The sequence below is a fragment of the Streptomyces sp. NPDC107522 genome, from assembly GCF_055657525.1.
Genome location: NZ_JBVKAU010000006.1, coordinates 523,998 through 580,446 on the forward strand (window position 1 = coordinate 523,998; position 56,449 = coordinate 580,446).

51 protein-coding genes, 1 tRNA gene and 1 riboswitch (2 of these 53 only partly in view) are annotated in these 56,449 nt (G+C 70.5%); of the genes, 34 read left to right on the top strand and 18 right to left on the bottom strand.

Annotation, left to right across the window (positions count from 1 at the left end; all coding sequences use genetic code 11):
- The 8 genes from ACZ7L6_RS22695 to ACZ7L6_RS22730 form a co-directional block, all read left to right on the top strand.
- Positions 1-225, top strand: partial view of a tetratricopeptide repeat protein gene (locus ACZ7L6_RS22695; RefSeq protein ID WP_471926613.1) — the final stretch only. The gene continues 2,094 nt to the left of window position 1, outside the view; 225 of the gene's 2,319 nt are visible here — the last part of the coding sequence; the start codon falls outside the window, past its left edge; it ends in the stop codon at positions 223-225.
- Positions 222-1,505 (top strand): cytochrome P450 family protein, encoded by a 1,284-nt coding sequence (locus ACZ7L6_RS22700; RefSeq protein ID WP_471926615.1) that lies wholly within the window; start codon positions 222-224, stop codon positions 1,503-1,505. The genes ACZ7L6_RS22695 and ACZ7L6_RS22700 overlap by 4 nt, the downstream gene beginning before the upstream one ends.
- Before the next feature lie 296 nt (positions 1,506-1,801).
- Positions 1,802-2,848 (top strand): transglycosylase family protein, encoded by a 1,047-nt coding sequence (locus tag ACZ7L6_RS22705; RefSeq protein WP_471926617.1) that lies wholly within the window; start codon positions 1,802-1,804, stop codon positions 2,846-2,848.
- Positions 2,849-3,053: 205 nt separating this feature from the next.
- Positions 3,054-3,253, top strand: a riboswitch (cyclic di-AMP (ydaO/yuaA leader).
- A gap of 4 nt (positions 3,254-3,257) precedes the next feature.
- On the top strand, positions 3,258-3,947 hold the full coding sequence (locus ACZ7L6_RS22710) for a transglycosylase family protein (protein ID WP_471926619.1): 690 nt from the start codon (positions 3,258-3,260) through the stop codon (positions 3,945-3,947).
- Between the two features lie 309 nt (positions 3,948-4,256).
- Positions 4,257-5,537 (top strand): phosphopyruvate hydratase, encoded by a 1,281-nt coding sequence (gene eno / locus ACZ7L6_RS22715; protein ID WP_471926621.1) that lies wholly within the window; start codon positions 4,257-4,259, stop codon positions 5,535-5,537.
- 100 nt (positions 5,538-5,637) lie between these two features.
- Positions 5,638-6,114, top strand: a complete 477-nt coding sequence (locus ACZ7L6_RS22720) for an FtsB family cell division protein (RefSeq protein ID WP_471926623.1) — start codon at positions 5,638-5,640, stop codon at positions 6,112-6,114.
- A 35-nt stretch (positions 6,115-6,149) separates the two neighbouring features.
- Positions 6,150-6,668, top strand: a complete 519-nt coding sequence (locus tag ACZ7L6_RS22725; protein ID WP_471926625.1) for a DUF501 domain-containing protein — start codon at positions 6,150-6,152, stop codon at positions 6,666-6,668.
- Positions 6,669-6,822: 154 nt separating this feature from the next.
- Positions 6,823-7,794 carry a Ppx/GppA phosphatase family protein gene (locus ACZ7L6_RS22730; protein WP_471926627.1) on the top strand — a complete coding sequence of 324 codons (972 nt, stop codon included), beginning with the start codon at positions 6,823-6,825 and terminating at the stop codon, positions 7,792-7,794.
- A gap of 81 nt (positions 7,795-7,875) precedes the next feature.
- Here ACZ7L6_RS22730 and ACZ7L6_RS22735 read toward each other — a convergent pair whose 3' ends face one another.
- On the bottom strand, positions 7,876-8,118 hold the full coding sequence (locus ACZ7L6_RS22735) for a hypothetical protein (RefSeq protein WP_471926629.1): 243 nt from the start codon (positions 8,116-8,118) through the stop codon (positions 7,876-7,878).
- 581 nt (positions 8,119-8,699) lie between these two features.
- Between ACZ7L6_RS22735 and ACZ7L6_RS22740 the strand changes: the two genes are divergently transcribed.
- Positions 8,700-10,079, top strand: a complete 1,380-nt coding sequence (locus ACZ7L6_RS22740; RefSeq protein ID WP_471926631.1) for an NAD(P)/FAD-dependent oxidoreductase — start codon at positions 8,700-8,702, stop codon at positions 10,077-10,079.
- Positions 10,080-10,329: 250 nt separating this feature from the next.
- Positions 10,330-11,628, top strand: coding sequence for a class I SAM-dependent methyltransferase (locus ACZ7L6_RS22745; RefSeq protein WP_471926633.1), 1,299 nt, complete (start codon positions 10,330-10,332; stop codon positions 11,626-11,628).
- Positions 11,629-11,680: 52 nt separating this feature from the next.
- On the opposite strand, the gene ACZ7L6_RS22750 is transcribed toward ACZ7L6_RS22745, so the two are convergent.
- Positions 11,681-14,215, bottom strand: a complete 2,535-nt coding sequence (locus ACZ7L6_RS22750; protein ID WP_471926635.1) for an ABC transporter permease — start codon at positions 14,213-14,215, stop codon at positions 11,681-11,683.
- Positions 14,215-14,985: an ABC transporter ATP-binding protein gene (locus ACZ7L6_RS22755; protein ID WP_471926637.1), complete on the bottom strand. Its 771-nt coding sequence runs from the start codon at positions 14,983-14,985 to the stop codon at positions 14,215-14,217. The genes ACZ7L6_RS22750 and ACZ7L6_RS22755 overlap by 1 nt, the downstream gene beginning before the upstream one ends.
- Before the next feature lie 393 nt (positions 14,986-15,378).
- Here ACZ7L6_RS22755 and ACZ7L6_RS22760 point away from each other — a divergent pair.
- The 3 genes from ACZ7L6_RS22760 to ACZ7L6_RS22770 all read left to right on the top strand — a co-directional run bounded on the left by ACZ7L6_RS22760 (position 15,379) and on the right by ACZ7L6_RS22770 (position 17,915).
- Positions 15,379-15,462: transfer RNA gene (locus tag ACZ7L6_RS22760), tRNA-Leu, on the top strand.
- 151 nt (positions 15,463-15,613) lie between these two features.
- Complete coding sequence (locus ACZ7L6_RS22765) at positions 15,614-16,789, top strand: 4-hydroxybenzoate 3-monooxygenase (RefSeq protein ID WP_471926639.1); 1,176 nt, start codon at positions 15,614-15,616, stop codon at positions 16,787-16,789.
- 214 nt (positions 16,790-17,003) lie between these two features.
- Positions 17,004-17,915: a Bax inhibitor-1/YccA family protein gene (locus ACZ7L6_RS22770; RefSeq protein WP_471926641.1), complete on the top strand. Its 912-nt coding sequence runs from the start codon at positions 17,004-17,006 to the stop codon at positions 17,913-17,915.
- Between the two features lie 75 nt (positions 17,916-17,990).
- Here ACZ7L6_RS22770 and ACZ7L6_RS22775 read toward each other — a convergent pair whose 3' ends face one another.
- A complete protein-coding gene (locus ACZ7L6_RS22775; RefSeq protein ID WP_030049879.1) occupies positions 17,991-18,221 on the bottom strand; it encodes a DUF4287 domain-containing protein in 231 nt (76 codons plus the stop codon).
- A 94-nt stretch (positions 18,222-18,315) separates the two neighbouring features.
- Between ACZ7L6_RS22775 and ACZ7L6_RS22780 the strand changes: the two genes are divergently transcribed.
- Complete coding sequence (locus ACZ7L6_RS22780; RefSeq protein ID WP_471926643.1) at positions 18,316-18,627, top strand: hypothetical protein; 312 nt, start codon at positions 18,316-18,318, stop codon at positions 18,625-18,627.
- A 109-nt stretch (positions 18,628-18,736) separates the two neighbouring features.
- On the opposite strand, the gene ACZ7L6_RS22785 is transcribed toward ACZ7L6_RS22780, so the two are convergent.
- The 3 genes from ACZ7L6_RS22785 to ACZ7L6_RS22795 form a co-directional block, all read right to left on the bottom strand.
- The gene (locus ACZ7L6_RS22785) at positions 18,737-19,519 is read right to left on the bottom strand and encodes a hypothetical protein (protein WP_471926825.1); all 783 of its coding nucleotides are present in this window, start codon (positions 19,517-19,519) and stop codon (positions 18,737-18,739) included.
- A gap of 295 nt (positions 19,520-19,814) precedes the next feature.
- Positions 19,815-21,035 (bottom strand): acetyl-CoA C-acetyltransferase, encoded by a 1,221-nt coding sequence (locus ACZ7L6_RS22790; protein WP_471926645.1) that lies wholly within the window; start codon positions 21,033-21,035, stop codon positions 19,815-19,817.
- Positions 21,036-21,544: 509 nt separating this feature from the next.
- The gene (locus tag ACZ7L6_RS22795) at positions 21,545-22,570 is read right to left on the bottom strand and encodes an SGNH/GDSL hydrolase family protein (protein WP_471926647.1); all 1,026 of its coding nucleotides are present in this window, start codon (positions 22,568-22,570) and stop codon (positions 21,545-21,547) included.
- A 169-nt stretch (positions 22,571-22,739) separates the two neighbouring features.
- Between ACZ7L6_RS22795 and ACZ7L6_RS22800 the strand changes: the two genes are divergently transcribed.
- Complete coding sequence (locus tag ACZ7L6_RS22800) at positions 22,740-24,128, top strand: cystathionine beta-synthase (protein WP_471926649.1); 1,389 nt, start codon at positions 22,740-22,742, stop codon at positions 24,126-24,128.
- A 430-nt stretch (positions 24,129-24,558) separates the two neighbouring features.
- Here ACZ7L6_RS22800 and ACZ7L6_RS22805 read toward each other — a convergent pair whose 3' ends face one another.
- Positions 24,559-24,999, bottom strand: coding sequence for a hypothetical protein (locus ACZ7L6_RS22805; RefSeq protein ID WP_471926651.1), 441 nt, complete (start codon positions 24,997-24,999; stop codon positions 24,559-24,561).
- A 204-nt stretch (positions 25,000-25,203) separates the two neighbouring features.
- Between ACZ7L6_RS22805 and ACZ7L6_RS22810 the strand changes: the two genes are divergently transcribed.
- The 3 genes from ACZ7L6_RS22810 (at position 25,204) to ACZ7L6_RS22820 (ending at position 28,255) form a co-directional block, all read left to right on the top strand.
- Complete coding sequence (locus ACZ7L6_RS22810; protein ID WP_471926653.1) at positions 25,204-26,724, top strand: aromatic amino acid ammonia-lyase; 1,521 nt, start codon at positions 25,204-25,206, stop codon at positions 26,722-26,724.
- Positions 26,721-27,593: a MurR/RpiR family transcriptional regulator gene (locus tag ACZ7L6_RS22815; protein ID WP_471926655.1), complete on the top strand. Its 873-nt coding sequence runs from the start codon at positions 26,721-26,723 to the stop codon at positions 27,591-27,593. Before ACZ7L6_RS22810 ends, ACZ7L6_RS22815 begins: the two co-directional genes overlap by 4 nt.
- 77 nt (positions 27,594-27,670) lie before the next feature.
- Positions 27,671-28,255 carry a hypothetical protein gene (locus ACZ7L6_RS22820; RefSeq protein ID WP_471926657.1) on the top strand — a complete coding sequence of 195 codons (585 nt, stop codon included), beginning with the start codon at positions 27,671-27,673 and terminating at the stop codon, positions 28,253-28,255.
- 13 nt (positions 28,256-28,268) lie between these two features.
- On the opposite strand, the gene ACZ7L6_RS22825 is transcribed toward ACZ7L6_RS22820, so the two are convergent.
- From ACZ7L6_RS22825 to ACZ7L6_RS22845, 5 genes are all read right to left on the bottom strand, one after another.
- Entirely contained in the window at positions 28,269-28,643 is a 375-nt protein-coding gene (locus ACZ7L6_RS22825) for a roadblock/LC7 domain-containing protein (protein ID WP_471926659.1), read from the bottom strand.
- Positions 28,644-28,658: 15 nt separating this feature from the next.
- Positions 28,659-29,159: a roadblock/LC7 domain-containing protein gene (locus ACZ7L6_RS22830; protein WP_471926661.1), complete on the bottom strand. Its 501-nt coding sequence runs from the start codon at positions 29,157-29,159 to the stop codon at positions 28,659-28,661.
- 79 nt (positions 29,160-29,238) lie between these two features.
- A complete protein-coding gene (locus ACZ7L6_RS22835; RefSeq protein ID WP_471926663.1) occupies positions 29,239-30,027 on the bottom strand; it encodes a transcriptional regulator in 789 nt (262 codons plus the stop codon).
- The gene (locus ACZ7L6_RS22840) at positions 30,024-30,416 is read right to left on the bottom strand and encodes a hypothetical protein (RefSeq protein WP_471926665.1); all 393 of its coding nucleotides are present in this window, start codon (positions 30,414-30,416) and stop codon (positions 30,024-30,026) included. The genes ACZ7L6_RS22835 and ACZ7L6_RS22840 overlap by 4 nt, the downstream gene beginning before the upstream one ends.
- Before the next feature lie 182 nt (positions 30,417-30,598).
- On the bottom strand, positions 30,599-32,014 hold the full coding sequence (locus tag ACZ7L6_RS22845) for a type III PLP-dependent enzyme domain-containing protein (protein ID WP_471926667.1): 1,416 nt from the start codon (positions 32,012-32,014) through the stop codon (positions 30,599-30,601).
- Between the two features lie 177 nt (positions 32,015-32,191).
- On the opposite strand from ACZ7L6_RS22845, the gene hutU reads away from it, so the two are divergent.
- From hutU to ACZ7L6_RS22870, 5 genes are all read left to right on the top strand, one after another.
- Entirely contained in the window at positions 32,192-33,862 is a 1,671-nt protein-coding gene (hutU, locus tag ACZ7L6_RS22850; protein WP_471926669.1) for a urocanate hydratase, read from the top strand.
- 578 nt (positions 33,863-34,440) lie between these two features.
- On the top strand, positions 34,441-35,643 hold the full coding sequence (locus ACZ7L6_RS22855; protein WP_471926671.1) for an allantoate amidohydrolase: 1,203 nt from the start codon (positions 34,441-34,443) through the stop codon (positions 35,641-35,643).
- The gene (locus ACZ7L6_RS22860; protein WP_471926673.1) at positions 35,640-36,989 is read left to right on the top strand and encodes a formimidoylglutamate deiminase; all 1,350 of its coding nucleotides are present in this window, start codon (positions 35,640-35,642) and stop codon (positions 36,987-36,989) included. Before ACZ7L6_RS22855 ends, ACZ7L6_RS22860 begins: the two co-directional genes overlap by 4 nt.
- Positions 36,986-38,305, top strand: a complete 1,320-nt coding sequence (gene hutI / locus ACZ7L6_RS22865) for an imidazolonepropionase (RefSeq protein ID WP_471926675.1) — start codon at positions 36,986-36,988, stop codon at positions 38,303-38,305. Before ACZ7L6_RS22860 ends, hutI begins: the two co-directional genes overlap by 4 nt.
- Entirely contained in the window at positions 38,302-39,030 is a 729-nt protein-coding gene (locus ACZ7L6_RS22870; RefSeq protein WP_471926677.1) for a hypothetical protein, read from the top strand. The genes hutI and ACZ7L6_RS22870 overlap by 4 nt, the downstream gene beginning before the upstream one ends.
- A 78-nt stretch (positions 39,031-39,108) precedes the next feature.
- On the opposite strand, the gene ACZ7L6_RS22875 is transcribed toward ACZ7L6_RS22870, so the two are convergent.
- Entirely contained in the window at positions 39,109-39,621 is a 513-nt protein-coding gene (locus tag ACZ7L6_RS22875; RefSeq protein ID WP_471926679.1) for an ATP-binding protein, read from the bottom strand.
- 232 nt (positions 39,622-39,853) lie between these two features.
- A complete protein-coding gene (locus ACZ7L6_RS22880; RefSeq protein ID WP_433041564.1) occupies positions 39,854-40,240 on the bottom strand; it encodes an STAS domain-containing protein in 387 nt (128 codons plus the stop codon).
- A 239-nt stretch (positions 40,241-40,479) separates the two neighbouring features.
- Between ACZ7L6_RS22880 and ACZ7L6_RS22885 the strand changes: the two genes are divergently transcribed.
- From ACZ7L6_RS22885 to ACZ7L6_RS22910, 6 genes are all read left to right on the top strand, one after another.
- Positions 40,480-41,433, top strand: coding sequence for an RNA polymerase sigma factor SigF (locus ACZ7L6_RS22885; RefSeq protein ID WP_471926681.1), 954 nt, complete (start codon positions 40,480-40,482; stop codon positions 41,431-41,433).
- Between the two features lie 249 nt (positions 41,434-41,682).
- Positions 41,683-43,248: a ricin-type beta-trefoil lectin domain protein gene (locus tag ACZ7L6_RS22890; protein WP_471926683.1), complete on the top strand. Its 1,566-nt coding sequence runs from the start codon at positions 41,683-41,685 to the stop codon at positions 43,246-43,248.
- Positions 43,249-43,420: 172 nt separating this feature from the next.
- Positions 43,421-44,089: an LPXTG cell wall anchor domain-containing protein gene (locus ACZ7L6_RS22895; protein ID WP_471926685.1), complete on the top strand. Its 669-nt coding sequence runs from the start codon at positions 43,421-43,423 to the stop codon at positions 44,087-44,089.
- Positions 44,090-44,142: 53 nt separating this feature from the next.
- Positions 44,143-45,042, top strand: a complete 900-nt coding sequence (locus ACZ7L6_RS22900) for a COG1470 family protein (protein ID WP_471926687.1) — start codon at positions 44,143-44,145, stop codon at positions 45,040-45,042.
- The gene (locus ACZ7L6_RS22905) at positions 45,039-46,124 is read left to right on the top strand and encodes a hypothetical protein (protein ID WP_471926689.1); all 1,086 of its coding nucleotides are present in this window, start codon (positions 45,039-45,041) and stop codon (positions 46,122-46,124) included. The genes ACZ7L6_RS22900 and ACZ7L6_RS22905 overlap by 4 nt, the downstream gene beginning before the upstream one ends.
- Positions 46,125-46,213: 89 nt before the next feature.
- A complete protein-coding gene (locus tag ACZ7L6_RS22910) occupies positions 46,214-47,518 on the top strand; it encodes a hypothetical protein (RefSeq protein ID WP_471926827.1) in 1,305 nt (434 codons plus the stop codon).
- A 103-nt stretch (positions 47,519-47,621) separates the two neighbouring features.
- Here ACZ7L6_RS22910 and ACZ7L6_RS22915 read toward each other — a convergent pair whose 3' ends face one another.
- Complete coding sequence (locus tag ACZ7L6_RS22915) at positions 47,622-49,133, bottom strand: peptide MFS transporter (protein ID WP_471926691.1); 1,512 nt, start codon at positions 49,131-49,133, stop codon at positions 47,622-47,624.
- Between the two features lie 487 nt (positions 49,134-49,620).
- Here ACZ7L6_RS22915 and ACZ7L6_RS22920 point away from each other — a divergent pair, with 487 nt between their 5' ends.
- Together ACZ7L6_RS22920 and ACZ7L6_RS22925 are read left to right on the top strand one after the other, a co-directional pair.
- Positions 49,621-50,298, top strand: a complete 678-nt coding sequence (locus ACZ7L6_RS22920) for a response regulator transcription factor (protein WP_107905766.1) — start codon at positions 49,621-49,623, stop codon at positions 50,296-50,298.
- Between the two features lie 163 nt (positions 50,299-50,461).
- The gene (locus ACZ7L6_RS22925) at positions 50,462-51,736 is read left to right on the top strand and encodes an ATP-binding protein (RefSeq protein WP_471926694.1); all 1,275 of its coding nucleotides are present in this window, start codon (positions 50,462-50,464) and stop codon (positions 51,734-51,736) included.
- Between the two features lie 187 nt (positions 51,737-51,923).
- Here ACZ7L6_RS22925 and ACZ7L6_RS22930 read toward each other — a convergent pair whose 3' ends face one another.
- Positions 51,924-52,487: a GtrA family protein gene (locus tag ACZ7L6_RS22930; RefSeq protein WP_471926696.1), complete on the bottom strand. Its 564-nt coding sequence runs from the start codon at positions 52,485-52,487 to the stop codon at positions 51,924-51,926.
- A gap of 185 nt (positions 52,488-52,672) precedes the next feature.
- On the opposite strand from ACZ7L6_RS22930, the gene ACZ7L6_RS22935 reads away from it, so the two are divergent.
- Genes ACZ7L6_RS22935 through ACZ7L6_RS22945 form a run of 3 tightly spaced genes read left to right on the top strand, consistent with a single transcriptional unit; the run spans position 52,673 to position 55,562 of the window.
- Positions 52,673-53,833: a 5-(carboxyamino)imidazole ribonucleotide synthase gene (locus ACZ7L6_RS22935; protein ID WP_471926698.1), complete on the top strand. Its 1,161-nt coding sequence runs from the start codon at positions 52,673-52,675 to the stop codon at positions 53,831-53,833.
- The gene (purE, locus tag ACZ7L6_RS22940; RefSeq protein ID WP_471926700.1) at positions 53,830-54,357 is read left to right on the top strand and encodes a 5-(carboxyamino)imidazole ribonucleotide mutase; all 528 of its coding nucleotides are present in this window, start codon (positions 53,830-53,832) and stop codon (positions 54,355-54,357) included. Before ACZ7L6_RS22935 ends, purE begins: the two co-directional genes overlap by 4 nt.
- A 5-nt stretch (positions 54,358-54,362) precedes the next feature.
- The gene (locus tag ACZ7L6_RS22945) at positions 54,363-55,562 is read left to right on the top strand and encodes a dipeptidase (protein WP_471926702.1); all 1,200 of its coding nucleotides are present in this window, start codon (positions 54,363-54,365) and stop codon (positions 55,560-55,562) included.
- Here ACZ7L6_RS22945 and ACZ7L6_RS22950 read toward each other — a convergent pair.
- Positions 55,502-56,449: the 3' portion of an alkene reductase gene (locus ACZ7L6_RS22950; RefSeq protein ID WP_471926704.1), read on the bottom strand. Its footprint extends 192 nt past the window's final position; the window shows 948 of its 1,140 coding nt (coding positions 193-1,140); its start codon lies beyond the right edge, outside the window; the stop codon is at positions 55,502-55,504. The genes ACZ7L6_RS22945 and ACZ7L6_RS22950 overlap by 61 nt on opposite strands.

Here is a 56,449-nt window from a genome sequence, read left to right on the forward strand (position 1 = left end):
GGCCGGAACGAGGAGGCGCTCCAGTGGTACCTCAAGGGTCATGAACGGGGAGCCGTGTACGCCGAGCGGCGGATAGCAGATCTGCTCAACGCTCAGGGTAAGGGCGAGGAGGCCGAGGACTGGTATCGCAAGGCAGCCACCGTGGACCCGGAAGGTCTCCCGGAAACCCTTCCCCCACCACCGGCCCGCACCCCCACCACCCCTGCGGATACCGTCAAGGAGTGACCAACCAGCCCCACCCCCCGACCGCCGCCACCTCCCAGGCCCCCGACCTCTTCACCTGGGAGTTCGCCAGCAACCCCTACCCCGCCTACGCCTGGCTCCGCGAGCACGCCCCCGTGCACCGCACCCGTCTCCCCAGCGGCGTGGAAGCCTGGCTGGTCACCCGGTACGTCGACGCCAAGCAGGCGCTCGCCGACAGCCGGCTCTCCAAGAACCCGGCCCATCACGACGAACCCGCGCACGCCAAGGGCAAGACCGGTATCCCGGGTGAGCGCAAGGCCGAGTTGATGACGCACCTCCTCAACATCGACCCGCCCGATCACACCCGCCTGCGCCGGCTCGTCTCCAAGGCATTCACGCCCCGGAGGGTCGCCGAGTTCGCCCCCCGCGTGCAGGAGCTCACGGACCACCTCATCGACGGGTTCGCGGCGAAGGGGAACGCCGACCTGATCCACGAGTTCGCCTTCCCGCTCCCCATCTACGCCATCTGCGACCTGCTGGGCGTCCCCCGCGAGGACCAGGACGACTTCCGGGACTGGGCGGGCATGATGATCCGGCATCAGGGCGGCCCGAGGGGCGGTGTCGCACGGTCCGTCAAGAAGATGCGCGGCTATCTCGCCGACCTCATCCACCGCAAGCGCGAGGCACTCCCCGCGGCCCCCACCCCCGGCGAGGACCTCATCTCCGGCCTCATCCGCGCCTCCGACCACGGCGAGCACCTCACCGAGAACGAGGCCGCCGCCATGGCCTTCATCCTTCTGTTCGCCGGATTCGAGACGACCGTCAATCTCATCGGCAACGGCACGTACGCCCTGCTCACCCACCCCGAGCAGCGCGCCCGCCTCCAGAAGTCCCTCACCGCCAAGGAGGCCGCCCTCCTCGAAACCGGCATCGAGGAACTCCTCCGCTACGACGGCCCCGTCGAGCTCGCCACCTGGCGCTTCGCCACCGAACCCCTCACCATCGGCGGGCAGCACATCGCACCCGGCGACCCCGTCCTGGTCGTCCTGGCCGCCGCCGACCGGGACCCGGAGCGGTTCGCCGACCCCGACGTCCTCGACCTCGGCCGCCGCGACAACCAGCACCTCGGCTACGGCCACGGCATCCACTACTGCCTCGGCGCCCCGCTGGCCCGGCTGGAGGGCCAGACCGCCCTCGCCACGCTCCTCACCCGCCTCCCGGATCTGGAACTCGCGGTGGACCCGGCCGAGTTGCGGTGGCGAGGCGGCCTCATCATGCGCGGACTGCGTACGCTGCCCGTCCAATTCACACCGGCACCGTGACCGCCGTGCCATCGCCTTCGTGAGCGCAGCGCCGTCGCCTTCGTGAGCGCAGCGCCGTCGTCGCACTTCACAGCCGTCCGGTCACGGACCGGAGCGAAACGCTCCACCTACCCCGCACGGCCCGTTCGCACACCCGAAGATGAGATGCCCTCAAGTCTGTGATCTTCACGTGATCTACGCGGCATTAACTTGTGACAAGTGATCGCCTGCCTATACGTTCACGGATCAGCGCGGCCCCTGCAACACCCGGCACGACCGGTCGCGCCGGTCCCTGCTGTCTCGCGAAAGGTCCCCGCATGCTCTCCGGGAACGGTCGTCACCGTCGCCCCCGCCAGGCTCCGGCCCTCATCGTCGCGGCCGGTGTGACCGGCTCCGCCATCGCCATCCCGCTGCTCGGCGCCACGGGCGCCAGCGCAGCCGAGGGCACCGTGTGGGACAAGGTGGCCGAGTGCGAGAGCGGCGGCTCCTGGAGCGCCGACACCGGCAACGGGCAGTACGGCGGACTGCAGTTGACCCAGGAGGACTGGGACAAGTACGGCGGCCTCGACTACGCCTCCAGTCCCGACCTCGCGAGCCGCTCCCAGCAGATCGCCGTCGCTCAGAAGATCCTCGCGGACCAGGGCACCAGCCCTTGGGGTACCTGTGCGGTGCTCAACGGGCTCACCAAGGACTCCGGTTCGGTCGACCTCGACACCGGCGTCGCGGAGGACTCGCCCTCCGAGGTGTCCGGATCTTCCGGATTGCTGGATTCATCCAACTCATCCGGATCATCTGACTCGTCCAATTCCTCCGACTCGTCCGGCTCGTCGACGCCCTCAGGCTCGTCCGGCGACTCGTCGGACTCCTCGAACTCGCCGAGCGGCTCTCCCGATGGTTCGTCCGAATCGTCCCAGGATTCGTCCTCTTCTCCCTCTTCTTCCTCTTCGGCGGACGATTCCGCGAAGTCCGGTACGTCACCCTCCGCAAAGGCCTCGCAGTCACCCGAGGACCCCTCCACGGAGACGCCCAAGAGTGACGATCAGGCCAACTCCGGCCAGGATGTGGGCTCCTGGGGTCTCGCCGACACGGGGGCGATCTACGCGGAAACGGCCGACGCCGTGGCCGGCTCCGGTCGCCATCGCGGCCCCAGCGCCGACGAGAGTGAGGTCGCCGACAGTGCCGCCAAGGCCTCCGGTCGCCACGCCTCGTACACCGTCCGCGCCGGCGACACTCTCGCGTCCATCGCCGACTCCCTTGAGCTCGACGGTGGATGGTCCGCGCTGTACGACGCGAACAAGAAGGCCATCGGTACTGACGCCAACCACATCTTCCCCGGTCAGACCCTGGAACTCCCCGCCGAATAGGGGGCGAACAGGGCGAAAAGCAGCTGGAGTTCGCGTCATGGTTCGCGCTGAATGTCCGTTTTAAATGTAGTGAGAGATAGATCTCAGAAGCCCTGATCGTCTTTGGAAATCCGGGATTCGGGTGTCTACGGTCGTGATCGCTCGGCAATCCGAGCCCCGGCTGCCGCAACGCCGAATCCTGCCAGCGGCCGCACGGGAACAGTCGTCGCGTCAAGCGCCGTAGGCAGGAGCGGGGGACCCAAGGTAGGCGCCGGGTCCGGCAGTTGAGGCCTTTCGAGGCCGCACGGCCGGAGTCGGCTAGGGGTGAAGCCGCGCAACGGGAGCCGAAAGGCGACCGGGCGCGGCCGGGCAACTCAACCGGCCCGAACCCGACAGCTCACCTCGCAGGCGTCGGTGAGGGGATCTCTCCATGCTGTTTTCCAGCAAGGGCAAGCACCGTCGTCCGTCCAAGGCCGCTCGCGCCATCGCCGTCGTCGGCGTCACCGGTGCCGCCGCCGTCGCCGCCCCGCTGATGGCGGCCGGCAGCGCCTCCGCCGCCACCGCGTCCGAGTGGGACGCCGTCGCCCAGTGCGAGTCCGGCGGCAACTGGTCGATCAACACCGGCAACGGCTACTACGGCGGTCTGCAGTTCTCCGCTTCCACCTGGGCCGCGTACGGCGGCACGGCGTACGCCTCCACCGCCGACAAGGCCACCAAGGCCCAGCAGATCGAGATAGCCGAGAAGGTCCTCGCGGGCCAGGGCAAGGGCGCCTGGCCGAACTGCGGCACCGGCCTGTCCAGCGCCGCCTACAACGGCTCCTCGGCGAGCGGCTCCTCGCAGAGCACCGAGACGACCACGCGCTCCACCGAGCAGCAGTCGGCCTCCCGCTCCACCGACCGCCCGGCCGCCAAGAAGAGCACCAAGACCGTCACCACCCCGACCGGCAAGAAGGTCAAGAAGGGCGACGGCGAGTACAAGGTCGTCAAGGGTGACACCCTCAGCTCGATCGCCGAGAAGCACGACGTCAAGGGCGGCTGGGAGAAGCTCTTCCAGCTGAACAAGGACATCGTCGAGGACGCGAACCTGATCTACCCGGGTCAGCAGCTGCACCTGAAGTAATACCCGGGCGACAGCTGAACCACAGCGCCCTCCCATCCGTGGTCCTCATAATGAAGGCCTCGTGAGGGCCACCCCCGTCCCCACGGGCTCCCCGCTCCGGTGCGTGTTCCCCCGTACGCACCGGGGCGGGGTTTTTTGTGCGGGGTGCTTTTGTGTACGGGGGTTTTTGTTCCGTTCGGAAACAATTTACTCTCGGTTCTGTCCACGGGCCGGTCGACCGCTGGCCGATCGCCGTGAGCCGGTTAGGCTCGTCTCGCAGTACCCACCACGGTCTGCGTACCCGCGTCACATCCCAAGAAGGAGATGCTCGTGCCGTCCATCGACGTCGTCGTAGCTCGGGAAATCCTGGACTCCCGAGGCAACCCCACGGTCGAGGTCGAGGTCGGCCTCGACGACGGCAGCACGGGTCGTGCCGCCGTTCCGTCCGGCGCCTCGACGGGCGCCTTCGAGGCCATCGAGCTCCGCGACGGTGACCCCAACCGCTACCTGGGCAAGGGTGTCGAGAAGGCCGTCCTCGCCGTCATCGAGCAGATCGGCCCGGAGCTGGTCGGCTACGACGCCACCGAGCAGCGCCTGATCGACCAGGCCATGTTCGACCTGGACGCCACCGACAACAAGGGCTCCCTCGGCGCCAACGCCATCCTCGGCGTCTCGCTCGCCGTCGCCCACGCCGCCTCCGAGGCCAGCGACCTCCCGCTCTTCCGCTACCTGGGCGGCCCGAACGCGCACCTGCTGCCGGTGCCGATGATGAACATCCTGAACGGCGGCTCGCACGCCGACTCCAACGTGGACATCCAGGAGTTCATGATCGCCCCGATCGGCGCGGAGTCCTTCTCCGAGGCCCTGCGCTGGGGCGCCGAGGTCTACCACACCCTGAAGAAGGTCCTGAAGAGCAAGGGCCTGGCCACCGGCCTCGGCGACGAGGGCGGCTTCGCCCCGAACCTCGGCTCCAACCGCGAGGCCCTCGACCTCATCCTCGAGGCCGTCAAGGAGGCCGGCTACACCCCCGGCGAGCAGATCGCCCTCGCCCTCGACGTCGCCGCGTCCGAGTTCTACAAGGACGGCGTCTACGTCTTCGAGGGCAAGGAGCGCTCGGCGGCCGAGATGACCGAGTACTACGCCGAGCTCGTCGAGGCGTACCCGCTCGTCTCCATCGAGGACCCGCTGTTCGAGGACGACTGGGAGGGCTGGAAGACCATCACCGCCAAGCTCGGTGACAAGGTCCAGCTCGTCGGCGACGACCTGTTCGTCACCAACCCCGAGCGCCTGGCCCGCGGCATCGAGGAGGGCGCGGCCAACGCCCTGCTGGTCAAGGTCAACCAGATCGGCTCCCTGACCGAGACCCTGGACGCCGTCGAGCTCGCCCAGCGCAACGGCTTCAAGTGCATGATGTCCCACCGCTCCGGCGAGACCGAGGACGTCACCATCGCCGACCTGGCCGTCGCCACCAACTGCGGCCAGATCAAGACCGGCGCCCCGGCCCGCTCCGAGCGCGTCGCCAAGTACAACCAGCTGCTGCGCATCGAGGAGATCCTCGACGACGCCGCCGTGTACGCGGGTCGCTCGGCCTTCCCGCGCTTCAAGGGCTGACCTCGGCAGGGCTAAGGCTTAGCCAGGCATACGTACGTCCCCGTACTCGGTCCCGTACCGTGTGCGGGGACGTACGCGTGTGAGACGGGAGGCGGGGAAGATGGCCGTGAAGGACCGGGACCGGTTCTCCACCGCGACCAGGATCCGGCTGCTCGGCGAGCAGACGGCGGCCCGTGTCTACCGCTCCCAGACCAAGCGGCAGGCCCGGCGCTCCAGGCTCACCGGACGGGCCGCGCTGCTCGCGCTGGTCGTCTGCTCCATGGTCGTGGCGCTCGCCTACCCGATAAGGCAGTACGTCTCCCAGCGCGCCGAGATCGCCGATCTGCAGCGGCAGAAGGAGGAGGCCGCCCAGCGGGTCGAGCAGCTGCGCGACCTCAAGGCACGCTGGCAGGACGACGCGTACGCCGAGCAGCAGATCCGGCAGCGGCTGCACTATGTGATGCCCGGGGAGACCGGTTACATCGTGGTCGACCCGGACGCGGCCAAGCAGGCGCGGACCGGCGTGGACGCGGCCGACCGGCCCTGGTACTCGAACATCTGGGACGGGGTCGACAAGGCCGACGCCTCCGATCAGTGAACCGACAGACACCTTAGAGAGACTTTCGTACAGGCATGGAAACGCCCCCGCCCGCCACCCCGCGCACCGAGCCGACCGACTCGGACATCGAGGCCTTCAAGCAGCAGCTCGGACGCCCGCCGCGCGGGCTGCGCGCCATCGCCCACCGATGCCCGTGCGGTCAGCCGGACGTCGTGGAGACGGCACCGCGGCTGCCCGACGGCACGCCCTTCCCGACGCTGTACTACCTGACGTGCCCGAAGGCGAACTCCGCGATCGGGACGCTGGAGGCGAACGGGGTGATGAAGGAGATGACGGCCCGGCTGGAGACCGACCCGGAACTCGCCGCCGCGTACCGTGCCGCGCACGAGGACTACATCCGGCGCCGGGACGAGATCGAGGAGCTGACCGGGTTTCCGAGCGCGGGTGGGATGCCGGATCGGGTGAAGTGTCTGCATGTGCTGGTGGCGCACTCGTTGGCTGCCGGGCCCGGGGTGAATCCGCTGGGGGACGAGGCCATTGCGATGCTGCCGGAGTGGTGGCGCAAGGGGCCGTGTGTGGTTCCGGCCGAGTGATCTCGCCCCCGCCGCCCCTACCCGTCCCATCCTGAAGGGGCTCCGCCCCCTGGATCCCCGTCGGCCCTGAAGGGGCCTCGTCGTCAAACGCCGGACGGGCTGAAAGACGCTGACCGGCGTCGAGAAGTTCTCGTGATCACAGAAGGGCCCCGCCATGACCCGCGTCGCCGCCATCGACTGCGGTACCAACTCCATCCGGCTCCTCGTCGCCGACGTGCACCCGGAGAGCGGTGAACTGGTCGATCTGGACCGCCGTATGACCATCGTGCGGCTCGGGCAGGGCGTCGACCGGACCGGCCGGCTCGCTCCCGAGGCACTGGAGCGCACCTTCGCCGCCTGCCGTGAGTACGCGGCGATCATCAAGGAGCACGGCGCCGAGCGGCTGCGCTTCGTCGCCACGTCCGCGTCCCGGGACGCCGAGAACCGGGACGAGTTCGTGCGGGGTGTCATGGACATCCTGGGGGTCGAGCCCGAGGTCATCACCGGGGATCAGGAGGCGGAGTTCTCCTTCACGGGCGCGACGAAGGAGCTGGCGGAACACGACCACCTCCCCAAGCCCTACCTGGTCGTGGACATCGGCGGTGGCTCGACCGAGTTCGTCGTCGGTGAGGAGCACGTCCGCGCGGCGCGCTCCGTGGACGTCGGCTGCGTGCGGATGACCGAGCGTCATCTGGCGCAGGGCGGGGTCGTCTCCGACCCGCCTTCCGAGGAGCAGATCGCGGCGATGCGGGCCGACATCGAGGCGGCCCTCGACCTCGCCGAGGAGACGGTGCCGCTGCGTGAGGCGCGCACGCTGGTGGGGCTCGCCGGGTCCGTGACCACGGTGTCGGCGATCGCCCAGGAGCTGCCCGAGTACGACTCGACCCGCATCCACCACTCACGGATCGGACACGACCGGGTCCGGGAGATCACCGAGTGGCTGCTGCACTCGACCCACGCGGAGCGGGCGGCCGTACCGTCCATGCATCCGGGGCGAGTTGACGTCATCGCCGCGGGCGCGCTGGTGCTGCTCGCGATCATGGAGCGGATCGGCGCCGAGGAGGTCGTGGTGAGCGAGCACGACATCCTCGACGGCATCGCCTTCAAGGTGGCGGAGGACGCGGACGAGGGCAGGCGCGCCGACTGACTGACGCGCGGTGACATGGCACGGCCCCGGTACCTCGTGGAGGTATCGGGGCCGTTTGTCGCAACCGGTGCAGGTTGTCCGTCAGTTGCAGATGAGGACGAGTAGGCCTACGCACCCGTCGTCGCCACCGTGGTGGCCGTGGTGGCCGTGGTGGTGACCGTGTTCGTGGCCGCCGGCAGCCACGGACTTGGTGACGGGGGAAGCGGGTGCGGCGGCGGCGGTTGCGGCCGTCGCGGCCCCTGCTGCGAGAGCGATGCCGAGGGCAGCGCTGACCGACACTATTCGAGCGGTGGCCCGCTTGAGGGCCTTCTGTGGAGTGATCATGGCTGCACGCTATGCACACATCTGTCCATGCGCGCGCGGAATGTGGCTGACGGGTGACGCGGAATCTGGCCGACGGGTGAACGGTGATCCAGGTCGCCGCCGGAGGGTGGTTCGCGTCTCGTTTATTACTGGGCGGTAGCCGCCGGTTGAGCAGGTCGGCTAGCGTATGAGCGCTCCCCAGGGGGGCCTGCGAGCCCCTTTCTGAGCCTCGTGCGACCCCTTCGCGGCGCCCGTCGAAGAAAGTTCGTGAAGTTCTTCACAAGGAATTCGGCCCTGTAGAAGCGCGGATGCAGGCTGGTTGACCCTTCCGAGGGGTGAACAGGCCCTTGAACATGTTCAGACGGGCGGTGTAAGAGGGCTTCGGGGAGTCGTTCGCGGAAGGTGTTTCCGGTCGCTCACAGGGGGTCCGTAGAGCCAGAGAGGCAGCTCACGCGGCATTGACAACGGGTTGTGCCGGAGTCGGGTTCCCGATCGTGACCATGACCTGCGTCACGCGGGCCGGGGAGTGTAGCACAGGGCCTGCAAGAGCTTGTGAAGGGGCGCACGAGCGACCCCCCTGAGGCGGGTGGATACTCGATGGCATGAGCACCACGGAGCGTCCCAGGATCCTCGTAGTAGGCGGTGGGTACGTAGGCCTGTACGCAGCTCGGCGCATTCTCAAGAAGATGCGCTACGGCGAGGCGACCGTCACGGTCGTCGACCCCCGGTCGTACATGACCTACCAGCCCTTCCTCCCCGAAACCGCCGCCGGCAGCATCTCCCCGCGCCACGTCGTCGTCCCGCTGCGACGCGTGCTGCCCAAGGCGGAGGTCCTCACCGGCCGGGTCACCACCATCGACCAGGACCGCAAGGTCGCCACGATCGCCCCGCTGGTCGGCGAGGCGTACGAGCTGCCCTTCGACTACCTGGTGATCGCGCTCGGCGCGGTCTCCCGCACCTTCCCGATCCCCGGCCTCGCCGAGCAGGGCATCGGCATGAAGGGCATCGAGGAGGCCATCGGCCTGCGCAACCACGTGCTGGAGCAGCTGGACAAGGCCGACTCCACGACCGACGAGGAGATCCGCCGCAAGGCGCTCACCTTCGTCTTCATCGGCGGTGGCTTCGCGGGCGCGGAGACCATCGGCGAGGTCGAGGACATGGCCCGCGACGCGGCGAAGTACTACAACAACGTGTCCCGTGAGGACATGCGGTTCATCCTCGTCGACGCCGCTGACAAGATCCTGCCCGAGGTCGGCCCCAAGCTCGGCCAGTACGGCAAGGAGCACCTGGAGGCGCGCGGGGTCGAGGTCTACCTCTCCACCTCCATGGACTCCTGCGTCGACGGCCACGTCGTGCTGAAGAACGGGCTCGAGGTCGACTCCAACACGATCGTGTGGACCGCCGGCGTCAAGCCCAACCCGGCCCTCGGCCGCTTCGGTCTGCCCCTCGGCCCCCGTGGCCACGTCGACTGCGAGACCACGCTCCAGGTCAAGGGCACCGACTACATCTGGGCCGCGGGCGACAACGCCCAGGTCCCGGACCTCGTCGGCCGCAAGGCGGGCAACGAGAACGCCTGGTGCCCGCCGAACGCCCAGCACGCGCTGCGCCAGGCCCGCGTCCTCGGCGACAACGTGATCTCCGGCATGCGGGGCTTCCCGCAGAAGGACTACGAGCACGCCAACAAGGGTGCGGTGGCCGGTCTCGGCCTGCACAAGGGCGTGGCGATGATCGTCATGGGCAAGATGAAGATCAAGCTCAAGGGCCGTCTCGCCTGGTACATGCACCGTGGCTACCACGGCCTGGCGATGCCGACGTGGAACCGCAAGATCCGCGTCTTCGCCGACTGGACCCTCGGCATGTTCCTCAAGCGCGAGGTCGTGGCGCTGGGCGCCCTCGAGACTCCGCGCGAGGAGTTCTACGAGGCGGCCAAGCCGATGCCTGCGGCGCCCAAGCCGGAGAAGACCGAGGCGAAGGCCTCCTGACCTTCTCCGGTCGCTGAACTGACCGAAGGACCTTCCGCCATCCGTGGTGCGGGAGGTCCTTCGGCTTTCCCGGGCGCGGTGGTTGCTGTCCCTGGGGGCTGCGCCCCCAGACCCCCCTTCGGCCCAAAGGGCCTCGTCCTCAAACGCCGGACGGGCCAAAACAACGCGCATGGGGGACTGTTTCCGAGCCCCTCAGGTGTTTACGTGGTGTTGGACATTCCGGGATCTCCTCTCCACGGAGGTGTGCGCCATGGCCGACGCCGCGGTGCGACTGAAGGGTCTTCTCGAACAGGTGCTGGGAGCCCCGCTCCCGGTGCGCATCCGCGCCTGGGACGGTTCGCAGGCGGGGCCGCCGGGCGCGCCGACTCTCGTCGTACGGAACCGGCGTGCGGTGCGCCGGCTGCTGTGGAAGCCGGGTGAGCTGGGGCTCGCCCGGGCCTGGGTCGCCGGGGACCTCGACATCGAGGGGGATCTGTACGCGGCCCTCGATGTGCTCGCGGGACTGGTGTGGGAGCGGGGGGAGGACGCCCGCGGGCTGGTGGAGTCCCTGCGTGACCCCGAGGTGCGCGCCGGCGTCCGCGGGCTCGTCAAGCTCGGCGGACTTCCGCTGCCGCCCGCCCCGCCCCCGGAGGAGGTCCGCCGGCAGCGAGCCCATCTGCACACCAAGCGCACCGACAAGCGCGCCATCAGCCACCACTACGACGTCGGAAACGACTTCTACGAGATCGTCCTCGGGCCGTCCATGGTGTACTCCTGCGCCTACTGGCCGGCCCCGCCCCCGCACGGCACCCTCGAAGACGCCCAGCGCGACAAACTCGACCTCATCTGCCGCAAGCTGGCCCTCCGATCCGGCGTGCGGCTGCTCGACGTCGGCTGCGGCTGGGGTTCCATGGCCATCCACGCCGCCCGTGAGTACGGCGTGAACGTCGTCGGCATCACCCTCTCCCAGGAGCAGGCGGCCTACGCCCGCAAGCGCGTCGCCGACGAGGGGCTCACCGACAAGGTGGAGATCCGCGTACAGGACTACCGGGATGTCACCGACGGGCCGTACGAAGCCATCTCGTCCATCGGCATGGCCGAACACGTCGGCGCCGAGCGGTACCTGGAGTACTGCGATGTGCTGTACCGGCTCCTGAAGCCCGGGGGGCGGTTGCTCAACCACCAGATCGGGCGGCGGCCGCAGCGGGACGAATCCTCGTACGAGGTCGACGCGTTCATCGACTCCTACGTCTTCCCCGACGGCGAGCTCCAGCCCATCGGCACCACCGTCACCCAACTCGAACGCGCCGGCTTCGAGGTGCGCGACGTGGAGTCGATCCGTGAGCACTACGCCCTGACCCTGCGCCGCTGGGTCGCCAACCTGGAGGCCGACTGGGCCCGGGCCGTCAGGCTCACCAGCCCCGGCCGGGCCCGCGTCTGGCGGCTGTACATGGCCGCCTCCGCGCTCGCCTTCGAGCGCAACCGCATCGGGGTCAACCAGGTGCTGGCCGTCAGAACACCCGATTCCGGTGACTCGGGGATGCCGCTGCGGGCCCGTACCTGGGGCTGAAACGCCGAGGGCCCCGCTCCCTGCCGGGAACGGGGCCCATGAGCTCGTACGGCTATTCCGCCTTGATCGCGTTCAGCATGTTCAGCCTCGCGGCGTTGCGGGCCGGCCACATCGCGGCCAGGACGCCCACCAGTCCGGCCAGCACCAGGAAGATGCCGATCCGGTCCCAGGGCAGGACCAGCGCGTAGCCCGGGATCTGGTCCGCGATGGTCTCGCCGATCGCCCAGCCGAGGAACGAGCCGAGACCGATGCCGACGACCGCGCCGAACACCGAGATGACCACGGCCTCCAGCCGGACCATCCGCTTCACCCGGCGCCGGTCGAGACCGATCGCACGCAGCATGCCGATCTCCTGCTGCCGTTCGAAGACCGACATCGCGAGGGTGTTGACGACGCCCAGCACCGCGATGATCAGGGCCATCGCCAGCAGGCCGTACATGATGTTCAGCATGGTGTTGATGGCGCCGCCGAACTCGTTGCGGATGTCCTGCCGGTCCATGACCGTGATCGCGGGGTTGTCGCCCAGCGCGTCGATGAGGACCTTCTCGTTCGCCGAGGACTGGCCGCCGTCCACCTTCACGAAGATCTGCCGGATGGACGGCTTCGCCTCGTGCCGGTTCACGATCTCGGAGTCGATGAGGACGGGGGAGAGGAACTCGCTGTCCTTGTAGACGGCGCCGACGGTCAGCGTGGCCTTCTTCTCGTCGGCGAAGGTGACGGGGACGCTGTCGCCGGGCTTCCAGCCCTTGCTCTTCGCCGTCTTCTCGGCGACCGCGATCTCACCCTTGGCGAGCGAGTCGACGTTGCCGCTGACGACGTCGACGTTCAGGACCTGCTGGATGTCGCCCGGCGTGACCGCCGAGGCGGACACGTAGTCGTCGTCACCGGTCTGGAAGTAGACGTCCTGCTGCGGCGAGACCGCCGAGACGCCCTTGGCCTTCTCCAGCGCCGTCAGCGCGGACTGGTCGAGGTCGCCGCCGTTCGCCATCGAGACCATGTAGTCGGCCTTGATGTTGTCCGTGGTCATCTTGTCGATGGCCGTGCCGACGGTGATGCCGAGCACCGACAGGCCGGTCACCAGCGTCAGTCCGATCGCCAGCGCCGAGGCGGTGGCTCCGGTACGGCGCGGATTGCGGACCGCGTTCTGGCCGGCCAGCTTGCCGGACACCCCGAAGGGGCCGACGAGCAGCGGACGGACGAGCGCGATCACGGGCCGGGAGAGCAGCGGGATCAGGATGATCACGCCGACCAGCGCGAAGAACGCGCCCGCCCCGATGTACATCCGGCCGTCGTCGCCGCCGGCCGAGGCACCCGCGACGATCGCGGCCGAGCCGAGGGCGGTGATGGCCGCGCCGATGGAGTTGCGCACGACCAGCGACTTGGTGGTGGCCACCGCGTGGACGCTGTTCATGGCCGCCACCGGCGGGATCTTCGCGGCCCGTCGGCCGGGCAACCAGGCGGCGAGCATCGTGATCAGCACACCGACGCCGATCGCGGCGAGCACCGGCGTGGCGGAGACGATCAGCGGGCCACCCGGGATCTTCATCTCGAACGCGGCCATTCCGGACCGCAGACCGACCGCGAGACCGATACCGAGTACGAAGCCGATCAGGGAGGCGACCAGGCCCACCACCGCGGCCTCGGCGAGCACCGAGCGGGTGATCTGCTTGCGCGACGCACCGACGGCGCGCATCAGGGCGATCTCCTTGGTGCGCTGGGCGACCAGCATCGTGAAGGTGTTGGAGATCAGGAAGATCCCGACGAACAGCGCGATGCCCGCGAAGCCCAGCAGGACCTGCTTGAGATTGCCCAGACCCTGCTCGATCTGCTCGGCCTGCTCGTCCGCGAGCGCCTGGCCGGTCTGAGCGTCGGCGGCGTCCGGCAGCAGTGGCTTGACCGCGGCCAGGATCTTCGCGTCGTCCGCGCCGGGGGCGGCGGTGACGGTGACGCTCTCGAAGTAGCCCGGCTTGAGGTACTGCTTCTGGGCGACCGCGGTGTCGAAGAGGACGAGGCTGCCGCCGGCGTTCACGGCGCCGTCCTCGGTGGTGAACACACCGCTGAGGGTGTACTCCTTCACCGGGCCGTTGGTCGCGACCCGCACCCGGTCGCCGACCTGGTACTCGCCCTTGGCCGCGGACTCCTCGTCCAGGGCGATCTGATCGTCCTTCACCGGGCCGGAGCCGTCGGTGAACGTGTACGCGGTGTCCTTGCCGTCCTTGCCGGGGGCGAAGTTGGAGCCCTTGTTGGACCAGCCGACGCCGATCAGCTTCCCGTCGGGGTCGGCGACCCCGGCGAAGCCCTCGACGCGGCCGTACACGCCGGCGACGCCGTCCACGGCGGAGATCTTGTCGAGGGTCTTCCGGGAGAGGCCGGGCTCTTCCTCGGGGTTGTCCGGGTCGGCGTGCGAGGTGACGGCGACGGCGACGTCGTCGTAGCTCTTCGCCGACTGGTTGCGGAAGGCGTTGGAGAGGGTGTCGGCGAAGACCAGGGTGCCGGAGACGAACGCGACGCCGAGCATCACGGCGAGCACGGTCATCAACAGGCGGGCCTTGTGCGCGAGTACGTTGCGCAGGGCGGTGCGGAACATCAGCTGGTGCGGCCCTTCGCGTCGAACTGCTTCATGAAGTCGAGCACGTTGTCCGCGGTCGGCCGGTACATCTCGTCGACGATCCGGCCGTCGGCGAGGAAGACCACGCGGTCCGCGTACGCGGCGGCCACCGGGTCGTGGGTCACCATCACCACGGTCTGCCCCAACTCCCGTACGGAGTTGCGCAGGAAGCCCAGCACCTCGGCGCCGGAGCGGGAGTCGAGGTTTCCGGTGGGCTCGTCGCCGAAGATGATCTCGGGCTTGGAGGCGAGCGCGCGGGCGACGGCGACGCGCTGCTGCTGGCCGCCGGAGAGCTGGGCGGGACGGTGGCGGAGGCGATCGGCGAGGCCCACCATCCGGATGACCGAATCCAGCCACTGCTTGTCAGCCTTGCGGCCCGCGATGTCCATCGGGAGGGTGATGTTCTCCAGCGCGGTCAGCGTGGGCAGCAGGTTGAACGCCTGGAAGATGAAGCCGATCTTGTCCCGGCGCAACTTGGTGAGCTGCTTGTCCTTCAGGGAGCCCAACTCGGTGTCGCCGATGCGCACGGAACCGGAGGAGAAGGTGTCCAGCCCTGCCACGCAGTGCATCAGCGTGGACTTGCCGGAGCCGGAGGGGCCCATGATCGCGGTGAACTCGGCCTGCCGGAACTCGACGGAGACCCGGTCGAGGGCGACCACCTGGGTCTCGCCCTGTCCGTAGATCTTCGACAGATCCGTGGCACGCGCGGCCACGGCGGTGGCCCGGCCGGCGATGGATGCGGTGGTCACGAGAGGAACGCTCCTGAAGGACGACGACGTGTTCGAAGGACGTCATCCATCGTCCTGGCCGAGGGCCGCCGTGTAGTCAGTCGCTGTTCCGGTTCCGAAGGCAGACTGCGGATGGACCGGGCAGGCCCGAGTCATACCTGAGGATGACGGTGAACCCTGACGGGTGTTCACGTCGGGAACAGGTGGAGCGTCCTCGTTCGGACGGTGAAATTCCGTCATTCCGTATGCGCCGCCGACCGCCGCACGTAAGGCTATTGGCAAGTGCGGATGGCCCGTTCCATGGGCTGATGCACCCTCAGACGTCAATAAAATAAGACAACATCGGTCCGCCCGTCCGCTGTTCGGGGGAAGCATCCCGATAGGCTCGGAACCTCGATGCGGAGCCCATGGCCTGCCCAGATGGTGGAATGCAGACACGGCGAGCTTAAACCTCGCTGCCCCTTCGCGGGCGTGCCGGTTCAAGTCCGGCTCTGGGCACTTCCGATCTTCGTCCTCTCTTCAAGAGTTCACGCACAACCGTTGACAGCGGGGGTGCGTGGCCGGAGACTCACGTCAGGAAATGGTGAATAAAACTTCACCTGACGAACGAGTGCGGATGGGCGATCAGATGAACGAAGGGAAGCGACCGATGCGCACCGCCGTCGGCATCATCGGAGCGGGCCCCGCCGGCCTCCTCCTCGCCCGGTTGCTCCACAACGCCGGCATCGACTCGGTCGTCCTGGAGAGCCGCGACCGCGCCTACGTCGAGCACCGCCAGCGCGCCGGAATCCTGGAGCAGGGCACGGTGGACGTGCTGGGCGCGGCCGGTGCCGGGGAGCGCATGGACCGCGAGGGCCTGCGCCACGACGGCATAGAGCTCCGCTTCGACAGGAAGCGCCACCGCGTCGACTTCCCCGCCCTCACCGGCGGCCGGTCGGTGATGGTCTACGCCCAGACCGAGGTCTGCAAGGACCTCATCGCCCTCCAGCTCAAGGAGGGCGGCCCGCTGCTGTTCCAGGCGGAGGCACTCGCGGTGGAGGGCGCGGACACCGCCGGCCCGCGGATCCGCTTCCGGCACGAGGGCCGCGAGGACGTCCTGGAGTGCGACTACGTCGTCGGCTGCGACGGCTTCTGGGGCGTGTCCCGGGGAGCGATACCAGCCGAACTGACCCAGGTCTTCGAGCGGACGTACCCCTTCGGCTGGCTCGGCATCCTCGCCGACGTCGCCCCCTCGCACGACGAGCTGGTCTACGCCCGCCACGACCGCGGCTTCGCCCTGCTGTCCATGCGCTCCCCGTCCGTCTCCCGCCTCTACCTCCAGGTGCCCGAGGGCACGGACGCGGAGGAGTGGAGCGACGAGGCGATCTGGGACGAGCTGGAACGCCGCTTCGAGACCGCCGACGACTGGCGCCTGGAGCGCGGCCCCATCACCCAGAAGTCGGTCACGCCCATGCGGTCCTACGTCCACGAGCCCATGCGGTACGGCCGCCTCTTCCTCGCCGGCGACGCGGCGCACATCGTGCCGCCGACGGGCGCGAAGGGACTGAATCTGGCCGTCGGGGACGTCGTCACCTTCGCGCGGGCACTGACGTACGAAAAGGAGACCGGTTCGGCGGAGCTGCTCGACGCCTACTCCGAGACCTGTCTGCGCCGCGTCTGGCAGGCCGAGCGGTTCTCCTACGACATGACGACGCTGCTGCACCGCGCCCCCGACGCCACGCCCTTCGAGGACCGGATCCAGCTGGCGCGACTGGAGCGGCTCACGGGGTCGAGGGCGGCCGAGACCGACCTCGCCGAGGGCTACACCGGGTTCCCGTTCGGGTGACCGTAGGCGTGGCGTAAGGGTGTGATCTCCGACCGGTTCCGGCCACGTTCCAGGTTGGTCATGAATGAGCCCCTCCGTGGCCGGGAATCACCTGGCCGCGTAGCGTGTTGCGCAACACGACGAGGGAAAGATCCTCCCCAAGTACTAGGGTCAATCCTTTGCCAACCTATTACTCTTGAGCCAAGGCCGCGCACGGCGGCCATGGAGGAGTGAAATGAGGAGCAGCAACCCGGTCTTCTCGCGACGGGGGTTCAGCCGCGACAACGGCTACGCGGGCTTCAACACCGCGCCGCAGGCCGGGGGCGCCGCTGTCGGCACGCAGGGCAACCCGTACGCCCAGCCGCAGGCCGGCAACCCGTACGCGCAGAACCCTTACGCCCAGAACCCGTACGCCCAGCAGGACCTGCAGCACGGCGCACCGCCGCAGGCCCCGGCCACCACCGGCCGGATGACGATGGACGACGTCGTCCTGCGCACCGCCACGACGCTCGGCACGCTGATCGTCACGGCCGCGCTCGCGTGGTTCCTGCTGCCGGTCGACGCCGAGAACATCAACCGGTCCTACGGCATCGCCATCGGCGCCGGTCTGGTCGGCATGGTGCTGGCGCTCGTGCAGTCCTTCAAGCGCAAGGCCTCGCCGGCGCTCATCCTGTCGTACGCCGCGCTCGAGGGTGTCTTCCTCGGCGTCGTCTCCAGCGTCGTCGACGAGCACATCGCCAGCGGTGCGGCCATGCAGGCCGTGCTCGGCACGATGGCGGTCTTCACCGCCGTCCTGGTGGCGTACAAGGCGGGCTGGATCCGCGTCAACCGGCGGTTCTACGGCTTCGTGATGGCGGCCGCGCTCGGCTTCATCCTGCTGATGGCGGTCAACCTGCTGTTCGCCGTCTTCGGCGGCGGTGACGGCCTCGGCTTCCGCAGCGGCCCGCTCGGCATCGTCTTCGGTGTCGTCGGCATCCTGCTCGGCGCCGCGTTCCTCGCCCTGGACTTCAAGCAGGTCGAGGACGGCATCGCCTACGGTGCGCCGCGCGACGAGGCCTGGCTCGCGGCCTTCGGTCTCACGATGACGCTGGTGTGGATCTACATGGAGTTCCTGAGGCTCATCTCGATCCTCAACAGCAGCGACTGAACTCCCACGGTCGAAGCACCGTCGTAAGCGAAGGGCCCCGGGTGCATCCCGGGGCCCTTCGTCGTCTGTGCGCGCCTAGAGGAATTTGCGCGCCGCCCTCCTCAGGTCGTACTCGTGGACGATCGCCTTCGCGTGGCCGTACGCGAGGTCGTATTCGTGCCGAAGCCAGCTGACCTTCTCCTCGAAGCGGACGAGAGCCGGGCCTTCTTCTACGGTGCGGAGCCAGTCGGAGACTTCACGACCGGTGCAGTGGGGGATGCGGGCGAGCATATTGCGGTGGGTCTCCTCGGAGAGGACGTGGGACATCGGCGCCTCCGGACGCAAAGGGGATGTAAGCCGGTCCTTCAGGTCACCGTGCCTGAGCGTTCGCCCGTTGGCAACAGTCGCGTACGCTCACGGCGTGGTTGATACGACGCGTCTGACCCAAGCCGTAGATCACTTCGCCGACCGGTTGCGGGCGGCACCGCAAAGCCGGCTGCAAAGGGGTGCGGCGACGGAGGCCCTGCGCCTGGCCAGGGAGTTGGCTCGGTGGGCGCAAGTTCTGGAGGCGCCCGAGGTCGAGCCTCGGGAGATGCCTGATGCGGGGATGTTTGCCGCCGCTGATCAAGTCACCGTCGCCGTGCATGACCTGGCAATGGTGATTGAGACTGACGCCGACGTTTCTGATGCGGTTCGGCTGGTTGAGGAAGCGCAGAAGAGAGCGGGCGTGTGAGGCTCGTCGGCGACTGCGGGTTCGTGGGGGCTGGTCGCGCCCACGCGGCGGAGCCGCATATCGATCCAGCCCCGCGCCCCTTTGGGGCGTTCCATCCCGGCGCCGAGAGCTACAGGCTCGCTATGACCCTGTCGGCCAGGATGTAGACGCTCTCCTCACCGCACGCGAACGTCAGGGTGTACGCACCCGACACTCCCGAACCGCCCAGCAGTACCGGCGTCTCGCCCGCGCGCAGGGCCGCTGCCAGACGCTCCGCCGTCTCCCGGTGGCCCGGGGTCATGCACAGGGTGGTGCCGTCGGCGAAGACGTAGACGTCGAGCGTGCCGAGGGGGCCGGGTCGGACGTCGGTCAGTTCGGTGGCGGAGGCGGCAAGCTCCTCGAGGGCGGCCACCGTGCGCTCGTGGTCGTTCACGGCCGGTGAGGAGACCGGCACGAAGTCCGGGTGGGAGGGGTGACGGCGGCGGGCCGCGGCGAGCTCGGGGGACTCCCCGGCGAACTCGTCCGTGTCCGCGGTCGGCTCGGTCACCGGCTCCAGATGCTCCAGGCCCGCGAAATCGGCCTGCCGGGGCAGGAACAGCTCGCTGTCGGACAGACCCAGCAGCGTCGGCGCGTCGGAGGCGTCACGGGCCTCCTGGGCCGCCCAGAAGGCGCGCGCCTCGGCCAGCTCCCGCTCGCGTTCCTCGGCGAGCGCCTCGGCCACCGCGGCGCGTATCTCATCGGCGTCGGCGGAGAGGCGGGCCTGTGGGACGAGACCGCGGGCTGCGTCCGCGTTGCTCTGTGCCAGCTCGGTGTGCAGGGCCGCGACCTGTCGACGCAGCACCATGAGGGTGCGCAGGACGGCGACGCCCACGGCGCCGGTGGCGGCCGTGGTGAGCAGCAAGGCGATCGGCATGGCGCTCACTGACGTACTCCCGGTTCAAAGTCGACCCCCGACTTCCTACATCAGCTTGAAGGGCGGACTATCCAGCTGTCAGTGCGTAACGTCACGAAACGGACAGGTCTTTGGGCCTGGGGTTCGGTGGTGTAACGGCTCTGAGCTGCGCAAATCCCTCTGTGGAGGGAGATAGGTCACATCCTGGGGGAGATTGGATCACAAATCGGCCCAGAACCTTGGAGTTTCCCGGGTTCTGGGCCGAAGGCTCACGCAGGGTCGTGAGTTGACTACACAAGGGGACCGGTCGCTGTCGTCAGCTCAGGCGCTCGATGACCATCGCCATGCCCTGGCCGCCGCCGACGCACATCGTCTCCAGACCGAACTGCTTGTCGTGGAACTGGAGGGAGTTGATGAGCGTGCCGGTGATGCGGGCACCGGTCATGCCGAAGGGGTGGCCGACGGCGATGGCGCCGCCGTTGACGTTCAGCTTGTCGATGTCGATGCCCAGGTCGCGGTAGGAGGGGATCACCTGTGCGGCGAACGCCTCGTTGATCTCGACCAGGTCGATGTCGTCGATGGTCAGGCCGGCGCGGCGCAGCGCCTGCCGGCTCGCCTCGACCGGGCCGAGGCCCATGATCTCGGGGGAGAGGCCGGAGACGCCGGTCGACACGATGCGGGCGAGCGGGGTGAGGCCGAGCTCGCGGGCCTTGGTGTCGGACATGATGACGACCGCGGCGGCGCCGTCGTTGAGGGGGCAGCAGTTGGCGGCGGTGACGAGCCCGTCCGGGCGGAAGACCGGCTTCAGGCCCTGCACGCCCTCCAGGGTGACGCCGGCGCGGGGGCCGTCGTCCTTGCTGACGACCGTGCCGTCGGGGGTCGTGACCGGGGTGATCTCCCGCTCCCAGAAGCCGTTCTTGATGGCTTCCTCGGCGAGGTTCTGCGAGCGGACGCCGAACTCGTCCATGTCCTCGCGGGTGACGCCCTTCCAGCGGGCGAGGTTCTCGGCGGTCTGGCCCATCGCGATGTAGGCGTCGGGGACGAGGCCGTCCTCGCGCGGGTCGTGCCAGGTGGTGCCCTCCTGCTCGGCGACGGCCGCGGTGCGGGCCTCGGCCTCGGCGAAGAAGGGGTTGTGCGTGTCGGGCAGGCTGTCGGAGTTGCCCTTGGTGAAGCGGGAGACCATCTCCACGCCCGCCGAGATGAAGACGTCGCCCTCGCCGGCCTTGATGGCGTGCAGGGCCATGCGGCTGGTCTGCAGCGACGAGGAGCAGTAGCGGGTGATCGTGCAGCCGGGGAGGTGGTCCATCCCCATCTGTACGGCGACGATGCGGCCGAGGTTGTTGCCCTGCTCGCCGCCGGGGAGGCCACAGCCGAGCATCAGGTCGTCGATGTCCCTGGGGTCGAGCTCGGGGACCTTGGCGAGGGCGGCCTGGATGATCGTGGCGGTGAGGTCGTCCGGGCGCAGGTCCTTGAGGGAGCCCTTGAAGGCGCGGCCGATGGGGGAGCGGGCGGTCGAGACGATCACGGCTTCGGGCATCACGGCTCCATTGGCGTACGGGGATTTCAGCAGGGCTGTGGGGGAAGTTACCCGCACGTACGGGCCAGGTCACGGGTGTTGGTGTGTGACCCTGGCCGCAATTTTCTAAGCGCTTGCTTTCCTTGCCCGCCGCCCCTACCCGTCCCGTCCTCCAGGGGCCCCGCCCCTTCGACCCCGGTCCCTGGGGGCTGCCGCCCCCAGACCCCCGCTTCGGCCTTGAAGGGGCCTTGTCCTCAAACGCCGGACGGGCTGGATGATGTGGGCCGGCGCTGGGAAGTGAGCGCCGGTCCTGTGCGGCGGAGCCCCCTGCGGGTGGGTGGGGGTTGGGGATGGTCCGGGCTCGTCCTCGAACGCCGGACGGGCTGGTAGGTCAGCCCTCCGGCGTTTGAGGAGCGGGGGTCCAGAGGGCGGAGCCCCCTGGTGGGGTGGAAGGGGCGGAGCCCCTTCAGGATGGGACGGGTAGGGGCGGCAGGGGCGAAATCTCGCCGCGGTACTGGCGTCGCGCCCCTTCACGGCGACGGCGTCGCCGGGGCCCGGTCCGGCTCGGGGACCCTGCGGCGGCGGCGCCTCTTCAGCAGTGCCCACGGCCCCTTCGGTCCCGTCGGCATGGCGGCCGTGACTTCCGTGCCCGCCTCCGACGCGGCCTCGGCCGCCGCACGGGCCACCGGCAGGAAGCCCTCGCGCCGGGTGACGTCTGGGCGCTCCTCCTCCGCCGGCCACAGGCCGAGGGCCGCGCAGACCGTCGGGAGGACCGCCATCGCCGCCGTGGCGTAGCCCTCCGCCGAGGGGTGGTAGTTGTCGGGGCCGAAGAGCTCCCGTGGGTTCGCCGCGAACTCAGGGCCCAGCAGGTCGCCCAGCGACACCGTACGGCCGCCCTGTTCGACGACGCCGATCGTCTGGGCGGCCGCCAACTGGCGTGAGGCCCGTCGGGCCAGCCAGCGCAGGGGCTGCTGGACGGGCTCGATCGTGCCGAGGTCGGGGCAGGTGCCGACCACCACTTCCGCGCCGGCCGTGCGCAGACGCCGTACCGCAGCGGACAGGTGACGGACCGATCGCGTCGGCGGCATACGGTTCGTGACGTCGTTCGCGCCGATCATGATCACGCAGACGTCGGGCACGAGGGCCGGATCGGCGAGCACCAGGGCCACCTGGCGGTCCAGGTCGTCCGAGCGGGCCCCGGGCAGGGCGACGTTGCGCAGGACGACCGGGCGTTCCGCCACCGCCGCCAGGCCGGAGGCCAGCAGCGCACCCGGCGTCTGCCCCGCTCGGTGCACGCCCTGCCCCGCCGCCGTCGAGTCACCCAGCATCGTCAGGCGCAACGGCGCCGCACCGGGGGTGTCGTACGTGTGGCCGTAGCGGCCGTCCGCGTTCGGGACGTGGTTGTCGGTGCCGTTTCCCACGTGGCGCTTGGCGAGCTGGACCTCGGCCAGGAGCAGACCGACGGCCGCCGCCCCGGCCAGTCCGACCCCGCCTCCGCCGTACGCGGCGCCCGCCGCGATCCGCCGGGCCACCCTCGCCCTCGACATGCTCGTCATACGTCGCCGCCACCTCCTCATAGCCGAAATCAGCCGTACATCAACTGCTTGCCCGGCACGGACCGTGTCCCAATCCCAACGGCGAGTGAACGACCTCCACGGGCCCCGTGCAGGCCATAGGCTGGCGGAACCACTACGACCACACCTTTTGCAGCATCCGGAGACAACGGTGCATTTCCACGACTCGATGATCAGCCTCGTCGGCAACACCCCGCTGGTGAGGCTCAACAACGTGACCACGGGCATCCGGGCGACCGTCCTGGCCAAGGTCGAGTACTTCAACCCGGGCGGCTCCGTGAAGGACCGCATCGCCCTGCGCATGATCGAGGCCGCGGAGGAGAGCGGTGCGCTCAAGCCCGGCGGGACGATCGTGGAGCCGACCAGCGGCAACACCGGTGTCGGCCTCGCCATCGTGGCCCAGCAGAAGGGGTACAAGTGCATCTTCGTGTGCCCCGACAAGGTGAGCACCGACAAGATCAATGTGCTGCGGGCCTACGGGGCCGAGGTGGTCGTGTGCCCCACCGCCGTTGATCCCGAGCACCCGGACTCCTACTACAACGTCTCCGACCGCCTGGTGCGCGAGACGCCCGGCGCGTGGAAGCCGGACCAGTACTCCAACCCCAACAACCCCCTCTCCCACTACCACTCGACCGGCCCCGAGCTCTGGGAGCAGACCGAGGGGAAGATCACCCACTTCGTGGCGGGCGTCGGCACGGGCGGCACCATCTCCGGCACCGGCCGCTATCTGAAGGACGTCAGCGACGGCAAGGTGCAGGTCGTCGGCGCCGACCCCGAGGGCTCGGTGTACTCCGGCGGGTCCGGGCGGCCGTATCTCGTCGAGGGCGTCGGTGAGGACTTCTGGCCGACCGCCTACGACCGGACCGTCGCCGACGAGATCGTCGCCGTCTCCGACAAGGACTCCTTCCAGATGACCCGGCGCCTGGCCCGCGAGGAGGGCCTGCTCGTCGGTGGCTCCTGCGGTATGGCGGTCGTGGCGGCGCTGCGGGTGGCCGAGCGGCTCGGACCGGACGACGTCGTGGTCGTCCTCCTCCCCGACAGCGGCCGTGGCTACCTCAGCAAGATCTTCAACGACGAGTGGATGGCCGACTACGGCTTCCTGGAGGACGAGGGCCCGAGCGCGCGCGTCGGCGACGTCCTCAACGACAAGGAGCAGGGCGCCATCCCCTCCCTCGTCCACATGCACCCGGACGAGACGGTCGGTCAGGCCATCGAGGTGCTGCGCGAGTACGGCGTCTCGCAGATGCCGATCGTGAAGCCGGGCGCCGGCCACCCGGACGTCATGGCGGCGGAGGTCGTCGGGTCCGTCGTCGAACGGGAGCTGCTGGACGCCCTGTTCACCAAGCGGGCCTCGCTCGACGACCCGCTGGAGAAGCACATGTCGGCCCCGCTGCCGCAGGTCGGCTCCGGTGAGCCGGTCGGCGACCTGATGTCCGTACTGGGCGCGGCCGACGCGGCGATCGTCCTCGTCGAGGGCAAGCCGACCGGTGTGGTCAGCCGGCAGGACCTGCTGGCCTTCCTCGCCAAGGGCGGGAAGTAGCGGGAAACCTCCGGTGAACTGCCCGTGTACGCGGCGAACTTGCGGTGACCGGAGCCGTTCGAGCCGTCGCGGAAGTGGTACGAGCGTGTCACGTCCGCGCAGCACCCGCTTAACACGGGTCCGGCACATTAGTGGGTGTCGGCAGGGCGGGAGCGGCTCCCCGCCCCAGCCGGCGCCGAACGGCGCCAAGGACCTCCGGAGCGGCTCCCGGACCTCCATGGACGCCTAGGACGCGCAAGCCCGGCCCTGACCCGGCCCGCGTCCCTCGCGGGGACCGCCGTCGTCCCGCCCCCCGGCAACGGGGGTGCGGCGGTCCCCGCCCACCTTTGCGCCTAAACCGGCGCCGCTCTCGCGGACGTGGCTGGTCGCCGTCGTGGTTCCTCAATTGATGGTTGCGGTATTCGTCGCTTTTTTCGGCGGCTTCGGGCCGTCAGTCCTCCCAGCGGTCCTCGTCCTTGGCCGACTTGCGGCGCAGGCCCCGGAAGAGCCCGGGATTCGTCCGCACCGCCTGGACGACGTTCACGCCGACGATGCCGATCCAGGTGACGAGCAGACCGCGCAGGCCGGCCACGCCGCCGCCGATGCCGGACAGCGGGATCGCCGCGACCAGCGTGACGATGCCGAAGCCGAAGCGCTCACCGAAGGAGTCCGTCGGCTTCGGCGACCGGGCGCCCCGGGCCACCACCATCTGCTGCTCGGCCAGCTGCCGCCGCAGCCGGCGCTCGACCGCCCCGTCGATACGCTGGTCGACCTTCTCCAGGAACGAGTCGACCAGCGCGGACTCGTACTCCTCGCCCAGCTCCCTGCGGGCCTGCAGGGTGGCGTTGAGTTCCTTCTTGAGCTCGGTGTCCCGCGCATCCATTCCGGTCATACGCCCCACGGTACGAAGCCCGGCCGACGGCCGCACTGGGGTTAGCCCCCCTGTTCGTGCTGGGGTGCGCAGGGAGGCGCCTGCGGCTGGAGAACCCGATGTCCCTTGCCCGGCTGTATGACGTCATGCAGAGTTCATGGTGTCTGAATAGATCGCCATGGATCGATGTGGATCGGCCGGCCGGAGTGAGGGGAGTGTGGGCTCATGTCGTCTCGGACCATCGTGGCCGCGCCGGGCGCCGCGCCCTCCGGGCACCCCGGCCCCGTCGTCCTCGACGGGATCGGGCTCGGCGTCGAGGACGTCGTACGCCTCGCCGACGGGACCGCGCGGCCGGTCCCCGCGGCCGAAGCGATGAAACGCGCCGAGGAGTCCTGGGACGCCGCCCGCCTCATCGCCGCGACCGGACGGGTCTACGGCCGCTCGACCGGCGTGGGCGCCAACCGGAACGAGGACGTGCCCACCGAGGCCGCCGCCGAACACGGTCTGCGTCTGCTGCGCAGCCACGCCGGCGCCATCGGCGAGGAACTGCCCGCCCGGCAGGTGCGGGCCATGCTCGCCGTACGCGCCAATCAGTTGCTGGCCGGAGGTGCCGGCCTCAGGCCCACCGTCGTCACCGCGCTCTGCGAGGCGCTGGAGAGCGGGGCGTACCCGGTGGTGAACGAGTTCGGCTCGGTCGGCACCGGAGACCTCGCGGCGCTGGCGCAGGCCGGACTCGCGCTGGCCGGCGAGCATCCCTGGCGCGGCTCCGGGGCCCCCGAACCGCAGCCGCTCGACAACAACGACGCCCTCGCCTTCATCAGCAGCAACGCCCTCACCCTCGGCCAGGCGGCCCTCGCCCTGCACGAACTGCGCGGGCTCGTCGCCGCCACCCAGGTCGTGGCCGCCCTGTCCCTGCTCGCCGTCGACGGCTCCCACGAGGCGTACGCCGCCCCCGTGCACGCCGCCCGCCCACACCGGGGCAGCACCGAAGTCGCCCGCCGGATGCGCGAGTTGATCGGCGCCGAGGACCGGCCGACCCCGCCGCTGGGCCGGATCCAGGACCCGTACGGCTTCCGCTGCCTGCCCCAGATCCACGGCCCCGCGCACGACGCGGCCGACGCCCTGGAGGAGGTGCTGGCGGTGGAGATCAACGCGGCCGCCGAGAACCCCTTCATCTCCCCCGAGGACATGGCCGCCTACCACCACGGCGGCTTCTACCAGGCACAACTCGCCCTGGCCCTCGATCACTTCAGGCTGGCGCTGACCCAGGTGGCCCGGCTGTCGACGTCCCGGCTGTCCACCCTGAACGAGCCCGCCTACACCCGCCTGAAGCCCTTCCTCGCCGACCACGAGCCCGCCTCGTCCGGTGTGATGATCCTCGAGTACGCCGCCGGAGCCGCCCTCGGCGACCTGCGCGCCTTCTCCGCCCCCGCCTCGCTCGGCCACGCTGTACTCTCCCGGGGCGTGGAGGAGCAGGCCAGCTTCGCCTCGCTCGCCGCCCGGCAGACACTGCGCGCGTGCGGTGCGTACCGTCTCGTCGTCGGCTGTGAACTCGTCGCCGCCGTACGGGCGTTGCGCCTGCGCGACCTGAGGCCCGATCCGGCGCTGCCGGTGGGCCGGGCGCTGGCGCTGGCCGAATCGGTGCTCGACGACGATCTGGCCGACCGGCCGCTCACCGATGATGTGACGGCGGCGGCAGCACTGCTGGACCGGTTCACGGACATCTGGAGGGGGAGCGCCGCATGAGCGCGGACAGGAACACGAACGGGGCGGCGCAGGGAACGGACAGTCCCGCCGCGCGGCTGCAGGCGCTCTTCGAGGGGCACCGGCTCACCCCGACCCAGCGGCGCATCGCGCACAGCATGGTGCGGCGGGCCGCCGACGTGCCGTTCCTGTCCAGCGTGGAGCTGGCCGAGCTCGCCGGGGTCAGCCAGCCGTCCGTGACCCGGTTCGCCGTCGCCCTCGGCTTCGACGGCTACCCGGCGCTGCGCAGACACCTGCGCGAGGTCACGCCCGTCGAGCCGGCCGCGGACTCCGCCTCGTACAACGAGTACCAGCAGGCCGTCGAGGCCGAGATCGAGAACCTGCGGCACCTGGCGGAGGCGCTCGCCGACCCCCGCCCGGTGCAGAAGGCCGGACGCCTGCTCGCGGCCTCCCGCCCGCTGCCCGTCCTCGGCCTGCGGGCCGCCGCCTCCCAGGCGTACGGCTTCTCCTACTTCGCTGCCAAGGTCCACCCGGACGTACGGCTGCTGGAGGAGGGCGGCACGATGATCCTCGACCGGATCGACGCCGCCGTGCGGGCCGGTGCGACGGCCCTGCTCTGCTTCGCGCTGCCCCGGCATCCGCGCGAGGTCGTGGACACCCTGGCGTACGCCAAGGAGGCCGGGCTGACGGTGGTGACGGTGGCGGACTCCGCGTTCGCGCCGGTCGCCAAGGTCTCCGACCTGCTGCTCCCGGCGGCCGTGGGCACGGGCCTCGCCTTCGACACCGCGTGCGCGCCGATGCTGCTGGGCCGGGTCCTGCTGGAGGCCATGTGCGACGACCTGCCGGACGCCCAGGCGCGACTGGAGGAGTTCGACGCGCGGGCGGCGGCGCGGGGGCTGTTCGTGGAGTGAGTTCTTAAGGCTCGTCTCACGTTTGCTGGCTAACGTGCGCCCACAGCATCTGGACAGACCTGGACGGGAGGCAGAACGTGGCACGCGGAGGTCAAGGGCTGGCTCGAGTGGCCGTCGTCGTACGGGCCGGGGCGGCGCCGTTGTGGTGGCTCGGGGTGTTCGCCGCGGGCATCGGCGTACTGGTGCCGGGCGTTACCGGTCGCAGGATCGGCGTCATGGCCGGCGCCGCGCTGTTCATCGTCGCGACGGCCGTGGTGGCGTACGTGCGCCGCAAGCGCTACACCGCCCTGATCCGCTCGGCCGCCCGCGCCGGGAAGCACGATGTGCTCCAGGACCGTGCGGTGGCCGTCCGCACCTGGCGCCGGGGGCACCGCTGGTGGCTGCTGCTGGCGTTCCTCGTCGCGCTGGGCAGTGCGTTCGCCGTGCCGGCGGCGGGCGGGATGCTGCTGGCCGGGTGCGGGGCGGGGCTCCGGCTGAAGGCGGCCTGGCTCGGTCGGCGCGAGCTGGCCGAGAACGCCCTGCTGTGGGTGCGGGTGGACTGGCTCGACGCATGGGGTGGCCGGCCGGCGGGCAAGGCCGTGAAGGCCTTCCGCAGTACGGGCATCGCCGCGGGCGACGCGGCCCCGGGCGGGGCCCGCCGCCGCACCGCGGCGCTGGTGTAGCTCCGGCCTCGGGTCAGACCTCCAGGTCCTCCTCGATCTTCTTCAACTGGTGCCGGGCCATCGCCAGGTTGGCCCGCTTGGCGTCGAGGACCAGATAGAGGAAGAGGCCGTTGCCCCCGCGCCCGGTGATCAGCCGGATCAGGTGGTACTGGTCGGTGAGGGTGATCAGGATGTCCTCGATGCCACCCTTGAGGCCGAGGTGCTCCATCGTGCGCATCTTGGCGCGGACGACGTCGGTGTTGCCGGCGGCGGCGACATTGAGGTCGAAGCTCTTGCTGCCGCCCAGGGTGCCCAGCGCCATTCCGCTGGTGTAGTCGACCAGGGCGACTCCGGTCGCGCCCTCGATCGAGGCGAGGCATTCCTTCAGCGTGGTCTCGGTGTTGGCCATGACGTTGTGTTCCTCTCAACTGTCGGTAGCGGCACGCGCGTTGGTAGTGGTGGTGCGTGCGCCGCGCGGGGTTCTCGTGCGGGTGGGCATGGGTTTGGCGGGCTCCTTGGCGGAACTCTTGGCAGGGCTCTTCCTGGGAGGCGCCGCCTCGGCGTCGACGAGCTCTCCGATGCGGGCGCCGGCGCGGCGGCCCTCCAGGTGGAGCCGGCCGACGTTGACGTTGTCCTGGGCGAGCAGCGTCAGGACGGCGGTGCGGCCCGCGGCGTACGTCGCCACGTAGCCGTCAGCGCCGCGCACCAGCAGTTCGCGGAAGTCGCCCCGGCCGGTGGCGTCGGCCACCCGCACCGCGACGCCGAGCGCGGCGGCGGTGAGTGCCGCGAGGCCGTCCGGTTCGACGCCGGGGGTGTCGTGGGCGAGGACGAGGCCGTCGACACCGGCCGCGAGCGCGCCGGTCAGCTGGGGCACGCGGGCTCTGAGCCGGCGGAACTCGTCGAGTAACGGGGCCTCGGCCGCCATCAGGGTTCTCCTCTCGGCGCGGGACCGCTGCGGCGGGCGCGGCACCCCGGGGGGCTCGCGGTCCTCGAAGGGTTTGCGGTCAAAGGGCCTCCAGCGCATCCCTGACCCTCTTCAGCAGCGCGATGTAGGGATCGGCGGCGTCGGGCGGATGGTCGTCGGCGGGCGGCGGCTGCGACGCCACGAGCCCCGCCGCGGCCAGCCGTCGAAGGTGCACCAGGGTGTGGAACGCCGGTCTGCCCAGCTCCCGCGCTATGTCCGCGGCCCGCCGTACGCCGTCCACCCGGGCGAGTACGGCGGCCTGCCGGGACGGGACCGCGGGAGCCGCGACCGGGTCGGCCCGGATCAGGGGCGCGGCATCCGTAGCCGGGTCGGGCCAGATGCGGCGCAGCAGGGCGCGGCGGCGCAGCGTCTCCCGCTCCAGGGCGGCGACCGGCACGGGATGCACCGAGGCGAGCCAGTGCGGGGCGCCGTAGCGGAAGCGGCCGGGCGTGCTGCTGGGGGCGAGGGCGAAGTACGCCGCGTCGTACAGCGCGCTCGCCTGCGCCAGTTCCAGCGCGCCCGGGGTGAGGCCGTGGCGCATCAGCCGGCCCTCGTCGGCGCTGTCCTCGGCGTCCCGCCAGGTCTCGGCGTCGAGTGCGCCGTGGGCCGTGAGCAGCACGCCGAGGCCGGGGGCGAGCGGGCTCTCGGCGTGCACCACCCGGCCCTCCACCAGGTGGAGCGTGCCGTGCTCGCGGACCAGGGCGCCGGTGGCCCGCTCCTCGGCGAGCCGGGTCAGCATCGGTGAGACGCCGCCCCGGGCCCGCTCGCCGGCGGCCGCCCGGTTGCGGACCGGCAGCCGGGGCGGTGGGGTGGTTCCGACGACGGTCATGCCAGCACCAGCCGTTCGGCCATCTCGCCGAGCCGGATACGGGCCAGCGCGAGGTTGCCGTCCGTGCGGGCCAGCCACAGGTACAGCACCACGCTGCTGTCGAAGGCCGTCGGCACGAACCGCAGCACGTGGTAGCTGTCCCGGTTGCTGAGGATCACGTCCTCGACGGGCGGATCCGCCGCACCAGCCTCGTCGTCGGGCCCGAACGCGTGCTGCTCGGCGGCCAGCCGTGCCAGCTCCGCCGTCTCGGCGGCCGCCGCCTCGTGGTCACCGCCCGGAGGGTCGCCCACGGTGCCCAGGGCCAGCCCGCTCGTCCAGTCGACCAGCGCGGCGCCACGCGCACCGGGCAACCGCATCGTCTCCAGCAAGCACTCGTCGATTCCGGGCACCGTCGCTCCCCTCCCGCCTGGGGTTCGCCTGAGTGACGTAGAAACTACGCAACGTGTGTGCGGCGAGTGAGCGTTCGGGCATTTTCCGGTGGAACATGCCACGGAGTGGCTAGGGTGGGTCAACTGCGCCTGTTTTCAGGCGAGTTGATCACGAGCGGCAGGGTGGTCCTCGTCGGCCTGCGTCAACGGCGCTGCGGCGCGGGCAGGGTGGTGAGCGAGGTGGCGTGCGCCCCTCCCGATTCGGCCACGATCTCGTCGAGCGACTGCGCCTCGCGTACGGTCGCGAAGGCGATGCCCCCGGCCCCGTCCGGAGCGAAGCCGTGGATACCGGGCCGGGCAAGGGAGTTGTACGCGTAGTGGTGCGCGAAGTAGTACGCCCCCGTGTCCAGCGCCGCCACGACGTCCCCCTGCTCCAGCAGCGGCAGCGCGCACCCCTCGGCCAGCAGGTCACCCGAGAAGCAGGCCGGTCCCGCCACGTCCTGGACCACGGCCGGGCCCTCCTTCGGGCGCCCCTTGCCGTCGTACGCGGCGATCCTCAGCGGCCAGCTCCCCGGCGCGTACACCGTCCGCGTGGCGACCTGTACGCCCGCGTGCGTGACCGCCACCGGGCGACCGCCCGCACTCTTGGCGTACTCGACCCGCGCCACCACCGTCCCGTGCTTGGCCAGCAGTGACCGACCGAACTCCGTGACCAGCCCGTACCGCCCGTCGAACAGCCCCGGCACCGCCTCGCTCAGCAGTCGCGCGTACTGCGCGTACGTCGGCGTGGTCGCATCCGACGCGAAGTTCACCGGCAGCCCGCCGCCTATGTCGAGCGTGTCGATCTGCCGCCGCCCGATCCGCCGGTTGATCTCCTCGGCGAGGGCGTACGCCTCCGCCACCCCCTGGGCCATCAGCGACAGCGGAATGCCCTGCGAGCCGGTGTGCGCATGCAGCCGGGTCAGCCACGGGCGGTCCTGATACGCCCGCACGACCCACTCCCGCGCCCCCTCGTCGCGCAGCGCCACCCCGAACTTCGACGTCGCCGTGGCCGTGGACGTCGCCTCGATCGAACCCCCGCCGACCTGCGGATTCACCCGTATGCCCAGCGGGGAGCGGCTGGTGGCGGACCTCATCATGGCGTCGATGCGGTCCAGCTCCTGCGGGTTGTCGGCGTTGACGGCGATGCCCAGCGCCAGTGCCTCGCGCAGCTCGGCCGGCGTCTTGGCGGGCGAGTCCAGCACCGTCATCTCCGGGCGCAGCCCCGCCGCCCGCGCCAGCGCCAGCTCACCGGGGCTGGCCACCTCCGCGCCGATGCCCTCCTCGTGCAGCAGCCGCAGCACCGGCACCAGCGGGGTCGCCTTCACGGCGAAGGCGTGCAGCACGGGTGTGCCCGGCGCCACCACCGCGTCGAAGGCCGCCCGCAGCGCCGCCGCCGACTCCCGGATGCCGGTGACGTCCAGCAGGCCGACGATGGGGGAGCCGGGCCCGAGCAGCCCCTGCTCCACGGCGGCCCGCACCGCCTCGTCCCGCCGGGCGGCCCGGCCGGCGTCCCAGTCCGGAATCCCGATCCCGCTGTCCACTCGGTCCACTCGGTTGCTCACCACGTCCCCCGTCATGTCGTCATCCCCCGTCATGTCGTCGCACGAGCCCATGCATCCAGCCAAACACCCGGGACGCGCCCACGCTGGCGCACGAACGTATTGACTAGTTCTATTCAGGAAGTCAGGATGTGAATAACCACCTCAACAGTCCGCAGTCGAAGTTCGCAGTCACAGTCCGCTGGGAGGCAGACCATGTCAGTACCCGGAGCCCGCCCCGTCCGAGCGCCGCGCGGTACGGAACTCAGCGCCCTGGGATGGCAGCAGGAAGCCGCCCTGCGGATGCTGCAGAACAACCTCGACCCCGAGGTCGCCGAGCACCCCGACAAGCTCGTCGTCTACGGCGGCACCGGCAAGGCGGCCCGCGACTGGCGCTCCTTCGACGCCATGGTCCGCACGCTGAGGACGCTCAAGCAGGACGAGACGATGCTCGTCCAGTCCGGCCGCCCCGTCGGCGTCATGCAGACCCATGAGTGGGCCCCGCGCGTCCTCATCGCCAACTCCAACCTCGTCGGCGACTGGGCCAACTGGGAGGAGTTCCGCCGTCTGGAACAGCTGGGGCTGACCATGTACGGCCAGATGACGGCCGGCTCCTGGATCTACATCGGCACCCAGGGCATCCTCCAGGGCACCTACGAGACCTTCGCCGCCGTCGCCGCGAAGAAGTTCAACGGCACCCTCGCCGGGACGATCACCCTCACCGCGGGACTCGGCGGCATGGGCGGCGCCCAGCCGCTCGCCGTGACCATGAACGACGGCGTCGCCATCTGCATCGACTGCGACCCGCGCGCGATCGAGCGGCGCATCGAGCACCGCTACCTGGACGTGAAGGCCGACTCGCTGGACCACGCACTCCAACTGGCCGTCGAGGCCCGTGACGCCCGCCGTCCGCTGTCCATCGGCGTCCTCGGCAACGCCGCCGACCTCGTCCCGCAGCTTCTCGCCATGGGCGCCCCCATCGACATCGTCACCGACCAGACCTCGGCGCACGACCCGCTGTCCTACCTGCCGCTCGGATTGGACTTCGACGAGATGGCGTCCTACGCGGCGAAGGACCCGGCGGGCTTCACGACCCGGGCTCGCGAGTCGATGGCGCGGCACGTCGAGGCCATGGTCGGCTTCATGGACGCCGGTGCCGAGGTCTTCGACTACGGCAACTCCATCCGTGGCGAGGCGCAACTCGCCGGGTACGAGCGGGCGTTCGCCTTCCCCGGTTTCGTGCCGGCCTACATCCGCCCCCTCTTCTGCGAGGGCAAGGGCCCCTTCCGCTGGGCGGCCCTGTCCGGCGACCCCGCCGACATCGCCAAGACCGACAAGGCGATCCTCGACCTGTTCCCCGAGAACGAGTCCCTCGCCCGCTGGATCAAGATGGCGGGGGAGCGGGTCCACTTCCAGGGGCTGCCCGCGCGTATCTGCTGGCTCGGTTACGGGGAGCGGGACAAGGCGGGCGAGCGGTTCAACGACATGGTGGCGAGCGGGGAGCTCGCCGCGCCGCTGGCCATCGGGCGCGACCACCTCGACTGCGGTTCCGTCGCCTCGCCGTACCGCGAGACCGAGGCGATGCTGGACGGGTCCGACGCGATTGCCGACTGGCCGCTGCTGAACGCCATGGTGAACGTGGCTTCGGGTGCGTCCTGGGTGTCCATTCACCACGGTGGTGGCGTGGGCATGGGGCGGTCCATTCACGCCGGTCAGGTGACGGTGGCCGACGGTACGAAGCTGGGTGCGGAGAAGATCCGGCGGGTGCTGACGAACGACCCGGGCATGGGCGTCATCCGGCACGTGGACGCCGGGTACGACATCGCGGAGTCCGTGGCGGATGAGCGGGGCGTGCGGGTTCCTATGCGCGAGGGTGACGACGCGTGAATCAGCGTTTGGGCGGGCACGGCAACTCTTCGGCGGGGGCTGAGGTCTCGTCGCCGACTGCGGGTTCGGCTGTGCCCACCCGTTCCGCCCTGCGGAACGACTGCCCACAGCCTGGACCGACTGGCGGGGTGCAGCCTGGGCCGGCCGGCGGGGTGCAGCCTGGGCCGACGGGCGGGGTGCAGCCTGGACCGATGGGCGGGGTGCAGCCTGGGCCGATGGGCGGGGTGCAGCCTGGGCCGATGGGAGGGGTGCAGCCTGGGCCGATGGGCGGGGTGCAGCCTGGGCCGATGGGCGGGGTGCAGCCTGGGCCGATGGGCGGGGTGCAGCCTGGGCCGATGGGCGGGGTGCAGCCTGGGCCGACGGGAGGGTCGCAGCCTGGACCGATGGGCGGGGTGCAGCCTGGGCCGACGGGAGGGGTGCAGCCTGGACCGACGGGAGGGTCGCAGCCTGGACCGACGGGCGGGTCGCAGCCTGGGCCGACGGGCGGGACGCAGCCTGGACCGGCCGGTGGGACGCAGCCTGGGCCGGCCGGCGGGTCGCAGTCAGTCCCGGCACGTGCTGGCAGCTCCTTCCTGGAGATGTGGCGCGAACTGCTCCCCATCGGGCGGCACCCCGACTCCCACGGCTACCGCCGCTTCGCCTGGACCGGTGTGGATCTCGAGTGCCGGGCCTGGTTCAAGGCGCAGGCCGAAGCGCGTGGGCTCGGTTACGAGGTCGACCGGAACGGGAATCAGTGGGCCTGGCTCGGGGACCCCGCCGCTGGGGACGCCGTTGTCACCGGGTCGCATCTCGACTCCGTTCCGGACGGAGGCGCCTTCGACGGGCCCCTCGGTGTCGTGTCGTCCTTCGCTGCCCTCGATGAACTGCGCGGCAGGAACGTGCGGTTCACCAAGCCCCTCGCCATCGTCAACTTCGGCGATGAGGAGGGCGCGAGGTTCGGGCTCGCCTGTGTCGGGTCGCGGCTCACCGCCGGGCAGCTGACCGTCGAGGACGCCCACAAGCTGACCGACGGGGACGGGGTCAGCCTGCCCCGGGCCATGGAGTCCGCCGGGTACGACCCCGACGCCATCGGCGCCGATCCGGAACGGCTCGCCCGCATCGGTGCCTTCGTCGAGCTGCATGTGGAGCAGGGCCGGGCGCTGGACCTGTCCGGCGACCGGGTCGGCATCGCCAGCGCCATCTGGCCGCACGGCCGGTGGCGGTTCGACTTCCGGGGCGAGGCCAACCACGCCGGCACCACCCGGCTCGTGGACCGGCGCGACCCCATGCTGTCGTACGCCGAGACCGTGCTCGCCGCCCGCAGGGAGGCCGAACTCGCCGGTGCCGTCGCCACCTTCGGCAAGATCGCCGTCGAGCCCAACGGCGTCAACGCCGTCCCCTCCCTGGTGCGCGGCTGGCTCGACTCCCGTGCCGAGGACCCGGACCGCCTCGACCGCGTGGTCGGCGGCATCGAGAAGGCCGCCCGGGAGTACGCGGCGGCCCACGGCATCGCCCTCGACGTGGTCCGCGAGTCCTTCACGCCCGTCGTCGAGTTCGACCACGCCCTGCGCGACGAACTGGGCCGCATCCTCGGCAAGGACACCGGCATCACCGTCCCCGTTCTGGGTACCGGCGCCGGACACGACGCCGGAATCCTCTCCGGGCGCATCCCGACGGCCATGCTGTTCGTACGCAATCCCACGGGCGTCTCGCACTCCCCGGCCGAGTTCGCCGCCGAGGACGACTGCGTGGCCGGAGTCATCGCCCTCGCCGACGTACTGGAAGGACTGGCCTGCACGTGACGCCCACCCAGCAGACCCGCACCTACTGGCTGGAACACGCCTGGCTCGACACCCACGTCGAGCCGGGCGTCGCCCTCGACGTGCGGGACGGTCGCATCGCCGCCGTCCGGACCGACGTCCCCGCCCCGCCCCCCGGTGCGGAGGCCCTGCGGGGACTCACCCTCCCCGGCCTGGCGAACGCGCACAGCCACGCCTTCCACCGCGCCCTGCGCGGCACCGTCCAGGTCGGCTCCGGCACCTTCTGGACCTGGCGCGAGGTCATGTACGCCACGGCCGACCGGCTCACCCCGGACAGCTACCACGCCCTCGCCCGCGCCGTGTACGCCGAGATGGCGCTGGCGGGGATCACCGCGGTCGGCGAGTTCCACTACGTCCACCACGCCCCGGGCGGCACCCCGTACGCCGACCCGAACGCGATGGGCGAGGCCCTCATCGCCGCCGCCGCCGAAGCCGGCATCCGTATCACCCTCCTCGACACCGCCTACCTGTCCTCCGGCTTCGGACAGCCGCCCAACAGCCACCAGCTGCGCTTCTCCGACGGGAACGCCGAGGCCTGGGCCGAACGCTGTTCAGTTCTCAAGGAACGGGATCACGCACGGATCGGGGCGGCCGTCCACTCCGTACGGGCCGTGCCCGCCGACCAGTTGGAGACCGTGGCCCGGTGGGCCGAGGAGCGGCGGGCCCCGCTCCATGTGCACCTGTCCGAGCAGACCGCCGAGAACGAGGCGTGCCTGGAGGTGCACGGGTGCACCCCGACGCAGCTCCTCGCCCTGCACGGCGTCCTCGGCCCGCGCACCACCGGTGTCCACAACACCCACCTCACCGCCGAGGACATCTCGCTCATCGGCGGCAGCGGCACCGGCACCTGTATGTGCCCGACGACCGAGCGGGATCTCGCGGACGGCATCGGACCGGCCGCCGCCCTGCAGAACGAGGGCTCCCCGCTCTCCCTCGGCTCCGACAGCCACGCCGTCATCGACCTGCTCGAAGAGGCCCGCGCGATGGAACTGAACGAGCGCCTGCGCACCCGTACGCGAGGTCACTGGACGGCGGCGGCCCTCCTGCGGGCGGCCTCCGCCGACGGCCACGCGGCCCTCGGCTGGGACGACACGGGCACCCTGGAGCCGGGCGCACGCGCCGACTTCGCGACGATCGCGCTCGACTCCGTCAGGACGGCAGGGCCGCTTGCGCGGCTCGGGGCCGAGACGGCCGTATTCGCTGCGTCGGCAGCAGACGTGTCGCATACGGTCGTGGGAGGCCGGCACGTCGTACGGGACGGGGTCCACACCCTTGTACCGGATGTGCCGCGAGCCCTCGCGGACGCCGTCGCAGCCCTGCGCGGATGACGGCGGGCCGCCCACCCCCGCGGCCCGCCTCCGCCCCCCGACCCGACCCCACCGCCGACCAGGCCAGCAAGGACGCCATGAGCAACGCGACGACCGTCAGCCCCGCCAACTCCGCGAGCACCGCCAGCACGCTCATCACCAACATCGCCGCCCTGGTCACCAACGACCCCTCCCTCGGTGACGGATCCCCCCTCGGACTGATCCAGGACGCGGCCGTCGTCATCGAAGGCGACCGCGTCGCGTGGACCGGTGATCAAAGCAAAGCACCTGCCACTGACAATCGGGTCGACGCAGGCGGCCGGGCGGTCCTCCCCGGCTTCGTCGACTCCCACTCCCACCTCGTCTTCGCGGGCGACCGGACACAGGAGTTCAACGCCCGCATGTCGGGGCGCCCGTACAGCGCGGGCGGCATCCGCACGACGGTCGCGGCCACGCGGGCGGCGAGCGACGAGGAACTCGAAGCCAACCTCACGCGTTACCTGCACGAGGCCCTCCGCCAGGGCACCACGACCTTCGAGACCAAGTCCGGCTACGGCCTGACCGTCGAGGACGAGGCGCGGGCGCTGCGGATCGCGGCGGCGCACACGGACGAGGTCACCTACCTCGGCGCCCACATCGTCTCCCCGGACTACGCCGACGACCCCGCCGCCTACGTCTCCCTCGTCACCGGCGAGATGCTCGACGCGTGTGCCCCGTACGCCCGTTGGATCGACGTCTTCTGCGAGAAGGGCGCCTTCGACGGCGACCAGGCCCGCGCGATCCTCACGGCGGGCAAGGCCAAGGGCCTGCACCCGCGCGTCCACGCCAACCAGCTCTCCTACGGCCCCGGCGTGCAGCTGGCCGTCGAACAGGACGCCGCCAGCGCCGACCACTGCACGCACCTCACGGACGCGGACATCGACGCCCTGGCGAACAGCCGTACGGTCGCCACCCTGCTCCCCGGCGCGGAGTTCTCCACGCGCGCCCAGTGGCCGAACGCCCGCCGCCTCCTCGACGCGGGCGTCACGGTCGCCCTCTCCACCGACTGCAACCCGGGCTCGTCCTTCACCTCCTCCGTCCCCTTCTGCATCGCGCTCGCGGTACGGGACATGGGGATGACCCCGGACGAGGCGGTCTGGTCGGCCACGGCGGGCGGGGCGGCGGCCCTCCGCCGCGACGACATCGGCCGCCTCGCCCCGGGCGCCCGCGCGGACCTGCTGCTGCTGGACGCGCCGAGCCATGTGCATCTGGCGTACCGGCCGGGGGTGCCGCTGGTCAGTGAGGTGTGGAAGAAGGGCGCAGTGACGCACCGGTCGGCCGGCATACTCGCCCGGTGAGTACGAGCAGTCAGGACGGTGGTTCCGTCGATCCGGAAGAGCTCCTCCTCCGGACGGACTGGAGCTCGGTGGAGCACTGCTGCCCGAACGTCGCGCCCGCGACGCCTGTGATCCTGCGGCACCTTCTCGACGACGACGCGGGCAAACAGGGCGCTGCACTCCGCGACCTGCACCAGGCCGTCACGCATCAGAACACCTTCTACAGCGCCACGGCCCCTGCGGCGTCCTTCGTCGCGGCGATTCTCGGGCACCCTCGGACTCTCGCCCTCGTCACCGATGCGAGGCCAGGGGAAGCCCCTCACTCCGCTGAGGTGCCTCGGTTCTTCCTGCGCGCCGGTCTTCTGGACTGGCTCGGCAGCACCGCCGAAGACGCCAACGACGAGTCACCCGGCGGGTACGAGGCCGACATCGAAGCGTTCCGCGCCCTTCGGCCGACCCTCTTCAACGCCATCCGGCCCTTCCTCGCGGACGACGAGCCGGAGATCCGCAAGGCCGCCCTTGCCACTGTGCTCCCGCTGCTCGTCCCACTCGACCCGGCCGACCATGCCCAAGGCCTGCGCGAGGAGGTCCGGGCTCTTGCTGCCGACAGGACCCCGTACCGGCAGCGGGCGATCGACGCGCTCGCCGGCTGGGGGGAAGACGTCACGTCTTTCCAGCGGGACACGGACCCGCGAGCCGACGTCCCACCGAGGATGGAGGGCTTCGCGGACGATCCGCCTTTCTGAAACCACCTTCAAGCAGGCTGCAGCCTGCGAAACCCGCCCAGTGCAGATCGCCGCAAGGTGTGCGTTCGGCGCCGGAGCCTACGCCGGCGCCCCCAGCTCCGCCCACACCGTCTTGCCGGCCGCGCCCGGCGTCCGTACGACGCCCCAGTCCAGACACAGCCGCTGCACGATGAACATGCCGTGGCCGCCGGGGCGGCCCGCGCGGTGGGGGGTGCGGGGTGCGGGCTGGCCCGTGCCCTTGTCGGAGACCTCGATCCGGATCACCTTGTTGTCGCAGGCGATCCACATCTCGTCCGGTCCGCCGGCGTGCAGGCAGGCGTTGGTGACCAGCTCGGAGACGACGAGCAGCACATCCTCGGCGGCGGCCCGCTGGTCGGCCGTGGCGGCCGGCAGCCACCCCCACGCGTACAGCGCCTGGCGGGCGAAGTCGCGGGCGAGCGGCACGACCCCGCTCTGGCCGTCGAAGTCCAGCCGACGGACCTGACGCCCCGCCGACGGCCCGGCGGACGACTCGGACCCCTCGGACGCCCCGGAAGCGCCGCTGGGCTCGGGGCCGCGGTCGCCCGGCGAGAAAGGCCGGGTGGTGCTCATCAGCGCTTCACCTCACCGATTCACCAGTTCAACGTTCACACAATTCACAAGTCTGTACGCAGAGTCACGCCAGTACACGCCCTTGCCTGACAGGTCGGTCACAGTCCCCCACCCCCGGTGGCCGACATCACAGCCGACAGGTTCAGGATGTCTCCTGCCCGACCGGGCCGAGGGAACACCCCCTATTCGGCACAAATGATGTGACGTCTGATGCGGCGTCGGACGAGAGGGGTCAACCCGCCCCGTCGGCCTCGTCGGCGAGGGCTGCGTCGAGCGAGTCGTGGACCGTGAAGACCGCCGCGGCCCCCGTGATCTCGAACACACGCGCAACGGCGGGCAGCATGCCCGCGAGATGCACCCCGCCACCGGCGGCCTCCGCTTTCAGACGGGCCCCGAGCAGCACGTTCAGCCCCGTGGAGTCGCAGAACTCGAGCCGCGAGCAGTCGACGACCAAGCGGCTGAAGCCCTTGTCGAGGCAGTCCTCGAGTGGCTCACGCAACAAATCGGCCGTGTGGTGGTCCAACTCACCCGCCGGGGTCACCACGGCACTGGAGCCCTCTTCCCGCACCTCGACCAGAAGTCGGCCAGACTGTGCGCTGCCGACCGTCCCGCGGTCCATGCCGTCTCTCACTCCCGACGTCGTGGCTGCTGACTCACGCTCTCGAACACTACGCCTTCCCTACGCCCTCCAACACCCGAACATCCACCCAGAAACGGACATTTCGGAACAGAGCGCACTTGCGGTGGGCTCACGAAAGCGGGTAGGGCTAGTAGAGACACGTAACCGACTCGGCCGGCTTTGGAGGCGCCGCACACCGCAGTGCACGCACAGGCTTCGGCAGCCATATGCCGAGAACGATGGAGGACATCATGTCACCCCGGCTCGACGCATCGCATACCCAGAGCGCGACGTCGGCACCCCGACCGGAACATCTGGATCCCATCGAGCAGAACAGCGAGGTGCGTTCCGAACCCGACTTCGGTCAGGAGTTCGGCCAGGACGACGTACTCGCCGGGCTTCCGGACATCCCCCCGTACGACGAAGTGGGGCCGGTGGACGCACGGGCCCTGTCCAAGACCCTCTTCGAGCGGCTGGAGTCGCTGGAGGAAGGGACCCACGAATACTCGTACGTCCGCAACACCCTCGTCGAACTCAACCTCGCGCTGGTCAAGTTCGCCGCCTCCCGTTTCCGCTCGCGCAGTGAGCCGATGGAGGACATCATCCAGGTCGGCACGATCGGCCTGATCAAGGCGATCGACCGCTTCGAGCTCGCGCGCGGCGTGGAGTTCCCCACCTTCGCGATGCCGACCATCGTCGGCGAGATCAAGCGTTTCTTCCGCGACACGTCATGGTCGGTGCGGGTGCCGCGCCGTCTGCAGGAACTCCGGCTCGACCTGGCCAAGGCCGGTGACGAGCTGGCCCAGCAGCTCGACCGCGCCCCGACGGTGGCGGAACTGGCCGAGCGCCTCGGCCTGACCAACGACGAGGTCGTCGAGGGCATGGCCGCGTCGAACGCGTACACCGCCTCCTCGCTGGACGCCCAGCCCGAGGAGGACGACGCCGAGGGCGCGCTGGCCGACCGGATCGGCTACGAGGACCACGGCATCGAAGGCATCGAGTACGTCGAGTCGTTGAAGCCGCTCATCGCCGAACTGCCGCCCAGAGACCGGAAGATCCTCTCCCTGAGGTTCGTCGCGGGCATGACCCAGTCGGAGATCGGCGACGAACTCGGCATCTCGCAGATGCATGTGTCGCGGCTGCTCTCGCGCACCTTGATCCGGCTCCGGAAGGGGCTGACGGTCGAGGAGTGACGACCGGCGGCGGAGGCGCGCCCGCCTCCCGCTGACCTGCGCTGTGCCCGGTACCCCGCCGAATCCGTCGGCCGGATACCGGGCACAGCGCGTCATACCGGGCACAGAGCGTTCGGCCCCTCGCACGAGGCTCATGGGTTACCCACAGAAACCCTTTCCCCAAAGCTCCCCTTCCTTCACTATGAGCCGTCATACCCGCCGGTAGCTCAGGACTCCGTGCGGGTGGCAAGGCTGCAAGGAGGCAGGCGGATGGCTCGGGCCGACGACGGCGGGGACCGTGACCGTGGGATGCACGCGGGCGCGTCCGACGCGCGGCTCACCGAGCTGCTGCGTGCCGACACGGCCACCGCGTACCAGGCGCTCCAGGAACTCCGCGACCGCCATCACGCGCCTGTCCTCGCGTACGCCCGCCTGTGCACCCCGAACGACTCCATGGCGCGGCAGCTGGCCGCCCAGGCCTTCACGCTCGCGGCCCGTCAGACGGCACGCGGCGTCGACCCGGGCCTCCCCTGGCGGCACCGGCTCCTGCTGCTGACCGCCCGGTCGGCCGGCACGTGGGCCATGGACGAGCGGGCCGCGGGCCTGGACGCGGGACTGCTCCTCGTCCTGAACACGACGGGTCCGTCCGGCCCGGTCCCGCCCATGCTCCCGGCGTTCCAGACCCTGTCGTCCCGCACCCAGGGCCTGATCTGGTACGGAGTCGTGGAGCGGGAGCCGGCGGAACGGACGGCCGCTCTCCTCGGCCTCACCCGCGAGGACGTGACGTACGGCATCGGCCCGGCGCTCCAGCAGCTGGCCAGGGCCTGCCTGCGCACCCGTCTCGCCGCCTCCGACGACCCCGACTGCCCCGACTTCGGCCGCCTCATCGAGGAGTCGGTCCGCCCGGAAAGCCCCCGCGACAGCGCCGATCTACGCGCGCACATGACGCGCTGTCCGCACTGCACGACGGCGTACGAGGAGCTGTCGACCCTGCGGGACACACCGCGCACGGCACTGACGGAGGGGCTGCTGCCGTGGGGCGGGACGGCGTATGCGGCGGGCGACGCGGCGGAGCGAGAGTCCGTCGGCCTTGCTGCGCAGAGGAGTTGGCCGGCCGGAGGCCGGCCGTGGGATCGCCGTCGGTTCGTGCTGGTGTCGGCGGCGCTCGGGGTGGCGTTGCTGCCGCTGGTGCTCTTCCTGGCGGCGCAGGGCGATTCGTCGTCGCCGCAGGAACCGGTGGGCTCCGTCGGTACCGCGGTGAGTGCGCCGACGGTGGCGGTGACGGTGACCGCGACGGTGTCGGTCACGCCGTCGGCCTCCTCGCCCTCGCCTTCGCCGTCTCCGTCACGGACGTCCAAGTCGCCTTCCCCGACAAGGACTCCGAAACCGACGAAGACCGCCCGCCCGAAGCCGACCCCCTCTCCCGTTCGCCCGCCCGACGGCACCTTCGCGCAGGTCGTGAACGTCGCCACAGGGCTGTGCCTGGACATCGACGGCCCTCCGTACAACGGCACGGACGTCGTCACGGCCACCTGCACGTCCTCGAGCGACCAGCGCTGGCGGGTCGACTCCGAACGCGGCGTGCTGCAGTCGTACGCCTATCCCGACTACTGCCTGGACAGCCGGGGTTCGACCTACCGGGGAGTCGGGATCTGGACCTGCGACTCGGTCTACGGGCGCAACGGCCAGAACCTGTGGTTCATGGTGGACGCCGACGGGGTGATCCGCCCGGGGATCGCCCCGGACCATGCGGTGACGCCGAGCGGGGACAGGTGGCTGTCGCTGGCGCCGGAGGCGGGGCGGCGGGATCAGCGGTGGCGGGCAGGGGCGCCATGAGGCCGACTGATCTCTGGTTACCCACGGTTACCTGAGGGCCACGCCCTCCACTCGACCCCCCTCTCACACCCCCCGGATCGTCACAACTCCGGGCTGCACCGTGTCTTCCCTCCTCTACGCCCCGGGCGTACCTTGACGGCCGATCTGATGTGCCGTCAGGAATGAGGGGACCGTGTCGAAGCAGAAGCGAACCGCCGCGCTTGCGACCGCCGCGGCCCTGGCCGGCTCGGCGGTGTTGATGGCCGCCCCTGCGGCCCGGGCCGAGGTCGTCGACGTCAACTACGCCTGCAAGACGCCCATCGGCGACAAGAGCGCCGTCTCGCCCATCGACATCAAGGGCGTCAAGAGCGGCAGCGGCTACAAGATCACCATGTCGTGGCAGAAGGGCGTCTCGTCCAGCCCGGTCGAACTGGGCAAGGGCGCGATGAACCCGAGCGCCACCGTCAAGCTGGGCGGCGCCGACAGCGGCACCCTGAACGTCACGGGTCCCGCCAACCAGGAGGCGATTCCCGCCAACACCCCCATCAAGATCAATGACTTGACGGGCACGTACACCCCGAAGAAGACCGGCAAGGTCACCTTCACGGCAGGCGTGCTCACCATCAAGGCGCTCGGTACGACGACCACGTGCACGCCCACCAACAGCCCCGGCCCCTCGCTGACCCTCGACGTCACGGCCGCGAGCGGTGGCGGCGGGGCCCAGAGCGGTTCCGGCTCCGGCGCGGAGCTGCCGCAGACAGGACCGGAGGACTCGGCCATCGCCCTCGGCACGCTGGGCGGCACGGTGCTGCTCGCGGGGGCGGCGGGGGCGTTGTGGCTGACGCGGCGGAATCAGACCTGAACGCTCCGCTGGGAATGCTGCGATGGGAGGTGCCGCGATTGGAGAGTGCCGCTATGTGTCGGCGTTCGTCTGCGGCGCCGTTGTGGCTGGTCGCGCAGTTCCCCGCGCCCCTCACGGGGCGCTGCCGAACCGTCCTTCACCTGTGTCTGTCGCTGGTCGTGCTGCTCGGAGGCGCGTCGGTGGCGAGCGCTGCCGACGGGTGGTCCCTCGCGCCCTCCGGCGGTGGGCGGCCGTCCTTCTACGGCGAGGGTGCGCCCGGGGCGGTTCTGGAGGACACGGTGTCCGTGACCAACCCCAGCGGCGAACCCGTCACGGTCCGGCTCCACGCCACCGGCGTCACCTTCGCGGACGGCACCGTACGTGTCCCTGCGCGCACCCGTGCCGACGTCCCCTTCACGGTGACGGCTCCGGCCGCCGACCGCACCGTCGAGATCGTCGCCCGTGACGGGGACGGCCGTGAGCGGCGGGTCCCGTTCCGGCTGCGGGTCACCGTCCCGGAGGTGTCCGCCCTGACCGTCGAGCATGTGGCGGTGCGCGGCGACCGTATCGCGTACGAGCTGGTCAACCGCGGTACGACGTCCCTGGAGCCGCGGCTGGCCGTCCGGGCGGACGGCGTCCTCGGCCGAGTCCTCGACCGCGGGCCGCGCTCCCTCCCCGTCGCCCTTCCCCCGGGCAGCCGTACGAAGCTCACCGAGCCCTGGCCCGACCGGCCCGCCCTGGACGCGGTCGACGTACGGCTGACCGTGACGGCGGCGGGCGGGGTGCGGGACACGGCGGAAGTGTCGGCGCGGTTCGTGCCGTCGGGTGCGGTGGCGGGGGGCGCGGGGGCGGTCGCGGCGATCGGTGCCTTCTTCGTCGTACGACGTCGTGGGCGCCGTAGGGCGGGAAGCGGCCGTGAGTCGGTCACCGAACAGCCGTGCCGGGACGTCGAGTTGACGGGAGCTGTGCAGTGAACGGCAAGGTGCGCGGCGCGCTGCTGGCGCTGCTGTGTCTGATCCCGCTCGTGGGCGTGGCGCAGCCCGCCTCGGCCGCGGACCCGCCCACCGTGAAGCTCTCCAAGTCCCAGGCGGGGACCGGTGGTTCGATCACCGTCACCGGTGAGGGGTGGCGGCCCCGCGCCCTGCTGATGATCCTGATCTGCGGCCGGTCGGTGCCGTCCACAGGCGTGACCGGCGGCACCAACTCCTGCGCCAACGCGGACGGCAGGGCCGTCACGACCGACGCCGAGGGGCACTTCAGCCGGAAGCTGCCGGTGGCCGAGCCGCCCGTGCCCTGCCCGTGCGTGGTGCACGTGGCGACGGTGACCGGGTCGAAGGCCGAGGCCGACGCCGTCTTCCAGGTGGCCGGGCACGCGGTCGAGCCGCTGCCCGCGGAACCGGCGGGCGGACGCCTGTCGGTCCTCACGGACACCCGGCTGGACGGCTCCAGTGGCCTGCTGACCTGGTTCGGCGCGCCGCCAGCACGCACGCTCGTCTTCACCGTGGGCAATGTGGGCACCTCCGCGGTCAAGAACCCCGTATTCCAAGTCGGCACGTCTCATGGCGTGTTCGCCCCGCAGTGGGAGGAACAGCAGTGGCGCGGCACGATCCAGCCGGGGAGGAAGGCACGGATCGAACTGCCGGTGGAACTCGCCGCCGGGGCGCACGGCGACTACACCGTCTCCCTGAAGTACGGCGGCAAGGTGATGGCCGAACAGCCCTGGGGCGTGGGCCGGCCCTGGGGTGTGACGCTGTTCTGGGTCCTGGTCTGTCTGGTCGTACCGGCGGCGTTGTTCCGCGTCGGGATGGCGGTGGTGGACCGGGTGCGGCCACGGCAGACGTCCCGCCGCCGCGGCCTCCGCCTGCCCGAAATGGCCCTGCGCATCCCGGGCTTGAAGCCCCGTGAAGAGGCGAGGCACGCCCTCCCCTCTTCCTCCTCATCGACCCTGCCGTGGTTCACCCCGGACAACGACCCGGGCACGGCCGGCCGGCTCTCCGCACCGCACGACGACAGCCCGACGAGTCCTACGACTCCCACCAGGAAGGGAACCACGTGAGCAAGCGAAGGAGAGTCACACCGGTCGGGCCCCGGAGCGCCCGCAGCCCTCGTAGCCCTCGGAGAGCCGGCGCGGCGGGCGTCGCCCTGATGCTGGGCGGCGCCGGTGTGCTGCTCGGCGTGGCCGCCGCGCCCGCGCAGGCGGCCGAGGTGTCGTACGCGACCGAGTGCATCCCGCCCGCGATCTCCGGGCTGCCGCCGGTCCAGGGCACGACCAAGGTGGAGATCACCGCGCCCGCGGAGGCGAAGGTCGGCGACGAGGTGCAGATCGTCTGGAAGTTCGTCCAGGCGGCGTCGAAGAACCCCGACATCCTCGATCTGGAGAAGGACACGGTCCAGCCGACGGGCACGCTGAAGGCGGCGGGCGCGCAGACGGCCGACATCGCGATGCAGGGCCCGCGGCAGAACCCGCCGATCCCCAAGAACAGCGACATGAAGCTGTCCGACATGAAGGGCAAGCTGAAGCTGACGGCACCGGGCGAGGTGTCCCTGACCCCGGACGCCTACAACATCAACGTCAACAAGCCGATCTCGACGGACACCAAGTGCACGCCCAAGGAGACGGTGAAGCCGGCGGCCACGATCAAGGTGACGGACGCGGGCGGGGGCTCGGGCGGTACGACGGGAGGGTTGCCGACGGTCGTGCCGACGCTGCCGACGAGCGTGCCGACCGGGCTGCCGACGGGGTCGTCCAGCCCGACTCCTGCGCCGACGCCGAGTGAGAGCGAGACAGGCGGGGACGACGGTGGTACGAGCACCGGGGGAGGGGGCGGTCAGACCGACTTCACGGGCAAGGAGGTCCAGGTCCCGTACGAGTGCAAGACGCCGATCGGCGACAAGGAGGCGACCTCGCCGGTCCAGATCAACGCCAAGAAGAACGGCGGCAGCTTCGACCTGACGGTCCAGTTCAAGAAGTCGGTGATGGACAGCCCCGCCGACATCCCCAAGGACTCCGTCAAGCCGTCCATGGAGGTCGTCCTGGGCGGTGCGGACAAGGGCACGGTCCACGTCGAGGGCCCGACCAACTCCGAGGCCATCAAGGCGGGCGACCCCATCGAGATCCCGGACCTCACCGGCACCTACAAGCCGGGGGCCAGCGGAGAGTCGACCCTCTCCCCGGGCGTCCTGACGGTGAAGGCCCTGGGCACGACGACGACGTGCACGCCGACGAATACGGAGGTGTCCCTGACCCTGGACACGACCGAGCAGGCAAGCGGCGCGTCGGGCGGCGGCTCGACCGGCGGTTCCGCGGGCGGTTCGTCGACGGACGGCGGCCTCGCGGCGACGGGCGCCGAGGACGGTGGGTCCCTGAAGGCGCTGGGATTGGTAGCAGGGACGGCGCTGCTACTGGGAGGTGCGGTGTTCACCTTCATGCCGAAACGAAGGATGCGCTGACCAACGCTTCTTGGGGGCGCGGGGAACCGCGCACAGTGGCAAAACCAACAGGGCCGCTGCAATCCACCCGGATCACAGCGGCCCCGTCGGCCCAAGCACAGCGCTAGCGCACGTCGCCCATCAGCGCCCGGATCTTCCGCCCGGCCATCATGAACGCCAGCCCCGCGGCCACGGCGATGACGGCCCACATCGAGTAGTACACGGCGTCACCCAGCGGAGCGTTCAGCTTGGTGGTCCAGCCGTTGAGCGCGTTGCCCGTGGCGGTGGCCAGGAACCACAGACCCATGATCTGGCCCACGAACTGCTTCGGCGCCAGCTTCGTCGACAGGGACAGGCCCACCGGCGACAGGCACATCTCGCCGAGGGTCTGCACCAGGTAGACGCTCAGCAGCCAGAAGACGGTGACCTTGCCCGTGTCGCTGTTCGCGGCGGCGGCGCCGGCCAGGCCCATGATGCCGAACGAGCCACCGATGAGGAGCATCGCCAGGGCGAACTTCATGGGCGTGCTGGGCTCACGGTCGCGTCGGGCCAGCTTCACCCACAGCGCGGCGAAGACCGGGGCGAGCACGATGACCATGGCCGGGTTCACCGACTGGTACCAGGACGCCGGGAACTCCCAGCCGCCGATCATGCGGTCGGTCTTGCCGTCCGCGAAGATCGTCAGCAGCGAACCGGACTGGTCGTAGATCATCCAGAACAGCACGGCGGTGGCGAAGAACCAGGCGAAGGCCTGGATCTTCGGCTTGTCCTCGGTGGCCAGGGCCGGGTTCCGGTACATGGTCACGAAGTAGACGATCGGGACCACGATGCCGAGGATCGCGAGCACGTTGACGATGTGCTCGATGTCGTAGGTACCCAGCAGGATGTCCAGGACCAGCGCGGCGACGGCGATGCCGCCCCACAGGGCGACCTTGCGCAGCGCGGCGCGCTTCTCCTCCGGGGAGGCCGGGGTGCCCGGCTCCTTGCCGATGTCGCCGAGGTGGCGGCCGCCGAGGACGTACTGGACGACGGCGAGGGTCATACCGACACCGGCGACACCGAAGCCGAGGTGCCAGTTGACGTTCTCGCCGAGGTAGCCGACGACCAGCGGGGCGGCCATGCCACCGATGTTGATCGCCATGTAGAAGAGGGTGAAGCCGGCGTCGCGGCGGGCGCTGGGCTGGCCCTCGTAGAGGCCGCCGACCATCGCGGAGATGTTCGGCTTCAGCAGACCGGTGCCGATCGCGATCAGGCCGAGGCCGCAGAAGAAGGCGATGTCCGCGGGGATCGCCAGCGTGAAGTGGCCGGCCGCGATGACGATGCCGCCGACGAGCACGGCCTTACGCGCGCCCCAGAGGCGGTCGGCGACCCAGCCACCGGGCATGGCGGCCATGTAGACGACCGCGTTGTAGACGCCGTAGATCGAGGCGGCCAGGGCTTCCCGGCCCGCCAGGGGGCCGTCGAGGACGCCCGCGATCAAGTAGAGGACGAGAATGCCGCGCATTCCGTACCAGGAGAAGCGCTCCCACATCTCCGTCATGAAAAGCGTGGCCATACCGCGGGGGTGGCCGAAGAAGGTCTTCTCGGTGCCGGGGGTGCCCGGGTTGGCCGAGTCCTTCGTCAGGCTGGACGCCATGGTCGATCCTTGCTGGTCGGGACGCGCACGACAGCGAACGGTCACGCGCCCGGTGGGGGGCGGCCGGCACCGGCGGGTACGGCCGCCCGTCCCACGCCCGGGGGAGTCCCGCTCCGGGTCTCGGAGCGGAAGACGGCGACCGCCGGGATCCACGCCCCCGCATTCAGGGGCCCGGCCACAGGTCATTCCATTTCACGCGCACATAAAAGAGACCCTCAGCGTCAAGTGCCGCCGAAGGTCCCTGCAGTGCTACAGGCGTAGATTCACCATACGTCAGGACACTGCCGGATATGGAAGGACTTGAGACAGGGATCACAGGTGTCGGGGGAACCGCAGGCACCCTTTCCAAGGTCCTTTCCAGGATCGCACCTCTTAGGCATAGGTCTGTACCACAGCGCCGGAAGGTAAGAGACGCCCCCAAGAACGGTAAGAATCAAGGCGTCCGATCACACCCCAGCTCTTGTCATGGGCGGACTACCATCAGCTCATGACCCGTGTACTGCTCGCCGAGGACGACGCGTCCATTTCGGAGCCGCTGGCCCGCGCACTGCGCCGGGAAGGGTACGAGGTCGAGGTGCGGGAGGACGGACCCACCGCACTCGACGCTGGAATGCAGGGCGGTATCGATCTGGTCGTGCTGGACCTCGGTCTGCCCGGCATGGACGGCCTGGAGGTGGCCCGGCGACTGCGTGCCGAGGGCCACACCGTGCCGGTCCTCATCCTGACCGCGCGCGCCGACGAGGTGGACACCGTCGTAGGCCTGGACGCGGGCGCCGACGACTACGTCACCAAGCCGTTCCGGCTCGCCGAACTGCTCGCGCGTGTGCGGGCCCTCCTCCGGCGCGGGGCGGCGGAGCCGCAGCAGCCGCCGGCGACGCACGGAGTGCGGATCGACGTCGAGTCGCACCGGGCGTGGATGGGGGACGAGGAACTCCAGCTGACCGCCAAGGAGTTCGACCTGCTGCGGGTGCTGGTGCGGGACGCCGGGCGGGTGGTCACCCGCGACCAGCTGATGCGCGAGGTGTGGGACACGACGTGGTGGTCGTCCACCAAGACCCTCGACATGCACATCTCCTGGCTGCGCAAGAAGCTCGGGGACGATGCGGCCAACCCTCGGTACATCGCCACGGTGCGTGGAGTGGGTTTCCGGTTCGAGAAGAGTTAGGCGGCGCCTCATCGCCGTGGGACCTTCGCCCAGTGTGCGACTGCTGCGCCGTCGTGGCTGGTCGCGCCCGCGCGGCGGAGCCGCAGATCGATGAGGTCCCGCGCTCCTACAGGGGCGCTGCCGTACTGGTCGTTGTGAAGTTACCGGCCCTAAGGATCGTCCCGTGCGTCGCCGTCTCATCCAGTCCACCCTCGCGGTCGTTCTCGTCGTGATCGCCGTGTTCGGCGTGTCACTGGTGATCGTCGAGACGCGGACGATCACCAACACCGCGCAGGAACGGGTGGACACCGAGGCGGTGCGGCTGGTCAGCATCGTGGACAGCCGGCTGCTCGGGGACGAGACCGTCGACGCGGAGGTGCTGCGCGACCAGATCCAGGGGGATCGTTACGCCGAGATCCGGATCCCGGGGAAGCCGGTGATCGAGGTGGGCACCAGGCCGACCGGTGAGGTCATCAGTGCGAAGGAGACCGGCGAGGAGGGCGAGACGGTCACCGTGCAGGAGCCGCGTTCGTCGGTGACGCGGGAGGTCGGCCGTACGTTGCTGATCATCGGGGCGGTGGCGCTGCTGGCGGTGATCGCGGCGGTCCTGCTGGCGGTGCGCCAGGCCAACCGCCTCGCCTCCCCGCTCACCGACCTCGCGGAGACGGCGGAACGCCTCGGCTCGGGCGACCCCCGTCCGCGTCACAAGCGGTACGGCGTCCCGGAGCTGGACCGTGTGGCGGACGTACTGGACTCCTCGGCCGAGCGCATCGCCCGCATGCTGACGGCGGAACGCCGGCTGGCGGCGGACGCCTCCCACCAGCTCCGCACCCCGCTCACGGCCCTCTCGATGCGCCTGGAGGAGATCACCCTCACCGAGGATCTCGACACGGTGAAGGAGGAGGCGACCATCGCCCTGACGCAGGTGGAGCGCCTCACGGACGTGGTCGAACGCCTCCTGACCAACTCCCGGGACCCGCGCAACGGCTCCGCCGTCACCTTCGACCTGGACGAGGTCATCCAGCAGCAGCTCGCCGAGTGGCGCCCGGCCTACCGCAGCGCGGGGCGGGCGATCGTCAGCTCGGGCAAGCGCCACCTCCAGGCGGTCGGCACGCCGGGTGCGGTGGCCCAGGTCCTGGCGGCCCTGATCGAGAACTCCCTCATGCACGGCGGTGGCACGGTGGCGCTGCGCACCCGCGTCACCGGCAACCAGGCGGTCATCGAGGTCACGGACGAGGGCCCGGGCATCCCGGCGGACCTGGGCGCCCGCATCTTCGAGCGCGCCATCAGCGGCCGCAACTCCACGGGCATCGGCCTCGCGGTCGCCCGAGACCTCGCGGAAGCAGACGGCGGCCGCCTGGAAATGCTCCAGACCAACCCCCCGGTCATCGCCCTGTTCCTCTCCCGCACACCCCCGGCGAAGAAGCCGACACAGGACGCGGGTCCGACGGTCAGGTGACCGTTGAGGGGAAGGATTTCCCAGCCCGTCCGGCGTTTGAGGACAAGGCCCCTTCAGGGCCGAAGCGGGGTCTGGGGGCCGCAGGCCCTCAGGGACCGGGGCCGAAGGGGCGGAGCCCCTGGAGGACGGGACGGATAGGGGCGGCGGGGGCGAGAAACTCCCGGGCCCGCAACCGGCACCAGGCAGGTCAGCCCACCCGCTGCCCGACCCGCGGCTTCTCCGCCTCCGGCTGCCGCCCCTTCAGGAACGATTCCGCACCGGCCACAGCCTCCCCCTCCGACGAAGGAAGCGCCCGGAACACCCACGTCCGATACGACCAGAACCGGAACAACGTCGCGATCCCGATACCGAGGAACTTGAAGACGTTGCTCTGCAGCGGACTGTCCCAGCCGAACCCGTACGTCGCCGCGTACAGCACACCGTTCTCGATCACCAGACCGACCACGCTGAACAGCAGGAACAGTCCCAGTTCCTTCGTACGGCGACCCTTGTCGCGGTCCCGGTACGTGAAGTACCGGAAGCCCAGGTAGTTGAAGATGATCGCGACGACGGTCGCGATGACGCTCGCCCGCACCACCTGGAGGTCGGTCCCATGCCGCACCAGGTTGAACACGAGGAGATTGACCAGAAGCCCCGCTCCCCCCACCGCACCGAACTTGGCGACCTCACGCACCAGCCGGTCGAAGCGCTGCCGAACGGCACTGCGAGGTACCGGAGGCGCCGCATGAAGCCCCGAGGAACCACGTCCCATGGTCGTGAAGGCTCCTGTCGGTCGATGTGTCGGTCATGTGCCGATCGGTTTCGTCAACCCAGCCATGCTAACCACCCCCCTCGGCGATTGCCTGTGCGCGAGGTCATAGGTCGGGAACAGGTCGGGAAGAGCCCCGGAAAAGTCCGGTAAGAGGGTCGCCCCCGCGTGGCCGATACCCTAGGGGCGTGACGTTCCCGGTAGTCGGCATGGTCGGCGGGGGCCAGCTCGCTCGTATGACACACGAGGCAGGCATCCCGCTGGGCATCAGGTTCAAGCTCCTCAGTGACACCCCTCAGGATTCCGCGGCGCAGGTCGTCAGCGATGTCGTCATCGGCGACTATCGCGACCTCGACACGCTGCGCGAGTTCGCGCGCGGGTGCGATGTGATCACCTTCGATCACGAACACGTACCCACCGAGCACCTCAGGGCCCTGGAGGCGGACGGCATCCCCGTACGCCCGGGCCCCGACGCGCTCGTGCACGCCCAGGACAAGGGTGTGATGCGCGCGAAACTCGACGCGATCGGCGTGCCCTGCCCACGGCACCGCATCGTGAGCGACCCGGCCGACGTGGCCGCGTTCGCGCGCGAAGGACTTCCCGAAGGCGCGGTGGGTGACGGATTCCCCGTCGTCCTGAAGACCGTCCGCGGCGGTTACGACGGCAAGGGCGTCTGGGTCGTCGACTCCGTCGAGGAGGCCGCCGAGCCGTTCAAGGCAGGCGTCCCGGTCCTCGCCGAGGAGAAGGTCGACTACGTCCGCGAGCTCGCCGCCAACGTCGTACGCTCCCCGCACGGCCAGGCCGTCGCCTACCCGGTGGTCGAGTCCCAGCAGGTCAACGGCGTCTGCGACACCGTCATCGCCCCGGCCCCCGACCTCGACGAGGCCCTCGCCCTGAAGGCCGAGGAGATGGCCCTCACCATCGCCAAGGAACTGGGCGTCGTCGGCCACCTCGCCGTCGAGCTGTTCCAGACCCGCGACGGCCGCATCCTCGTCAACGAACTGGCGATGCGCCCCCACAACTCGGGCCACTGGACCCAGGACGGCGCGATCACGTCCCAGTTCGCCAACCACGTCCGGGCGGTCCTCGACCTCCCCCTCGGCGACCCGCGCCCGCGCACCAAGTGGACGGTCATGGTCAACGTCCTGGGCGGCGACTTCCCGGACATGTACTCCGCGTACCTGCACTGCATGGCCCGCGACCCCCAGCTCAAGATCCACATGTACGGCAAGGACGTGAAGCCCGGCCGCAAGGTCGGCCACGTCAACACCTACGGCGACGACCTGGACGACGTGCTGGAGCGCGCCCGTCACGCTGCCGGCTACCTGAGAGGCACGATCACCGAATGAGCCCCGTTGTTGGCATCGTCATGGGTTCGGACTCCGACTGGCCCGTCATGGAGGCCGCCGCCCAGGCCCTCGACGAGTTCGAGATCGAGTACGAGGTCGACGTCGTCTCCGCGCACCGTATGCCGCGCGAGATGATCACGTACGGTGAGCAGGCCGCCGAGCGCGGACTGAAGGTGATCATCGCCGGGGCCGGAGGCGCCGCCCACCTGCCCGGCATGCTGGCCTCCGTCACGCCGCTCCCGGTCATCGGCGTCCCCGTCCCGCTGAAGTACCTCGACGGCATGGACTCACTGCTGTCGATCGTGCAGATGCCGGCCGGCGTGCCCGTCGCCACCGTCTCGGTCGCCGGTGCCCGCAACGCCGGTCTGCTCGCCGCCCGCATCCTCGCCGCCCACGACGAGGAGCTGCTGCAGCGGATGCGCGAGTTCCAGCAGGACCTGAACGACCAGGCCACCGAGAAGGGCAAGCGGCTGCGCGCCAAGGTCGAGGGAGCGGGCGGGTTCGGCTTCGGCGCGGGGAAGTGACGCCGATGACCTCCGCTTCGCTGGGGGCGGCCCGGGAACTCCTGCGCGAGTTCCCGGTCGTCGACGGCCACAACGACCTCCCGTGGGCCCTGCGCTCCCAGGTCCGCTACGACCTCGACGCCCGAGACATCGCCACCGACCAGGCCGCTCACCTGCACACCGACATCCCGCGCCTGCGCGAGGGCGGCGTGGGTGCGCAGTTCTGGTCGGTGTACGTCCGCTCGGACTACGCCGGTGACAAGGCGGTCAGCGCCACCCTCGAACAGATCGACTGCGTACGGCAGCTGCTGGCGCGCCATCCGGCCGACCTGCGCCCCGCGCTGACGGCCGCGGACATGGAGGCGGCCCGCGCGGAGGGCCGTATCGCCTCCCTCATGGGCGCCGAAGGCGGCCACTCGATCGCGAACTCCCTGGCCACGCTGCGCGCGCTGTACGCGCTCGGCGTCCGCTACATGACCCTCACCCACAACGACAACATCGCGTGGGCGGACTCGGCGACGGACGAACCGAACGTCGGCGGCCTGTCGGCCTTCGGCCGCGAGGTCGTCCGGGAGATGAACCGCGAGGGCATGCTGGTCGACCTCTCGCACGTGGCGGCGACGACGATGCGCGACGCGCTGGACACCTCCACCGCCCCGGTGATCTTCTCCCACTCCTCCGCCCGTGCGGTCTGCGACCACCCCCGCAACATCCCCGACGACGTCCTGGAACGCCTCCCCGGCAACGGCGGCATCGCGATGGTGACCTTCGTGCCGAAGTTCGTGCTCCAGGCGGCGGTCGACTGGACGGCCGCGGCCGACGAGAACATGCGCGCCCACGGCTTCCACCACCTCGACACGACCGCCGAGGCGATGAAGGTGCACCGCGCCTTCGAGGAGAGCAACCCGCGCCCGGTCGCCACCGTGGCCACGGTCGCCGACCACTTGGACCACATGCGCGAGGTCGCCGGCGTCGACCACCTCGGCATCGGCGGCGACTACGACGGCACCGCCTTCACCCCCGACGGTCTGAACGACGTCTCCGGCTACCCGAACCTCATCGCCGAACTGCTGGACCGCGGCTGGTCGAAGCCCGACCTGGCCAAGCTGACCTGGCAGAACGCCGTACGGGTGCTGGGTGCGGCGGAGGACGTGGCCCGCGACCTTCAGGCGACGCGGGGGCCGTCCAACGCGACCATCGAGGAACTGGACGGACTGGACGGCTGATCGTCGAGGGCGGGGTAGTCGGTGTAGCCGGTCGCCCCGCCCGTGTACATCAGGTACCTGTCCCGCACCGGGTTGAGCGGTGCCCCGAGCCGCAGCCGCGTGACCAGGTCCGGGTTGGCGAGGAACGGCCTGCCGAGGGCGACCAGGTCGGCCCCGGCGGCCAGCATGTCCGTGGTGGCCCGGGTGACGGCCTCGGTGGTGAGTCCGGGCAGGACCGGGTTGCCGATCAGGACGCCGGGCCAGTCGGCGCGGATCCGCCGGTACACCGCCGTGTCCGGGTCGGCGTGCACGAGGTGCAGATAGGCCAGGTCCAGGTCCTTCAGCCGGGCCACCAGCGCCGGGTAGAGGACGTCGGTGTCGTCCTCCGCGATGCCGTTGACGGTGTTCCCCGGGGAGATCCGTACGCCCACCCGGTCGGCGCCGATCGCGTCGGCCACCGCCTCGGTGACCTCCGCCGTGAACCGCACCCTCCGCCGCGCCGGCCCGCCGTATCCGTCCGTCCTGCGGTTGGTGTTCCCGGCGAGGAACTGGTGCAGCAGATGACCGTTGGCGGAGTGCACCTCGACGCCCTCGAAGCCGGCCTCGACGGCCCGCCGGGCCGCTGCGGCGAAGTCGGCGGCGGTGGCCCGGATGTCGTCCGCGGTCATCTCCCGGGGGACGACGGCGGGCTGGTGTCCGCGTGGCGTGAAGATCGTCTCGGGCAGTGGTACGGGGGAAGGCGCGACCGGCGTCAGACCGGTGGTCGCCGGGTGGCTGACCCGCCCGCCGTGCTGGAGCTGCAGGAACATCCGCCCGCCACCCGCCCGCACGGCCTCGGTCACCCGCCGCCACCCGGCCGTGTGCCGGTCGGTGTGCATCGCGGTGATGTTCGGGTACGTCTGCCCGAC

Coding starts and splice junctions, on each gene's coding strand:
- ACZ7L6_RS22745 (WP_471926633.1), top strand. CDS start 10,330: ATGGCCGACGCCGCGGTGCGACTGAAGGGTCTTCTCGAACAGGTGCTG.
- ACZ7L6_RS22900 (WP_471926687.1), top strand. CDS start 44,143: ATGTGTCGGCGTTCGTCTGCGGCGCCGTTGTGGCTGGTCGCGCAGTTC.
- ACZ7L6_RS22805 (WP_471926651.1), bottom strand. CDS start 24,999: ATGACCGGAATGGATGCGCGGGACACCGAGCTCAAGAAGGAACTCAAC.
- ACZ7L6_RS22890 (WP_471926683.1), top strand. CDS start 41,683: ATGGCTCGGGCCGACGACGGCGGGGACCGTGACCGTGGGATGCACGCG.
- ACZ7L6_RS22930 (WP_471926696.1), bottom strand. CDS start 52,487: ATGGGACGTGGTTCCTCGGGGCTTCATGCGGCGCCTCCGGTACCTCGC.
- ACZ7L6_RS22810 (WP_471926653.1), top strand. CDS start 25,204: ATGTCGTCTCGGACCATCGTGGCCGCGCCGGGCGCCGCGCCCTCCGGG.
- ACZ7L6_RS22880 (WP_433041564.1), bottom strand. CDS start 40,240: ATGGACCGCGGGACGGTCGGCAGCGCACAGTCTGGCCGACTTCTGGTC.
- ACZ7L6_RS22945 (WP_471926702.1), top strand. CDS start 54,363: ATGACCTCCGCTTCGCTGGGGGCGGCCCGGGAACTCCTGCGCGAGTTC.
- ACZ7L6_RS22790 (WP_471926645.1), bottom strand. CDS start 21,035: ATGCCCGAAGCCGTGATCGTCTCGACCGCCCGCTCCCCCATCGGCCGC.
- ACZ7L6_RS22920 (WP_107905766.1), top strand. CDS start 49,621: ATGACCCGTGTACTGCTCGCCGAGGACGACGCGTCCATTTCGGAGCCG.
- hutU (WP_471926669.1), top strand. CDS start 32,192: ATGTCAGTACCCGGAGCCCGCCCCGTCCGAGCGCCGCGCGGTACGGAA.
- ACZ7L6_RS22740 (WP_471926631.1), top strand. CDS start 8,700: ATGAGCACCACGGAGCGTCCCAGGATCCTCGTAGTAGGCGGTGGGTAC.
- ACZ7L6_RS22830 (WP_471926661.1), bottom strand. CDS start 29,159: ATGGCGGCCGAGGCCCCGTTACTCGACGAGTTCCGCCGGCTCAGAGCC.
- ACZ7L6_RS22915 (WP_471926691.1), bottom strand. CDS start 49,133: ATGGCGTCCAGCCTGACGAAGGACTCGGCCAACCCGGGCACCCCCGGC.
- ACZ7L6_RS22815 (WP_471926655.1), top strand. CDS start 26,721: ATGAGCGCGGACAGGAACACGAACGGGGCGGCGCAGGGAACGGACAGT.
- ACZ7L6_RS22885 (WP_471926681.1), top strand. CDS start 40,480: ATGGAGGACATCATGTCACCCCGGCTCGACGCATCGCATACCCAGAGC.
- ACZ7L6_RS22855 (WP_471926671.1), top strand. CDS start 34,441: ATGTGGCGCGAACTGCTCCCCATCGGGCGGCACCCCGACTCCCACGGC.
- ACZ7L6_RS22730 (WP_471926627.1), top strand. CDS start 6,823: ATGACCCGCGTCGCCGCCATCGACTGCGGTACCAACTCCATCCGGCTC.
- ACZ7L6_RS22765 (WP_471926639.1), top strand. CDS start 15,614: ATGCGCACCGCCGTCGGCATCATCGGAGCGGGCCCCGCCGGCCTCCTC.
- ACZ7L6_RS22705 (WP_471926617.1), top strand. CDS start 1,802: ATGCTCTCCGGGAACGGTCGTCACCGTCGCCCCCGCCAGGCTCCGGCC.
- ACZ7L6_RS22795 (WP_471926647.1), bottom strand. CDS start 22,570: ATGACGAGCATGTCGAGGGCGAGGGTGGCCCGGCGGATCGCGGCGGGC.
- ACZ7L6_RS22910 (WP_471926827.1), top strand. CDS start 46,214: ATGCTGGGCGGCGCCGGTGTGCTGCTCGGCGTGGCCGCCGCGCCCGCG.
- ACZ7L6_RS22775 (WP_030049879.1), bottom strand. CDS start 18,221: ATGTCCCACGTCCTCTCCGAGGAGACCCACCGCAATATGCTCGCCCGC.
- ACZ7L6_RS22785 (WP_471926825.1), bottom strand. CDS start 19,519: ATGCCGATCGCCTTGCTGCTCACCACGGCCGCCACCGGCGCCGTGGGC.
- ACZ7L6_RS22735 (WP_471926629.1), bottom strand. CDS start 8,118: ATGATCACTCCACAGAAGGCCCTCAAGCGGGCCACCGCTCGAATAGTG.
- ACZ7L6_RS22845 (WP_471926667.1), bottom strand. CDS start 32,014: ATGACGGGGGACGTGGTGAGCAACCGAGTGGACCGAGTGGACAGCGGG.
- ACZ7L6_RS22875 (WP_471926679.1), bottom strand. CDS start 39,621: ATGAGCACCACCCGGCCTTTCTCGCCGGGCGACCGCGGCCCCGAGCCC.
- ACZ7L6_RS22725 (WP_471926625.1), top strand. CDS start 6,150: ATGGAAACGCCCCCGCCCGCCACCCCGCGCACCGAGCCGACCGACTCG.
- hutI (WP_471926675.1), top strand. CDS start 36,986: ATGACGGCGGGCCGCCCACCCCCGCGGCCCGCCTCCGCCCCCCGACCC.
- ACZ7L6_RS22835 (WP_471926663.1), bottom strand. CDS start 30,027: ATGACCGTCGTCGGAACCACCCCACCGCCCCGGCTGCCGGTCCGCAAC.
- ACZ7L6_RS22825 (WP_471926659.1), bottom strand. CDS start 28,643: ATGGCCAACACCGAGACCACGCTGAAGGAATGCCTCGCCTCGATCGAG.
- ACZ7L6_RS22770 (WP_471926641.1), top strand. CDS start 17,004: ATGAGGAGCAGCAACCCGGTCTTCTCGCGACGGGGGTTCAGCCGCGAC.
- ACZ7L6_RS22750 (WP_471926635.1), bottom strand. CDS start 14,215: ATGTTCCGCACCGCCCTGCGCAACGTACTCGCGCACAAGGCCCGCCTG.
- ACZ7L6_RS22720 (WP_471926623.1), top strand. CDS start 5,638: ATGGCCGTGAAGGACCGGGACCGGTTCTCCACCGCGACCAGGATCCGG.
- purE (WP_471926700.1), top strand. CDS start 53,830: ATGAGCCCCGTTGTTGGCATCGTCATGGGTTCGGACTCCGACTGGCCC.
- ACZ7L6_RS22710 (WP_471926619.1), top strand. CDS start 3,258: ATGCTGTTTTCCAGCAAGGGCAAGCACCGTCGTCCGTCCAAGGCCGCT.